At 66.2% G+C, this 57,671-nt stretch carries 45 protein-coding genes and 3 tRNA genes (1 of these 48 running past the window's edge); 27 read left to right on the top strand and 21 right to left on the bottom strand.

What is annotated here, in order from left to right; genetic code table 11:
* Positions 1 to 338, top strand: partial view of a CopD family protein gene (locus NFL01S_RS04145; RefSeq protein WP_062971672.1) — the 3' portion only. Its footprint begins 589 nt before the window's first position; 338 of the gene's 927 nt are visible here — the last part of the coding sequence; its start codon lies off the left edge, out of view; it ends in the stop codon at positions 336 to 338.
* Positions 339 to 384: 46 nt separating this feature from the next.
* On the top strand, positions 385 to 873 hold the full coding sequence (rraA, locus tag NFL01S_RS04140) for a ribonuclease E activity regulator RraA (protein WP_062971670.1): 489 nt from the start codon (positions 385 to 387) through the stop codon (positions 871 to 873).
* Positions 874 to 886: 13 nt separating this feature from the next.
* Here rraA and NFL01S_RS04135 read toward each other — a convergent pair whose 3' ends face one another.
* Entirely contained in the window at positions 887 to 1,108 is a 222-nt protein-coding gene (locus tag NFL01S_RS04135; protein ID WP_062971668.1) for an RNA-binding S4 domain-containing protein, read from the bottom strand.
* A 238-nt stretch (positions 1,109 to 1,346) separates the two neighbouring features.
* Here NFL01S_RS04135 and lysX point away from each other — a divergent pair, with 238 nt between their 5' ends.
* The 3 genes from lysX (at position 1,347) to NFL01S_RS04120 (ending at position 6,012) form a co-directional block, all read left to right on the top strand.
* Complete coding sequence (gene lysX / locus NFL01S_RS04130; protein ID WP_084492395.1) at positions 1,347 to 4,661, top strand: bifunctional lysylphosphatidylglycerol synthetase/lysine--tRNA ligase LysX; 3,315 nt, start codon at positions 1,347 to 1,349, stop codon at positions 4,659 to 4,661.
* A gap of 117 nt (positions 4,662 to 4,778) precedes the next feature.
* Positions 4,779 to 5,180 carry a hypothetical protein gene (locus NFL01S_RS04125; RefSeq protein ID WP_062971666.1) on the top strand — a complete coding sequence of 134 codons (402 nt, stop codon included), beginning with the start codon at positions 4,779 to 4,781 and terminating at the stop codon, positions 5,178 to 5,180.
* Between the two features lie 217 nt (positions 5,181 to 5,397).
* On the top strand, positions 5,398 to 6,012 hold the full coding sequence (locus tag NFL01S_RS04120; protein WP_062971664.1) for a histidine phosphatase family protein: 615 nt from the start codon (positions 5,398 to 5,400) through the stop codon (positions 6,010 to 6,012).
* On the opposite strand, the gene NFL01S_RS04115 is transcribed toward NFL01S_RS04120, so the two are convergent.
* The 3 genes from NFL01S_RS04115 to gltB all read right to left on the bottom strand — a co-directional run bounded on the left by NFL01S_RS04115 (position 6,013) and on the right by gltB (position 13,334).
* Entirely contained in the window at positions 6,013 to 6,912 is a 900-nt protein-coding gene (locus NFL01S_RS04115; RefSeq protein ID WP_062971662.1) for a cutinase family protein, read from the bottom strand.
* Between the two features lie 307 nt (positions 6,913 to 7,219).
* A complete protein-coding gene (locus NFL01S_RS04110; protein ID WP_062971660.1) occupies positions 7,220 to 8,689 on the bottom strand; it encodes a glutamate synthase subunit beta in 1,470 nt (489 codons plus the stop codon).
* A complete protein-coding gene (gene gltB / locus NFL01S_RS04105) occupies positions 8,682 to 13,334 on the bottom strand; it encodes a glutamate synthase large subunit (RefSeq protein ID WP_062971658.1) in 4,653 nt (1,550 codons plus the stop codon). The genes NFL01S_RS04110 and gltB overlap by 8 nt, the downstream gene beginning before the upstream one ends.
* Before the next feature lie 923 nt (positions 13,335 to 14,257).
* Here gltB and NFL01S_RS04100 point away from each other — a divergent pair.
* From NFL01S_RS04100 to NFL01S_RS04080, 5 genes are all read left to right on the top strand, one after another.
* On the top strand, positions 14,258 to 15,943 hold the full coding sequence (locus tag NFL01S_RS04100) for a DUF4407 domain-containing protein (protein ID WP_245670510.1): 1,686 nt from the start codon (positions 14,258 to 14,260) through the stop codon (positions 15,941 to 15,943).
* 270 nt (positions 15,944 to 16,213) lie between these two features.
* On the top strand, positions 16,214 to 17,050 hold the full coding sequence (locus tag NFL01S_RS04095; protein ID WP_062971654.1) for a hypothetical protein: 837 nt from the start codon (positions 16,214 to 16,216) through the stop codon (positions 17,048 to 17,050).
* Entirely contained in the window at positions 17,047 to 18,075 is a 1,029-nt protein-coding gene (locus tag NFL01S_RS04090; RefSeq protein ID WP_062971652.1) for a DUF4129 domain-containing protein, read from the top strand. Before NFL01S_RS04095 ends, NFL01S_RS04090 begins: the two co-directional genes overlap by 4 nt.
* Positions 18,072 to 19,076 (top strand): AAA family ATPase, encoded by a 1,005-nt coding sequence (locus NFL01S_RS04085; RefSeq protein WP_062971650.1) that lies wholly within the window; start codon positions 18,072 to 18,074, stop codon positions 19,074 to 19,076. Before NFL01S_RS04090 ends, NFL01S_RS04085 begins: the two co-directional genes overlap by 4 nt.
* Before the next feature lie 3 nt (positions 19,077 to 19,079).
* Positions 19,080 to 20,375 (top strand): DUF58 domain-containing protein, encoded by a 1,296-nt coding sequence (locus NFL01S_RS04080; protein WP_062971648.1) that lies wholly within the window; start codon positions 19,080 to 19,082, stop codon positions 20,373 to 20,375.
* A gap of 169 nt (positions 20,376 to 20,544) precedes the next feature.
* On the opposite strand, the gene NFL01S_RS04075 is transcribed toward NFL01S_RS04080, so the two are convergent.
* Positions 20,545 to 21,348, bottom strand: a complete 804-nt coding sequence (locus NFL01S_RS04075; RefSeq protein WP_062972358.1) for an RDD family protein — start codon at positions 21,346 to 21,348, stop codon at positions 20,545 to 20,547.
* Positions 21,349 to 21,418: 70 nt separating this feature from the next.
* Here NFL01S_RS04075 and NFL01S_RS04070 point away from each other — a divergent pair, with 70 nt between their 5' ends.
* Complete coding sequence (locus NFL01S_RS04070; RefSeq protein WP_245670509.1) at positions 21,419 to 22,450, top strand: stage II sporulation protein M; 1,032 nt, start codon at positions 21,419 to 21,421, stop codon at positions 22,448 to 22,450.
* A gap of 896 nt (positions 22,451 to 23,346) precedes the next feature.
* On the opposite strand, the gene NFL01S_RS04065 is transcribed toward NFL01S_RS04070, so the two are convergent.
* Positions 23,347 to 23,429, bottom strand: a tRNA-Leu gene (locus NFL01S_RS04065).
* A 249-nt stretch (positions 23,430 to 23,678) separates the two neighbouring features.
* Between NFL01S_RS04065 and NFL01S_RS04060 the strand changes: the two genes are divergently transcribed.
* From NFL01S_RS04060 to pknB, 7 genes are all read left to right on the top strand, one after another.
* The gene (locus NFL01S_RS04060; RefSeq protein WP_062971646.1) at positions 23,679 to 25,055 is read left to right on the top strand and encodes an FhaA domain-containing protein; all 1,377 of its coding nucleotides are present in this window, start codon (positions 23,679 to 23,681) and stop codon (positions 25,053 to 25,055) included.
* A gap of 201 nt (positions 25,056 to 25,256) precedes the next feature.
* Complete coding sequence (locus NFL01S_RS04055; RefSeq protein WP_033243787.1) at positions 25,257 to 25,724, top strand: FHA domain-containing protein FhaB/FipA; 468 nt, start codon at positions 25,257 to 25,259, stop codon at positions 25,722 to 25,724.
* Positions 25,721 to 27,217, top strand: a complete 1,497-nt coding sequence (locus tag NFL01S_RS04050; protein WP_062971644.1) for a PP2C family protein-serine/threonine phosphatase — start codon at positions 25,721 to 25,723, stop codon at positions 27,215 to 27,217. The genes NFL01S_RS04055 and NFL01S_RS04050 overlap by 4 nt, the downstream gene beginning before the upstream one ends.
* Positions 27,217 to 28,695: an FtsW/RodA/SpoVE family cell cycle protein gene (locus NFL01S_RS04045; RefSeq protein WP_062971642.1), complete on the top strand. Its 1,479-nt coding sequence runs from the start codon at positions 27,217 to 27,219 to the stop codon at positions 28,693 to 28,695. The genes NFL01S_RS04050 and NFL01S_RS04045 overlap by 1 nt, the downstream gene beginning before the upstream one ends.
* Positions 28,692 to 30,158, top strand: a complete 1,467-nt coding sequence (locus NFL01S_RS04040) for a peptidoglycan D,D-transpeptidase FtsI family protein (protein ID WP_062971640.1) — start codon at positions 28,692 to 28,694, stop codon at positions 30,156 to 30,158. Before NFL01S_RS04045 ends, NFL01S_RS04040 begins: the two co-directional genes overlap by 4 nt.
* 37 nt (positions 30,159 to 30,195) lie before the next feature.
* Positions 30,196 to 31,701 (top strand): protein kinase domain-containing protein, encoded by a 1,506-nt coding sequence (locus NFL01S_RS04035; RefSeq protein ID WP_062972354.1) that lies wholly within the window; start codon positions 30,196 to 30,198, stop codon positions 31,699 to 31,701.
* Complete coding sequence (pknB, locus tag NFL01S_RS04030; protein ID WP_062971638.1) at positions 31,698 to 33,602, top strand: Stk1 family PASTA domain-containing Ser/Thr kinase; 1,905 nt, start codon at positions 31,698 to 31,700, stop codon at positions 33,600 to 33,602. The genes NFL01S_RS04035 and pknB overlap by 4 nt, the downstream gene beginning before the upstream one ends.
* A gap of 250 nt (positions 33,603 to 33,852) precedes the next feature.
* Here the strand turns inward: pknB and NFL01S_RS04025 are convergent, their stop codons facing one another.
* Complete coding sequence (locus NFL01S_RS04025) at positions 33,853 to 34,497, bottom strand: aminodeoxychorismate/anthranilate synthase component II (protein ID WP_062971636.1); 645 nt, start codon at positions 34,495 to 34,497, stop codon at positions 33,853 to 33,855.
* Positions 34,498 to 34,600: 103 nt separating this feature from the next.
* Between NFL01S_RS04025 and crgA the strand changes: the two genes are divergently transcribed.
* Complete coding sequence (crgA, locus tag NFL01S_RS04020; RefSeq protein WP_062972352.1) at positions 34,601 to 34,867, top strand: cell division protein CrgA; 267 nt, start codon at positions 34,601 to 34,603, stop codon at positions 34,865 to 34,867.
* An 84-nt stretch (positions 34,868 to 34,951) separates the two neighbouring features.
* Positions 34,952 to 35,413, top strand: coding sequence for a PH domain-containing protein (locus tag NFL01S_RS04015; protein ID WP_062971634.1), 462 nt, complete (start codon positions 34,952 to 34,954; stop codon positions 35,411 to 35,413).
* Positions 35,414 to 35,515: 102 nt separating this feature from the next.
* Here NFL01S_RS04015 and NFL01S_RS04010 read toward each other — a convergent pair whose 3' ends face one another.
* Entirely contained in the window at positions 35,516 to 36,394 is an 879-nt protein-coding gene (locus NFL01S_RS04010) for a rhomboid family intramembrane serine protease (RefSeq protein WP_062971632.1), read from the bottom strand.
* Positions 36,395 to 36,588: 194 nt separating this feature from the next.
* On the opposite strand from NFL01S_RS04010, the gene NFL01S_RS04005 reads away from it, so the two are divergent.
* Positions 36,589 to 36,801 (top strand): hypothetical protein, encoded by a 213-nt coding sequence (locus NFL01S_RS04005; RefSeq protein ID WP_062971625.1) that lies wholly within the window; start codon positions 36,589 to 36,591, stop codon positions 36,799 to 36,801.
* Between the two features lie 10 nt (positions 36,802 to 36,811).
* On the opposite strand, the gene NFL01S_RS04000 is transcribed toward NFL01S_RS04005, so the two are convergent.
* Together NFL01S_RS04000 and NFL01S_RS03995 are read right to left on the bottom strand one after the other, a co-directional pair.
* Positions 36,812 to 37,606, bottom strand: a complete 795-nt coding sequence (locus NFL01S_RS04000; protein ID WP_062972350.1) for an ABC transporter permease — start codon at positions 37,604 to 37,606, stop codon at positions 36,812 to 36,814.
* 59 nt (positions 37,607 to 37,665) lie between these two features.
* Complete coding sequence (locus NFL01S_RS03995; RefSeq protein WP_084492392.1) at positions 37,666 to 38,724, bottom strand: ATP-binding cassette domain-containing protein; 1,059 nt, start codon at positions 38,722 to 38,724, stop codon at positions 37,666 to 37,668.
* Positions 38,725 to 39,634: 910 nt separating this feature from the next.
* Between NFL01S_RS03995 and NFL01S_RS03985 the strand changes: the two genes are divergently transcribed.
* On the top strand, positions 39,635 to 40,546 hold the full coding sequence (locus NFL01S_RS03985) for an oxygenase MpaB family protein (RefSeq protein ID WP_062971621.1): 912 nt from the start codon (positions 39,635 to 39,637) through the stop codon (positions 40,544 to 40,546).
* A gap of 97 nt (positions 40,547 to 40,643) precedes the next feature.
* The gene (locus NFL01S_RS03980) at positions 40,644 to 41,156 is read left to right on the top strand and encodes a thioesterase family protein (RefSeq protein ID WP_062971619.1); all 513 of its coding nucleotides are present in this window, start codon (positions 40,644 to 40,646) and stop codon (positions 41,154 to 41,156) included.
* 16 nt (positions 41,157 to 41,172) lie between these two features.
* Here the strand turns inward: NFL01S_RS03980 and NFL01S_RS03975 are convergent, their stop codons facing one another.
* A complete protein-coding gene (locus NFL01S_RS03975; protein ID WP_062971617.1) occupies positions 41,173 to 41,460 on the bottom strand; it encodes a cold-shock protein in 288 nt (95 codons plus the stop codon).
* A 107-nt stretch (positions 41,461 to 41,567) separates the two neighbouring features.
* On the opposite strand from NFL01S_RS03975, the gene NFL01S_RS03970 reads away from it, so the two are divergent.
* The gene (locus NFL01S_RS03970; RefSeq protein ID WP_062971615.1) at positions 41,568 to 42,209 is read left to right on the top strand and encodes a class I SAM-dependent methyltransferase; all 642 of its coding nucleotides are present in this window, start codon (positions 41,568 to 41,570) and stop codon (positions 42,207 to 42,209) included.
* A gap of 154 nt (positions 42,210 to 42,363) precedes the next feature.
* Positions 42,364 to 42,885 (top strand): helix-turn-helix domain-containing protein, encoded by a 522-nt coding sequence (locus NFL01S_RS35185; RefSeq protein ID WP_062971613.1) that lies wholly within the window; start codon positions 42,364 to 42,366, stop codon positions 42,883 to 42,885.
* Positions 42,886 to 42,946: 61 nt separating this feature from the next.
* Here the strand turns inward: NFL01S_RS35185 and NFL01S_RS03960 are convergent, their stop codons facing one another.
* Positions 42,947 to 43,825 (bottom strand): NAD(P)-dependent oxidoreductase, encoded by an 879-nt coding sequence (locus tag NFL01S_RS03960; RefSeq protein WP_062971611.1) that lies wholly within the window; start codon positions 43,823 to 43,825, stop codon positions 42,947 to 42,949.
* A gap of 139 nt (positions 43,826 to 43,964) precedes the next feature.
* Between NFL01S_RS03960 and NFL01S_RS03955 the strand changes: the two genes are divergently transcribed.
* On the top strand, positions 43,965 to 44,309 hold the full coding sequence (locus NFL01S_RS03955; protein ID WP_062971609.1) for a winged helix-turn-helix transcriptional regulator: 345 nt from the start codon (positions 43,965 to 43,967) through the stop codon (positions 44,307 to 44,309).
* A gap of 132 nt (positions 44,310 to 44,441) precedes the next feature.
* On the opposite strand, the gene NFL01S_RS03950 is transcribed toward NFL01S_RS03955, so the two are convergent.
* Positions 44,442 to 44,514 (bottom strand) — tRNA-Ala (locus tag NFL01S_RS03950).
* Between the two features lie 93 nt (positions 44,515 to 44,607).
* Positions 44,608 to 45,882 carry an oxygenase MpaB family protein gene (locus NFL01S_RS03945; protein ID WP_062971607.1) on the bottom strand — a complete coding sequence of 425 codons (1,275 nt, stop codon included), beginning with the start codon at positions 45,880 to 45,882 and terminating at the stop codon, positions 44,608 to 44,610.
* A 237-nt stretch (positions 45,883 to 46,119) separates the two neighbouring features.
* On the opposite strand from NFL01S_RS03945, the gene NFL01S_RS03940 reads away from it, so the two are divergent.
* Positions 46,120 to 46,791 (top strand): TetR/AcrR family transcriptional regulator, encoded by a 672-nt coding sequence (locus NFL01S_RS03940; RefSeq protein WP_084492391.1) that lies wholly within the window; start codon positions 46,120 to 46,122, stop codon positions 46,789 to 46,791.
* Between the two features lie 280 nt (positions 46,792 to 47,071).
* Here NFL01S_RS03940 and NFL01S_RS03935 read toward each other — a convergent pair.
* From NFL01S_RS03935 to dnaN, 7 genes are all read right to left on the bottom strand, one after another.
* Positions 47,072 to 47,145, bottom strand: a tRNA-Ile gene (locus NFL01S_RS03935).
* Positions 47,146 to 47,323: 178 nt separating this feature from the next.
* Positions 47,324 to 48,382 (bottom strand): DUF3566 domain-containing protein, encoded by a 1,059-nt coding sequence (locus tag NFL01S_RS03930; protein ID WP_062971605.1) that lies wholly within the window; start codon positions 48,380 to 48,382, stop codon positions 47,324 to 47,326.
* A 39-nt stretch (positions 48,383 to 48,421) separates the two neighbouring features.
* Positions 48,422 to 50,923: a DNA gyrase subunit A gene (gyrA, locus tag NFL01S_RS03925; protein ID WP_062971603.1), complete on the bottom strand. Its 2,502-nt coding sequence runs from the start codon at positions 50,921 to 50,923 to the stop codon at positions 48,422 to 48,424.
* 72 nt (positions 50,924 to 50,995) lie between these two features.
* Complete coding sequence (gene gyrB / locus NFL01S_RS03920; protein WP_062971601.1) at positions 50,996 to 53,041, bottom strand: DNA topoisomerase (ATP-hydrolyzing) subunit B; 2,046 nt, start codon at positions 53,039 to 53,041, stop codon at positions 50,996 to 50,998.
* 304 nt (positions 53,042 to 53,345) lie between these two features.
* On the bottom strand, positions 53,346 to 53,912 hold the full coding sequence (locus NFL01S_RS03915) for a DUF721 family protein (RefSeq protein WP_062971599.1): 567 nt from the start codon (positions 53,910 to 53,912) through the stop codon (positions 53,346 to 53,348).
* 342 nt (positions 53,913 to 54,254) lie between these two features.
* Positions 54,255 to 55,487, bottom strand: coding sequence for a DNA replication/repair protein RecF (gene recF, locus NFL01S_RS03910; protein ID WP_084492390.1), 1,233 nt, complete (start codon positions 55,485 to 55,487; stop codon positions 54,255 to 54,257).
* Between the two features lie 187 nt (positions 55,488 to 55,674).
* The gene (gene dnaN / locus NFL01S_RS03905; protein WP_062971597.1) at positions 55,675 to 56,850 is read right to left on the bottom strand and encodes a DNA polymerase III subunit beta; all 1,176 of its coding nucleotides are present in this window, start codon (positions 56,848 to 56,850) and stop codon (positions 55,675 to 55,677) included.
* Between the last annotated feature and the right edge of the window lie 821 nt (positions 56,851 to 57,671).

Below are 57,671 nucleotides of genomic sequence, written 5' to 3'. Positions count from 1 at the left end.
TGCGCGGGCGCCGCGATTGGGCCGATACCCTGCCCCGATACTCCGCGGTCGCTGTACCGATGGTGGCGGCTGTGGCCGTCACCGGATTGATCAACGGTTCGGTTCGGATGGGCGGGCTCACCCCGTTCTTCACGACCGGTTACGGCCGGATCATGGTGGCCAAATCCGTCCTGTTGATCCTGCTGCTGGCGCTCGGCTGGTGGTGGCGGCGCAGTTGGGTTGCGGCGGCGGCAGCGCATCGGATGAGCGCCGAGGCGTCGCTGCGGCGCGCGGTACTGGAGGTCGCGGTGATGGCGGCGGTGTTCGGGCTCGCCGCGTCACTGGCCGTTGCCGGATAGCGGGGTCGATGCGGGCTGCCACCATCCGAACGGCACAATCAGAAATGTGACTGAATCAGAGCAGCAGGTGGCCACCGCGGATCTCGCCGACGAAATCGGCCCCGATATCCGCAGTTGCGATACCCAGTTCATCCAGTTCGGCGGCCGGCCGGTGTTCGCCGGGCGAATCACCACGATTCGCTGCTTCCAGGACAACCTCCTGGTCAAACAGACGCTGAGCGAGCCCGGTAACGGCCGGGTTCTGGTGGTCGACGGTGGTGCGAGCGTGCACACCGCACTGGTGGGCGATATCATCGCCGGTCGCGGAGTCGACAACGGCTGGGCCGGAGTCGTGGTCAACGGCGCCGTCCGGGACTCGGCGATTCTGCGCACACTCGATATCGGCCTGAAGGCCCTGGGCACGAACCCGCGCAAGAGCACACAGACCGGGTCGGGCGAAAAGGACGTCCCGGTGGAATTCGGTGGGGTGAGCTTCCACCCCGGTGAAATGCTCTACAGCGACCACGACGGGGTCGTGATCCGCGCCGAGGACTGACGCGGAGGCCGGATCATCCGGCGCTCACCCTGGCCTGATGACCGGCGATCGCCACCACATCGCCCGCCTGGAGCTGGCGTCCGCGGCGCAGTTCGACCTCGTCGTTGACTCGCACCAGCCCGGCGGCGATCACTGTCTTGGCTTCCGACCCCGATTCGATCAGGTTGGCCAGTTTCAGGAACTGCCCGAGCCGTATGGTGTCATCGTCGATGGGCACATCGATTGGATCCGGCATGGTCTCATGCTTACTCCCCCGGTCAGCGCGACTTCCGACCGCCCCGGCCGTATCCGGCAGACAACCCGGAACAATCGGGTATTCCAGGCATTCGCCCGCCACGCCCGGAACCCGATTACCCATTTCGGCCAACCACGCCCCGGCACAGGGCAATACGTGCGGATCTCGGGCGATCTACCACTAACACGCCGGTACACAGCCTGGATTCGGTACGGGCGGGCGGCAGACTGGAACAGTGATGTCCACGCAGGAACCGCCAGACCCCGAAGTACCCGGCCGAAACGGAACACCCGGACGATTCGCCGCGATACCGCGCGTCCTGGCTCTCGTATCGGGTGCTTTCGCGCTGGCCTGCCTGGTGTGGAGTGTGGTGCCGGGGTTGTCCGGCGCACTGCGTATCCCGCGAAACCATCTGGACCAGTACTACCTGTACGCACCCGCGACGAATCTGCTGTGGGCGGCGGCGGCCGGCCTGCTCGCCATCGGGCTCTCCCGGCGCAAACGGGTCGCCTGGTGGGCGGCACTGCTCTACCAGGTGAGCTGGCTACCGGTGAACCTGCTCGATATCGTGCGCGAGCAGAATCCGAACGCCGGGCTGGGCCTGATCGCGCATATCGGCGTATTCACGCTGCTGATAGCCGCGCGCGCACAGTTCGCCGCCCGGATCCGCCCGTGTTCACCGCGCCCCGCGGCGACAGCCTTCGCAGCCGGTCTGGTGGCGGCCGGGGTGGCCGGGGTATGTGTGGTGCAGCTGTTTCCCGGATCTCTGGCCACGGGGGCGCCACGTGTCCTGTTCGTGGTCTCACAGCTCGGTGCCGGGCTGGTTCGTCCCGGGCAACTCGACGGTGCCGCACCGTTCCCCACGGCGTTTCTGGTCGGCCTGTTCGGCGCACTGGCTTGCGCGGCCACCGTCACGGTGCTGGTGCGCACTCAGCGTGCGGAACACGCACTCACCGAAGCGGATGAGACAGCGCTGCGTGAACTGCTGAACAGCCCGGACCCGACCGGCTCGATCGATTATCTGGCGACGCGCCGCGACCGTGAGATCGTTTTCAGCCCGAACGGCCGCGCAGCCATCGGCTTCCGGGTGGAATTCGGTGTCTGCCTGGCCCTGGGCGATCCCCTCGGCGCCCGGGACTGCTGGCCCCAGGCGGTGGAGGCCTGGCAGCGTTACGCGCGGCAGTTCGGCTGGCCGGTGGCGGTGATCGGCGCCGGGGACGCCGGGATGCCGGTGTATCGCCGGGCCGGGCTCGACGCCGTGGCCGCGGGTGCGGAGGCGCTGCTGGATACCCGGACCTTCGCGCTGACCACCCCGGAACTGCGGCCCGTCCGCGACACCCTCACCCGGCTGCGCAAAGAGGGTATGACGGTGCGGATCCGGCGTCACCGCGATCTCGGCACCGCGGAGTTCGCGCGCCTGGCGGTGACCGCCGAGCAGTGGCGGCGCACCGAGACCGAACGTGCCTACCCGCTGCCGCTGGGCCGATTCGGCGACCGGCGCGACGGTGAGTGCCTGCTCGTCGAAGCGGTCGACACCGAAGATCGAGTGCTCGGCATGCTCTCCCTGGTGCCGTGGGGGCGGACGGGCGCAACGCTGGAACTGCTGCGCCGCGAACCGGGCGCCGCCGAGGACATCACCGATCTGCTGATCGCGGAATTCGCGCTCCGGGCCGAACAGCACGGCATCGAACAGGTTTCGTTGAACTTCACCGTGTCCCGGTCGGTCTTCGAAGCGGTGGGCCGGCGTGGCCGGCCGGGGCCCGCCCACGGTATCCGGGCGGCAGCGATCGCACTGCGCGACGGCATTCGCGTCCTGCCGCTGTCGTTTTCGCACTGGTGGCAGCTGGATCGGCTGTACCGGTCGGCAATGCGCTATCAACCGCTCTGGTCGACCCGGTACATCATGTCCGCCGATCCGCGAGACCTCCCACGTATCGCCGTCGCCGCCGCCTTTGCCGAGGGGCTGCTACCGCGACCGGCCGGTACTGCCGGAGTTTTCACCCACACCGGACGTCATCGCGCCGTCCCCGAGCGCACCGCGGTGACACCTCCCGCAACCACCCCGACGGCGGAGGCCGAACCGGCGCCCGCCCACGATCTCCGGCCCGAGCAGGTCCGGGTGCGCACAGACAAACTGGACCGGCTGGTGGGCATGCATATCGACCCGTATCCCCCGCCCTTTCCACCGACCCACACTGTGGCCGCGGCCCGGCGGGTCCCTCGCGGCACCACTGTGCGAATTTCCGGCCGGCTGCTCCGGCTACGGGACTGCGGCGGTGTGCAGTTCGCGGTGATCCGCGACTGGACCAGCGATATCCAGCTCCTGCTCGACCGGGAACGACTCGGCGCGGCGCGCTGTGCCGAATTCGGTGAACTCTTCGATCTGGGTGATCTGATCTCGGTGAGCGGGCAGCTCGGGTACAGCCGGCGCGGCGAACTGTCGCTGCTGGTGGCGGATTGGCGGATGCTGGCCAAATGCCTGCATCCCCTGCCCGATAAATGGCACGGCCTCACCGATTCCGAGGCGCGGATGCGGCGCGGCTACCTGGACCTGATGATCGATCGTGAGACCCGTGAACTGCTGGCCCGCCGCAGCGCAGTACTGCGCGCACTGCGTGATGCCCTGCACGACGGGGGCTTCCTGGAGGTCGGTTCACCGGTGTTGCAACCCGGCCCCGGTACGGGGACTGCACGCAGTATGCGCACCCATATCGACGCCGACAACACCGATCTGCACCTGCGCCTCGGCCCGGAATCGGCGTTGAAACGTTTGTGTGTCGGCGGCGTGGAGAAAATCTTCGAGCTCGGTCCCAGTTTCCGCAATGCGCGCGCGAGCGCCCGGCTCTTACCCGAATTCACGCTCCTGGAAGCCTACGAGGCCCACAGCGACCATCAGCGGATGATGACGCTGTGCCGGCAGTTGGTGCAGCAGGCCGCGCTGGCCGCGAACGATTCGATGGTCGCCATGCGGCCGCGGCTCGACGGTTCCCTAGAAGCCCTCGACCTTTCCGGTGAGTGGCGGGTCCGGTCGCTCTACGAGGCGTTGGGGCAGGAAACCGGTGTCGAGATCACGCCCGATACCGGTCTGGCGGAGCTGCGCGACCTGTGCGAAAAGGCCGATATCAGCTGCCGGCCGGGCTGGGACCACGGCCGGATGGTGTATGCGCTATACCAGCGGCTGGTGGCCGAAACCACCCAGGAACCCACCTTCTACACCGATCTGCCCGGTACCGTCGCCCCTCTTGCACGTCCGCATCGCCGCCGGGCCGGTGTGGCCGAGCGGTGGGATCTCGTGGCCGGCGGAATCGAATTGGGTACCGGCCGCAGCGAACTGACCGATCCGGTAGAACTGCGCGGCCGTCTGACTGCGCAGGCACGTTCCGCCGACGGCGGACCGGCGATCACGGGACTGGACGAGGAATTACTGTGCGCCCTGGAACACGGTATGCCGCCGACCGGTGGCCTCAGCCTGGGCGTCGAACGCGTGCTCATGCTGCTCACCGGGCGAACGATCCGGGAAACACAGACCTTCCCGTTGGTCCGGCAACGGTGACCGTTCGCCGGCCCGGCCCGGGAACAAGTGGTTTCCCGGCCGTGCAACGGGGAAGTACCGTGTAGCCACCCGGCCCCAGGAGGAGGGGCCGGCCAACATTCTCGAACGGGGACGACTTTGAGTTATCTGGATCTGCTCTCCCATGCGAGTCAGGTGGACTATGCCGCCTGGACGCAGACCGATGTGCTGGCCTCCGCGGTCGATCTGGAGGCACGGCGGCGGGGCAAGAGCAAAGGCGGCGGGGGCGGTTTGATCTTCGGACTGATCTGTCTGCTGGTCATCGTGGCCATCGTCGTCGCGGTCGTCGTGATGATGCGGAAGAAGAATTCCGGCGGTGCGCAGGGCGGCCAGTTCCCGGGGCAGCCTCCGCAGGGCGGCTATCCCCAGCAGGGCGGCTACCCGCAGCAGGGCGGCTACCCGCAGCAAGGCGGCTACCCGCAGCAAGGCGGCTATCCATCCGACCCCAACAACCCGAACCCGCCCCAGAACGGCCCACAGCAGTATCCACCGGGTCACTGACGCGCGATACTCCCTGCCACGGCCCGGTTCGCCACACGGCGAACCGGGCCGTTTCCGTTCTTCGCCTGCGAACCGGGCGCGCTCCGACGACAGCGTGTCCCGGAGCGGTGATGCCGTGTGCTGCGGCTCGCACGACGGTCCGGCCGGTAGCCGTCCGGCAGCTCCGACCACCCGGTTCGGTTGGTCAGCCGCAGCAGCGATACGGCAGAGTGGACCCGTGCAGTTCATACTTGTTCGCCATGCCCAGCCGCTCCGGGTCGAGAACGCGGGGGAAGCCGCCGACCCGGGTTTGGCCCCGATAGGTGTGGAGCAGGCCGAACGGGTGCCGGCCGCGCTGGACCATCACCGGATCGTCCGGGTGATCAGCAGTCCGCAGCGGCGAGCCCAGGAGACCGCGGCACCGACGGCCGCGAAGCTCGGTCTCGAGGTGGAGATCGTGGACGGTCTGGCGGAATACGACCGCGAACTACCGTCCTATATCCCGATCGAGGATGCGAAAACGGAATTCCGCGACACCTACGAGCGGATCAAGGAAGGTCATCTGCCGCTGCAGATCGATGCCGAGGCCTTCCGGCACCGGGTACGCGATGCGATCACCGATATCGCTTCCACCACGGCCGCGGCCGATACCGTGGTGATCTTCGCCCACGGCGGGGTCATCAACGTGACCCTCCAGGACATCCTGGGTCTGGCCCGGCCGCTGACCTTCCCCATCGACTACTGTTCGATCACCCGGGTACTGTTCTCGCGCACCGGTCGCCGTAGCGCGGCGACGGTGAACGAGAACGGCCACGTCTGGGAGTTGCTCCCCCGCAATATCTCCAATGGCTGATCAGGCCATACCCGCGATCCAGTTGTGCATCCAAGTCAGCGCGGTCTGACCGCCACCGACGCGGTAACTGCCGTAGGCATGATGTGATTGGGAACGGTAGAACGTTTCGAGTTCTTTGAACCGCTGCTCGTTGGCGCCTTCGGAAAGCTGTGCCTGCAGTGTGGGCACGCCGCCGTATTTCATCAGATCGTTGACGATCGCCGCGGCTTCGAGCTGGTAACGCCAGAGATTGGCCGGGTTGGCGTCGGAACTCTGCGCCAGGAAGCCGGCGAAGCGGGTGACGAAATCGTCCTGTGCGGTCGCGCAATAGAGATCGTCGGGAATGCACACGGTGCGGGTGCGATCGCTGAGCCATCCGAAGCCGCCGACCCGCGGCCCGGCGGCACCGGCGCCGGGCGCATGCGGGCCGACCTGGATATCGGCGGCAGCCCGGCGCGGATCGGAGATCAGCCCGACGCCGGAAATCCGTTCCGGCCGGATCGGTCCGAGTCCGGTGCCGATCTCGGCAGCGAGATCGCCTGCGGCGTGCGCACCTTGGCTGTAGCCGACCAGGGCGACATCGGTGTTTCCGCACCGTGCGGTCATATCGGCGATCAAACCGCGCGCATTGTCGACGGCTTCGTTCTTCGACCGGCCGTAGACATCCCCCTCCCAGGGGAACGCGGTGGCCGCGTAGCTGACGTAGTCGACCTTCGCGGAGCTCGGTAGCCCATCGGTCACATCGGCGAGCATGCCCGGTCCGGGGGATTTTTCGTTTCCGGTTTCCCAGGTCCCCGGAATCGCCACTACGTAGAGGCTGGGACACCCGGGCGCGGCCGTTGCCGTCGCTCCTGCGGCCACCAGACCCGACGCGACAGCCGCACACGCGCCCAGCGCTGCGGCAACCCTCTTGAACTGCATACTGCTCCAGTCACCCTGGCCCCGATCATGGGGCGCTCCCGATTCCGCCGTCGCGAGGTGCCGAACCGGCCGACGGGCCGCCGATGCGTAACAGGTGAACAACAAGTAGGTGTCACGAGTACACGATCAGGTCACGATCAGGCGCCGGACCACACCGGAGATAACAATAGAGCTACACCGGAGCCACCGCCAGCCGAACCGCACTCAGATCACAAACGCAGCCCAACCCGGCGTGTCCACGAAGAAGACGAAGGCGCGGTACCTCCGATTCGGAGGTACCGCGCCTTCGGGTAATACGGTGCCTAACTCAACGCTGCGCGACCGCGGTCGGCGGAATCGGCGCCGGCAGGGCGGTTTCGCCCTCCAGGTACTCGTCCACCGCCGAAGCCGCCGCGCGACCCTCGGCGATCGCCCACACGATCAGCGACTGGCCGCGGCCCATATCGCCGGCGACGAAGACGCCGGGGATATTGGTGGCCCATTTCTTGTCCCGCTGGACGTTGCCGCGCTGGTCGTAGCCGACGCCGAGATCGGTGAGCAGACCCGGCTTGTCCGGTCCGACGAAGCCCATGGCCAGCAGGACGAGATCGGCCTCGAGGGTGAAATCGGTACCCTCGACCTTCTCGAACCGGCCGTTGACCATCTTGACCTCGTGCGCCTCGAGCCCGGTCACCTTGCTGTCGGAACCGACGAAGCGTTCGGTGTTCACCGAGAACACGCGTTCACCGCCCTCTTCGTGCGCCGAGGAAACCCGGTACATGAGCGGGTAGGTCGGCCACGGGGTCGAGCCGGCGCGTTCGGCCGGCGGTCGCGGCATGATCTCGAACTGGTGCACGCTGGCCGCGCCCTGGCGGTGCGAGGTGCCCAGGCAGTCGGCGCCGGTGTCACCGCCGCCGATGATGACGACATTCTTGCCGTGCGCGTGGATCGGCGGCAGACCGTTGTCGTCGGTCACCGGATCTCCCTGCTGAACCCGGTTGGCCCAGGGCAGGAACTCCATCGCCTGGTGGATGCCGTCCAGCTCGCGGCCCGGAATGGGCAGATCGCGGGCCTGGGTGGCACCGCCGGCGAGGACCACCGCGTCGTACCGCTCGCGCAATTCGTCGGCGGTGATATCGACTCCGACGTTCACCCCGGCCTTGAAGATGGTGCCCTCGGCCTCCATCTGCGCCAGCCGGCGGTCGATGAAACGCTTCTCCATCTTGAATTCCGGGATGCCGTACCGCATCAGACCGCCGATACGGTCGGCCCGCTCGAATACGGTCACGGTGTGCCCGGCGCGGGTGAGCTGCTGGGCAGCGGCCAGACCCGCGGGTCCGGAGCCCACCACGGCAACCTTCTTACCGGTGAGCCGGGTCGGGTACACCGGCGCGACCCAGCCCTCGTCGAAGGCGTTCTCGATGAGTTCGACCTCGACCTGCTTGATGGTCACCGGATCCTGGTTGATACCGAGAACGCAGGACGCCTCGCACGGGGCCGGGCACAGCCGCCCGGTGAATTCCGGGAAGTTGTTGGTCGCGTGCAGCCGGTCGATACCCTCGCGCCAGCGGTCGGAGTAGACCAGGTCGTTCCACTCGGGAATGAGGTTCCCCAGGGGGCAGCCGTTGTGGCAGAAAGGAATACCGCAGTCCATACAGCGACTTGCCTGCCGCTGCAGGGTTTCGTGCGGAAACCCCTCCTGGTAGACCTCTTTCCAGTCCATCAGGCGTAACGGCACCGGACGGCGTTCGGGCAACTCCCGGGACGTGTGCTTCAGAAATCCTTGGGTGTCACCCACGAGCGGCCTCCATAATCGCAGCGTCGACGTCTTTACCGCTCTTCTCGGCCTCGGAGATGGCGAGCAGCACCTTCTTGTACTCGCGCGGCATGACCTTCACAAAGTGGTTCACCTGCTGCGACCAGTCGCCCAGGATCTTTTCGGCCACAGCGGAACCGGTCTGTTCCCGGTGCCGGCCGATGATGTCGCGCAGCCAGGTGAAATCGTCACCGGACAGCGCCTCGACGGCGTCCGCCTGTTCCGGGTTGAGCCGGCCGCTGAACGTGTTGTCGGGGTCGTAGACGAACGCGATACCGCCGGACATACCGGCGCCGAAGTTACGTCCGGTGTCGCCGAGGATGACGACACGACCACCGGTCATGTACTCGCAGGCGTGATCGCCCACGCCCTCGACCACTGCGGTGGCACCGGAGTTGCGCACGGCGAACCGTTCGCCCACCACACCGTTGATGAACGCCTGGCCGCTGGTCGCACCGAACAGGATCACGTTGCCCGCGATGATGTTCTCCTCGGCGACGAACTCTGCCGGGGCGTTGGGTGCCGGACGCACCACCAGGTGGCCGCCCGAAAGACCCTTACCGACATAGTCGTTCGCGTCACCCTGCACCCGCAGGGTGATACCCGCCGGAACGAAGGCGCCGAAGCTGTTACCGGCCGAACCCGTGAGCGTGATGTCGATCGTGTCGTCGGGCAGGCCGGCGCCGCCGTAGAGCTTGGTCACCTCGTGGCCGAGCATGGTGCCGACGGTCCGGTTCACGTTCGTGATCTTGGTGTCGATCTTGACCGGTTTACCGAACTCGAGCGCATCGCGGCTCTGCGCGATCAGCTCGTTGTCCAGCGCCTTGTCCAGACCGTGGTCCTGTTCCTTGGTCCGGCGGCGGTCCTGGAACATGAACGCCGTTTCGACATCGTCGAGGATCGGCGACAGGTCCAGTTTGCTGGCCTTCCAATGCTGTTTGGCCTTGGTGGTGTCGAGCAGGTCGACCCGGCCCACGGCCTCGTCCAAGCTGCGGAAACCGAGTTCGGCCAGCAGTTCCCGGACCTCTTCGGCGATGAACATGAAGAAGTTCTCGACGAATTCCGGCTTACCGGTGAACCGGTCGCGCAGCACCGGATTCTGGGTGGCCACGCCCACCGGGCAGGTGTCGAGATGACACACCCGCATCATGATGCAGCCGGAAACCACCAGCGGCGCGGTCGCAAAACCGTACTCCTCGGCACCGAGCAGTGCGGCGACCACGACATCGCGGCCGGTCTTCATCTGGCCGTCGACCTGCACCACGATCCGGTCGCGCAGACCGTTGAGCAGCAGGGTCTGCTGCGTTTCGGCCAGACCGAGTTCCCACGGCCCGCCCGCATGCTTGAGCGAGGTGAGCGGCGAAGCACCGGTGCCGCCGTCGTGACCGGAGATCAGCACCACATCGGCGTGCGCCTTGGACACGCCCGCCGCGACGGTGCCGACACCGGGCTCGGCAACAAGTTTCACGTGAATCCGCGCCTGCGGGTTCGCGTTCTTCAGATCGTGGATGAGCTGCGCCAGATCCTCGATCGAGTAGATATCGTGATGCGGCGGCGGCGAGATCAGGCCCACGCCCGGCGTCGAATGCCGGACCTCGGCGACCCAGGGATACACCTTGTGCGCGGGCAGCTGGCCGCCCTCGCCCGGCTTGGCGCCCTGGGCCATCTTGATCTGGATATCGGTGCAGTTGGTCAGGTAGTGCGCGGTGACACCGAACCGGCCCGAGGCGACCTGCTTGATCGCACTGCGCCGCCAGTCACCGTTGTCCTCCGGCTCGAACCGGGCCGGCGATTCGCCGCCCTCACCGGAGTTGGACCGGCCACCCAGCCGGTTCATCGCGATCGCCAGTGTTTCGTGCGCCTCGGCCGAAATCGAGCCGTAGCTCATCGCACCGGTGGAGAAACGTTTGACGATCTCGGACGCGGGCTCGACCTCCTCGATGGAAATCGGGGACCGCGCACCCTTCTTGAACTTGATCAGGCCGCGCAGCGAGGCCAGCCGCTCGGACTGGTCGTCGACCAGTTTGGTGTACTCCTTGAAGATCGAGTACTGCCCGCTGCGGGTGGCGTGCTGCAGTTTGAACACCGTATCCGGGTTGAACAGGTGGTATTCACCTTCACGCCGCCACTGGTACTCACCGCCCACCTCGAGCTCGCGGTGCGCGCGCTCGTTGCGGTTCTCCAGGAACGCGACCGAATGCCGGGTCGCCACATCGGTGGCGATCTCGTCCAGGCCGATACCGCCCAGGTGCGAACGCAGACCGGTGAAGTATTCGTCCACCAAGTCCTGCGACAGGCCGATCACCTGGAACAACTGCGCACCGTTGTAGGAGGCGACCGTGGAGATGCCCATCTTGGACATCACCTTCAGCACACCTTTGCTCGCGGCCTTGTTGTAGTTCGCGACCGCCTTGCGGTAATCGGCCGCCAGATCGCCGGTGCTGCCGGGAACGCTCAGCGCGCCCCGTTCGAGCATGTCCTCGATCGATTCGAAGGCCATGTACGGGTTGATCGCGGCGGCACCGAAACCGACGAGGGTAGCCATATGGTGCACCTCGCGGGCGTCACCGGCCTCGACCACCAGACCGACCATGGTGCGGGTGCGTTCCCGGACCAGATGGTGATGCACCGACGCGGTGAGCAGCAGCGACGGGATCGGCGCAAGCTTCTCGTTGGATTCGCGGTCCGACAGCACGATGATGCGGGCACCACCGTCGATCGCCGCCGAGACCTGGGTGTTGATGGCGTCGAGCGCGCGGCGCAGGCCGTCACCGCCGGCCGCGACCTCGTACAGGCCGCGCACAACGACCGAGCGCAGGCCGGGGTGGCTGCCGTCGTCGTTGATATGGACCAGCTTCGACAGTTCGTCGTTGTCGATGATCGGCTGCTGGATCGCGATCTGCCGGCAGGATTCCGGGCTCGGGTGCAGCAGATCGGCCTCCGGGCCGATATGACGGCGCAGACTGGTGACGACCTCTTCCCGGATGGCATCCAGCGGCGGGTTGGTGACCTGCGCGAACTGCTGGGAGAAGTAGTCGAACAGCAACCGCGGCCGCGCCGAGAGCACGGCGATCGGGGTGTCGGTACCCATCGAGCCCAGCGCTTCGGCACCGGTTTTCGCCATCGGCGAGATGAGCAGGTTCAGCTCCTCGGTGGTGTACCCGAAGATCTGCTGCCGAATGAGCACCCGGTCGTGCGACATATGCACATGCGGGCGGTCGGGCAGATCGGAGAGGTGTTTGATGCCGGCGTCGAGCCATTCCCGGTACGGGTGCTCGGCGGCCAGCTGCGCTTTGATCTCTTCGTCGTCGACGATCCGGCCCTGCGCGGTGTCGACCAGGAACATACGACCCGGCTGCAGGCGGATCTTGCGTACGACCTTGGACTGGTCGATATCCAGCACGCCGACCTCGGAGGCCATGACCACCAGGCCGTCATCGGTGACCCAGATCCGGCTGGGCCGCAGTCCGTTACGGTCCAGCACGGCGCCGATGACGGTGCCGTCGGTGAAGCACACCGAGGCGGGGCCGTCCCACGGCTCCATGAGCATGGAGTGGTACTCGTAGAACGCCCGGCGCTGCGAGTCCATGTTCTCGTTGCGTTCCCAGGCCTCGGGAATCATCATGAGCACCGCGTGCGGCAGGGTGCGGCCACCCAGGTGCAGCAGTTCGAGGACCTCGTCGAAGCGCGCGGTATCGCTGGCGCCCGGGGTACAGACCGGGAAGATCTTCTCCAACCGGTTCTTCCCGGCGGAATCCTTACCGAAGACATCCGAACGCAGCAGCGCCTCGCGGGCCCGCATCCAGTTCTCGTTACCGGCCACGGTGTTGATCTCGCCGTTGTGTGCGACCCGCCGGAACGGGTGGGCCAGCGGCCACGACGGGAAAGTATTGGTGGAGAACCGGGAGTGCACGATGCCCAGGGCGCTTTCCACCCGGTCGTCCTGCAGGTCCAGATAGAACGCACGCAGCTGCGGCGTAGTGAACATGCCCTTGTAGACGAAGGTCTGCCCGGACAGGCTCGGGAAGTACACCGATTCTTTACCGACCGCGCCTTCGCCGGCGCCGGCCTTACCCAGTTCGTGCTCCACCCGTTTGCGGATGACATAGGCACGCCGTTCCAGGTCCATCCCGGTCAGTTGCTCGTCGGCGCCCGCGGGTGAGCCGATGAAGAGCTGCCGGAACAGCGGCATGGCGTCGCGGGACAGCGCACCGAGCGACGACTCGTCGATCGGTACCTCGCGCCAGCCGAGTACCGTCAGGCCCTCTTCTTTGACGATCTTCTCGACGCCGTAGGAAGCCCGCGCTGCCTCGCGCCGGGCCTGCGGCAGGAAGGCGATACCGGTGGCATAGGAGCCCTCGGGTGGCAGCTCGAAATCGACGACTGCACGGAAGAAGCGGTCGGGAACCTGGATCAGGATGCCCGCGCCGTCGCCGGAGTTCGGCTCGGCGCCCGCGGCGCCGCGGTGCTCGAGGTTCAACAGGGCCGTAATGGCCTTGTCGACGATGTCACGGCTGCGGCGGCCGTGCATATCACCGACGAACGCGACACCACATGCGTCGTGCTCGTGCGCCGGGTCATAAAGCCCGATGGGTCCGGGGGACCTGTGGCCAGGTAGTTGCGTCATGCCTCTGCCTTCGAGAAAGTCGACCTCGACGTGGGTGCGGCCTGGAGAGAACGCCCTGTCGAACGCCGGTACTGTCGAACGCTCCCTATAGGACTGCGTTCGTACGTTGGCCGACACCAGCCGCGCTGATGGTGTTCGGCGTGCAGTCACGTCTGAAGTTGTTTCCACCTGCGGTTGTGCGGCGGTGCCCGCCGGTAACGAAGCGCTTACGCGCTCGGAACCCGGATACGGGTTTCGCCCGCTGGGCTGGCCTTGCCGATAGGTTGCCCGACCGTGCTTTCGGCCGGACATCGGTATGTGCGGCGTAGGAGCAAACGATAAGCCAGGCTCGGAACCCAACCAACCAAGGCCGCCCTAATAAACTGGACTGCCGGGCCTTGAGCTGGGCTTCTTCATTCATTCCTCCACGTATGCGCGTTTTCTAGTGTAAAGCAGCATTCCGGCTGAAATCGATTCCGGATCGACCCTCCGAACAGCGGCGATCCACCCGTCCGGCTCATTTCCAGATGCCTCGTCGCATCCGCCGAACCCACGCTCACCTGCATCGAAGATGCATTCCCGGCGACGACCATCGGCAAACCCGCCCGTCCGCGGCTAACTGTCACGCACCGCGATGAGATGTTCGTGACAGCGTTGTGACAAGCACAGAACATGATCCGACCGTCCGGACTGTTTTCCGATTCCCACAAGACAGCACACGCACAGCAAATGCCCATTCCAGTGGTCCACGCCACATTTTCGGTGCCCGTCCGAGGCCCTTTCCTGTTGCAGGAACACAGAATTCGGCCAGGCCACGAGCTCCGCCGGACCCGGACAACGGGCCTCGGCGCGACATGCTCACCGGCGCCTGTGAAGATGACCACACCAGCGCGCGAGGGCTCGATGGACTGCCGTGCCGCCTGTCACGCTGAGACAACGAATCGATGACAGCTGCAGAGGTTATGGGTCCCATGAGCGTCACCGGCATGTTCATCCGGCTCGGCGGCGGACAGCCCACCGAGCCCACCGACGGATACGAGCGCACCGGCTATATCGTCACCGGCACAGGTGTGGCGCTGTTCGCGCTGGCCTCCGCGGGAGTCACCGGGGTCGCGCTGAGTCTCGGCGAGTGGCCGGCCGCAGCGGTACTGCCCACCGCAGTGATCACCGGACTGCTCATGGGTCTGGTGGGCCGGGCTCTGGCCGGTGCCCAACCCGCCGCCCGGCCCGACCGGCCCGCGGGCACGACCGATATTGCGGCGGTGGCGACCCGCCTCGCGGTAACCGCGCTGACCGGCCTGGTGGTGGCCGAACTGGCCACCACCGTGTTGTTCGACAACTCCGTCGATCGGATTCTCGAACAACACGCGGTAGCCGCGGCCGCCACCACTCCGGCGGTACGCACCGCCCAGGATGAACTGGACCGCGCAATAGCCGACCGCACCGCACTGGACCGCGATATAGCCGAGGCCTCGGCCGATATCGACAACGCGCTCATCGTCGCCAGATGTGAGTTCAATCCCGGCCCGGGCTGCCCGCAGACGAAGATCACCGGTGTGCCGGGCCGAGGTCCGGAGGCGCAAACCGCCAACGACATGCTCGACGATGCGCGCACCGCGCTGTCGGTGGCGCAGAGCCGTATCGCTCCACTGGACGTGCGCGTGGACGACGCCCGGACCGCGCTGGGTGATGCCCGCACACTGGCCGCAGCCGAGGGCGATCGCGGTATCGGAGCCCGCTGGGCAGCCATGCATGAGCACACCACCGGCCAGACCGGCGCATTCCTGTTGCGACTGCTCACCTGGGCGGTTTTCGTCCTGCTGGCCGCCCTCCCACTGATACTGCGCCGATGGCGCGGAGAGACCATGCAGGAGCGTCGTCGCGCCGCTGCGGCGGTAGCCGATCGCGCCGAACGTGCCGCCGACGCCGCCATCGCGGAAAAAGAGGCCGAAGTCCGCGCCGAAACCGCCGCTGTGAAGGCGGACCGGCAGCTGGCCGCGGCGCGGCTCGAAGCCGCGGCCGATACCGCGATCGACCGGGAACGCCAGCGGACGCGGGTGATAGCCGCGCTCGGCGGGCTGGAGATCGGGGTCACCGAGCGCACACCCGAGGCCGCCGTACTGCCGGCCGAACAGCGGTCACTGCCGGCGGGGGAGGGATCGGATCTGCCGGTATCGCTCGGGAAGAGCCCCGGGCGACCGTCGCGTGGCCTGGAACTCCCGCTGGTCGGCACGGTTCCGTTCACCGATACCGCCGCTCGCTGGATCGGCCCGCTGGTACCGGGTTTCGTGAGCTCGGCGATCGAGGACGCCCTCGATACCGCGAGCCGGCCACTACGAACCGCGCGCCATGTATTCACCGAAGCCGAGGAGATCACCTTCACCCTGCGCCGGTCCCGCAACGTCACGGTCGACGGCGTGGCCGGGCAAGCACGGACCGGACGTGGCCGGTCACGCGACAGCGCCGCGCCGGCGAACACGGTGGTGGACGCCGAGCTGACCCTTGAACCCGATGCGATCGTCTCGTCGACGACCCGGCTGGAACCCGCGACCGGCACCGCACTGCCGGGACGCACAGCGGGAGAACTGCCGGAAGGACGCACACCTCGGGAACTGCCGCCGGGCAACTGAACGGGGTCCCGCGCATATCCGGCCGAGTCCACGGGGTTTGCGCCGCAGGGGTGCAATCGGCCGCATCGTTCGAAGGCTCAGGTCCGACGGCGGCCGTCACCTCGAGGGACCGCATAAGACTACGGCCGGCCGGGTACGCAGGCGCGGGCGAATCATGCCCTTCCTGTCGTCCGCGTACCCGTTAGACTCGGCCGCGTGCAGCCTGCCGCCCCTACGGCCGGCTCCGTCGGGGCGGGAGTAGATCCGGAACACCGAGCCCGGAAAACGACGGTGCCGATCCGTCCGCTGAGTTTCCGGGAACTGCTCGATGAGCCGTTCGCGCTGCTGCAAGCCGATATCCGGGTAACCGCGGGATGCGCCGCGCCGCTGCTGGTGGCCGGTGGCTCAGTGGTAGCGGCGTTCATCGGACTCGTCTCCCACCTGACCGGCGGATCCGATGACGGCACCGCGCTCGCGGCGCTGTGCGCCACGCTCGTCGTCGCCTGGATCATCCGGACCGTGCTGCGTGGAGTCACCGTGACCACAGGTCTCGCCCGTGCGATCGGCGCACCGATCGGGGCGCGGACGGCGGTACGACGGACCGGACAACGCCTGGGCCCGCTGCTGCTGACCCAGTTGTCGTTCACCGCGATCGGCCTCGCCGTGCTCGCGCCGGGCATGCTGTTCCTCCCGTTCGGTTTTCTCGGCATCGTCTGGTTCCTGCTCGTCTACCCCTTCTGCTGGTTCGGCCTGGCGTGGTTGCGCGCGCGGCACCTGGTGGCAGCGCCCGTTCTTTTCGCCGAACAGACCTCAGCCCGTACGGCACTCACGCGATCCGGGTTGCTCACCGGCTCACTGCGGATGCAGCGAACCGGTGTCTGGATCTGCCGGCAGCTGGTCTACACGGTGCTGACCGCGCCTCTACTGGGCCTCGCGCTGTTCGTCAGCGATATCGCCGGCACCCATCGCTGGCCCTTCCTCGTCCTGATCACCGGCACCGGGCTGCTGCTGGCGGCCTTCACCGAGATCGTGGAATCCAGCGCCCGGGTGGTCGGGTACCTCGATCTCCGCTGTCGCCGTGAGGGTATGGATATCCGGGTTCCCGACGCGGGCAGAGGTCATCGGTGACCGATCCGCATCGCGCCGTCCCGGACCGGCCGCAACTCGATACCGCGGACACTCACCGCGCCGCCGCCGAATACGCTGCGGCCCAGGGCGATTACGATACCGCGCTACGCGAGCGATTCCGCGCGGTGCTGCGCGGGCTGGAACAGCACGGTGTGCTCGAAGTGCGGCGGTCCCGCACTGCCCGCGAGACCTCCCAGGAGGCCGCGGCGGCGCTACCGTCCGAGCTCTCCGGCGATATCCCCCCGGCCGCCGGGGCCTTCGACGAGGTCGTCTACGGCGGCCGTCCCGCGGCGGCGGACGAATACCATCGGCTCGCCCGGGCCGATCAGTTCTCCGCTGCCGCGCCGCCCCCGGCGGCAGATCCGGTGGAAGTCGAGGCGGTCGGGCGTAGGGCCGGGTCGCGCCGGGGCAGCAGGGAGCTCCCCGCGATGCTGCGCGACCCCCGTTTCTGGGCGACGCTGGCATCGACAGCGGTCGTGCTACTGGTTCTCTACGCGATACTGCAGGGCTGTAGCGGGCCCAGCGCACCGGATACTCCGCCGATCGACCCACCACCGATCGACCCACCGGACGACTACGACCCCGACCTCCCCCGCCCGACCGGTGACGACTCCGTCTTCACGGGCTCCCCTCCCTGGCTGGTCTTCGGCATTCTGCAGTTCCTCATTGCCGGCGCAGTACTCGTGTGGTGGCGGGCACGCCGCCGCGGCTCGGTGGTCGCCGAACCCCGGCCGGTGGAGGTGGCGGCCGGCGAACTACTGTCCGGACAGGCCGGCCTGTACCGTCGCTCCGGCGACCACGCACATATCGCGAACGTCCTGCGGGCTGCCACGCTGCGCCGGCTGCGCCGGGCCCTCGGCGTCGACGCCGGCATCTCCCCGAATGCCCTGGTGGCCGCCGTAGCCACCCGGATAGGAGCCGATCCGGATACCGTCGGTTCGGCGCTCTACGGACACGTACCGGATGCATCGAGCCTGGAACTCGTTGCCGCGCAACTCGAATGGATCGAAGCGGAGGTCGGATGACCAGCATTGACACCAGTAAGGACGGTCCCGCCGGCCCGGCGGCGCCCACGGCCGTAGAGGCCGCGGCCGCATTCGCCGCCCTGCGTACAGAGATCGGTAAGGCGGTCGTGGGCAACGACAACGCGGTCATGTATCTCGTGCTCGCCCTGCTGTGCCGCGGCCACGTACTGCTCGAGGGCGTTCCCGGGGTGGCGAAAACACTGCTGGTCCGGGCGCTGGCCACCGGCCTGGAACTCGAACACGGCCGAGTCCAGTTCACGCCCGACCTGATGCCCGGCGACGTCACCGGCTCGCAGATCTACGACCCGCATTCGGCCGAGTTCACCTTCCGCGACGGCCCGGTCTTCACCAACCTGCTGCTCGCCGACGAGATCAACCGCACGCCACCGAAAACCCAATCCGCGCTCCTGGAATCCATGGAAGAACGCCAGGTCTCCGTCGACGGCCGGCCCCGCCCGCTGCCCGACCCGTTCGTAGTGGTCGCCACGCAGAACCCGATCGAGCAGGAAGGCACCTACCCGCTGCCCGAGGCGCAGCTGGACCGTTTCCTGTTCAAGGTGGATATCCATCTGCCCGAACGCGACGACGAATTCCGTATCCTGCAGCGGCATGCCGAGGGTTTCGACCCACGCGACCTCGCCGCCGCCGGGTTGCGACCGGTGGCCGGTCCCGCGCATATCGCCGCGGCCCGGGCCGCGATCGCGAAAGTCGCCATCCGTCCCGAGGTGCTCGCCTATATTGTCGACCTCTGCCGCGCCACCCGGACAGCGGCGGCCGTCGCACACGGCGCCTCTACCCGCGGTGCGACCTCGCTCATGGCCGCCGCCAGAGCCTTGGCCTGGTTGAACGGACGGGGTTTCGTAACCCCCGACGATGTGAAAACCGTCGCGGTGGCTGTACTGCGGCACCGGCTGCAGCTGCGGCCCGAGGCCGAGATCGACGGAATCACCGGCGAACAAGTGCTGGCCGGCCTGCTGCAATCCGTCCCGGTTCCGGTGTAGCCCGTGGTCGTCACGGGCCGGTTGTTCGGGATCGCGGTCGCGGCGGCGGTATTCGTCACCGTGCTGGCGCCGTCGTGGTTCGGGGTTCTGTTGGCGACCGCCCTGCTGTGCGCGCTTGCCGCCATCGATCGCGCTCTCGCCGCCGGTAGCGCGGACGTGATGCTGGATCGGACGGATTTGACGGTTCTGCGACTCGGTTCCGCCACCGAGATCGAGATCGCAGTAACCAATACGGGCTCTCACACGGTCCGGGGAACGCTGTGGGACGACTGGCCCGGCAGCACCGATGCCTCCGGCCGGGAACATCCACTGAACCTCTCGCCCGGCCACCGTGTCCGCGTGCGCACCACACTCACGCCCACCCGCCGCGGTGATCGCGCCGCCGGACCGGTCACCGTGCGCCTGTTCGGCCCGCTGGGGCTGGCCGGTCACCAGTTCCAGCGAGTTGTGCCGGCGCGGGTCCGGGCGCTGCCGCCGTTCCACAGCGAGCGATTGCTCGGCGGCAAGATCAAGCGGCTGCACCATCTGGAAGGCCGGAATCTGGCGGATCTACGCGGCCAGGGCACCGAATTCGATTCGTTCCGGGAATACGTCCCGGGCGACGATGTCCGCACCATCGACTGGCGGGCGACCGCGCGGGCCACCGATGTGCTGGTCCGGACCTGGCGCCCGGAACGCAACCGGCAAGTGCTGATGCTGCTGGACACCGGCCGGATCAGCGCTGCCCGGGTGGGCGCCGGCACCCGGCTCGACAATGCGATCGAAGCCGCCTTACTGCTGGGCAGCCTGGCCGCCGCGGGCGGCGATATGGTCGGCCTGCTGGCCTACGACCGCGAGGTACGCGCCGAGGTACGCACCGGTGTCGGGCGCGGCGTGCAGCCGAAGCTCATGCACGCGCTGGCCGGGGTCACCCCGGCCCTGGTCGATACCGATTCCGAAGGGCTGGTGCGCGCCGCGATCCGCCGGGCCCGCCGCCGCAGTCTCATCGTCTGGTTCACCGGATTGGACAGCGCGGCGGTGACCGAGAACCTGCTTCCGGTGCTGCCGGTACTGGCCCAGCGTCACCGGGTGTTGATCGTCTCGGTCACCGATCCGGAGATCATCGCCGCGGCCGCCGACCGCAGCGATCTACGCGCGCTGTACCGCGCGGCGGCCGCCGAGTCCCGCCTCGCCGAGCAAGCAGTAGTCCAGGAATCGCTGCGCCGGATGGGGATCGCCGTGATCGCCGCCGCCGGCCCCGACCTGCCGGGTGCGCTGGCGGACGAGTATTTGGAGCTGAAACAGTCCGCGGCCCTGTGACTACCGCACACACACCAGGCGTAATACGGCACAGGGCCGGTTCGAGGTCAGTGGCACCGCCGACGTACACAGCGGCCGGGGGCGCTGTGCGTCTGCCATGACGCAGTGGCGGGTCCAGGAGGAAGGTGAACCCGTGCGTCGCGGTTCGGCCAGGTCACCGCAACGCGGCTCACCGCGACTGCGCGACCGGAGCCCGCGGAGCCGCGTACAACATCGGCGGAACCGGGACGGCCGGTAGCGAACGCCGCTGCCGTTCTGCGATCACGCTTCCGAGTATCTGCACGGGCGGATAACCCCCCGGCGGCGCGACCCGCAGCCGAGCGCATACCGCCGAAACCAGCGCCTGCCCGATCTCGTGCTGCGCGCCCGGAGTGAGCGAGTCGATGCGGGTCAGGTACTGACGCACGGACAGCGCCAGATCCTCGGGCAACCCGGTGAGCTCTAGTCCGGCCGACCAGCCGGTGAGCCAGACCGGTGGTATCGCCAGCGCCGGCAGGGAAAGCTGCTGCCGAATATGTACGACCACCGTTCCGGCCAGCACATCGCCCACCCGCCGCGCATCCGGTGAGCACATCGAACTCGCCACCGCGATCGAGCCGAAGAGACCGAGCATCCAGAAATCGACGATCGCGCCGGTCAGGCCGCGGGTGAGCGCGTGGCGGAAATCCACCGGGCCGCCGTCGGCGCGCACCACACGTAGCCCCAGAGCGAGTTTGCCCGGCGTCGCACCGCACAGCACGGTTTCCCAGAACACGGGATAGCCGACCAGTACGGTGACCAGCGACACCAGCATCAGTGCGGCGAACCAGGGGCTGCTGTCGTCCCCCTGCGTCATGAACATCACCGTGGTGAGCAGCACGATCCCGAGCACGATCTGCAGCACCAGGTCGAGCACGAACGCTGCGGCACGGGTCGGGATACGGGCGACCGGCAGTTCGAGCGCCACCGCTTCCCCCGTCGTGAATTCAGCCATATCGAATAGCATTCTTTCACGGCGGCCGGGGCCGTAACCGGCTTCGCCGAACGCGGGGGAACATCACCGGGTGCAGCCGCAGAACGGCGGAGCGGGAGGTAAGCCGATGGATGTGGACGCCTACAGCACGAGGCATCGACAAGCCTGGACCAGGCTGAACTACCTGACCGGCCGGCGTACTTTGACCGGCGCCGAGGCCGACGAACTGGTGCGGCTCTACCGGCAGACGTCCCAGCAGCTGGCGCGGTTACAGACGCACAGTCCCGAACCGGAACTCGTCGCCGGGTTGAGTGCCGTACTGGCTCGGGCGCGCGGCAGAATCGTCGGGAGCTCGCCCGATACCTGGACCGAGATCCGGCGATTCTTCACACATCGGTTTCCGGCCGCGGTATACCGGGCGTGCGGCTGGTGGCTGGCCGTGGCCGTCGTGTTTCTCACCGTGGTGGCGGGCTTCACGACGTGGATCTCGGTGGACCCTTCGGCGCGCAGAACCCTTGGGCTGCAAGAAGACACCCGGGCACTCACCGCACCCGGCGGGGCCTTCGAAACCTATTACACCGAACATCCGAACGACGCCTTCGCCGCATTGGTCTGGACCAACAACGCCTGGGTCTCCGCCCTGGCCCTGTTTCTCGGCGTCCTGATCCTGCCGGTGTTGTACCTGCTGTTCATGAACGCGCTGAATATCGGCGTTACGGCCGGTCTCATGGCCGATGCCGGCCGGCTGGATTCACTGTTCGGCTTCCTGCTGCCCCACGGAATGCTGGAGTTGACAGCGATTTTCATCGCCGGTGGCGCCGGCCTGAAGCTCGGCTGGACCCTCGTCGATCCGGGAGGCACGAGCCGCGCCGAAGCGGTGGCCCGGCAAGGTCGCACCACCGCCACCATCGCCCTGGGGCTGGTGCCGACGCTGCTGGTAGCGGGACTGCTCGAAGGTTTCGTCACTCCGAGTGCATTGCCCACACCCGTTCGAATTGCCTGCGGCCTGCTCGCCGAGACACTGTTCCTGGCCTACATCTTCACTGCCGGACGCAGAGCCGGCGCAGAATCCGAGACCGCTACAAGCCTGCCGACCGGCAGCGGGCAACGGCACTACGGATAGACAACGCCGAGCACACAACCGCAGACACCGCATTGTGAGGTGACAGCAACGTGGATCCGGTGATCAGTGCGAATCCCCCATTGAATTCCGCTGGCCGCAGCGAGTCGCCGCTCTAGCTGCGGCCAGCGTTACCGTCGACTCTACACAATCGTTATGCCTACGCAACCCATTGCGTAAGAGGTCACAGGTATAAGTCCCAACCCAGCAAACCTTCAGGCAACCACCTGGCGACCCTACTCCAGCTAACTTCCAGCAGCACCATGCGGCCTTACAGCGGTGCTTTCATTTGCAAGTACATTTGATTTTTACTGGTCACGGCCATATCCGTTACCGGGGTTACACGCAACCGAAAAGCAGCCCGCGACGACCACAACACGAACCGCCGTTAACTCGGTCACCCCATCGACGACCAGGGCGTTCGCGCGGGGTTAACACCGATTCCGGGCCGGTCGCCAACCCAAAAGAAACCCAAGGTCGGTTTCCCGGCCACAAACCTTCACGAACCCCCGTATTCCACCGCAAGGTAAACCCGCGCATTGTTAACCAGGGTGGTTCCAAGACGTGAACTGGGTCACCAGAGGCTGGGAATAAGGTGACCCTCAGCAGAAGCACCGCAACCGAAAATTAGTGATGTGACCTTGGTCTCATTCCGGCATATGGCGATCCCGGTGACAGAAGCGGCCGCGAATCCGCCTGTTCCATACGACTCGACTCGCCCGTACCCACGGAGTCACTTCGCTACGAAGGAACCGCAACAGCGGCCGCCGCGGCAGGCTTCCGTCGACGCCCTCGACACCGATCCTTCTCGTATGCGACCCGGCAGCCGGCCGGGCCCCGAGCCCGGTACCCGGCATAGGAAACAAAAAAGCCGTGGACTTACAGTCCACGGCTTCCAGTGGGCGAAGGGGGACTTGAACCCCCACGTCCCGAAGGACACTGGCACCTGAAGCCAGCGCGTCTGCCATTCCGCCACTCGCCCGAGCGACGGAAAAGACACTAGCACGGAGACGACCACGGGGCGAAATCACGTGGTCAGAGGCTCATCGGACAGCCCCGTGAGGTGGATTGCGAGGCCGGTTTCACACGCGCGGGGAACTCCATCGCCATTACGGTAGTTACAGGTATAGCCGATCGTGGATATCATGCAGAGAACGTGCTCGTAGAACGACACGCCGCATTCGCGTGTCGTCGTAAAGAATGAGGAGAGACTCACCGAAGGGAGGCCCAGATGGGGATCGTCTCGAGATTCGAGCGCCGCCTCCAGGGGGCCGTCGGTGATGTCTTCGCCCGGGTCTTCGGCGGGAACGTCGTTCCGCAGGAGGTCGAGGCCGCGCTGCAGCGTGAGGCCGCCGATAGTGTCCAAGATCTCGGCGGTGGGCATCTGCTCGCACCCAACAGCTACGTGATCACCATCAACTCGTCGGACCACCGGCAATTCGATGCCGATCACGACCTCACGACCCGCGCATTCGCCAAACATCTGCAGGATTACATCCGTGAACAAGGATGGCAGACCTACGGCGAAGTACACGTGGTCTTCGAGGCATCCCCTACGCTGCACACCGGAATGTTCAGGACGAGCGGCCGCGTCGACCCCGACGCCGGCCGTGGAGCTGCCTCGGCTCACCGCCCGGAACCGCTACAACGACCCGCTAACCCGCAACCAGGAGCTGGCCCCATGACGCAGAACTCTGGCTACGACCCGAGCCGTGAGCACGCGGAGTCCGATCCACGCAATCGCGGGTACGCTCCCGGACCCGTGGGACGCGGGCCGCAGAACGGCGCGTACCCCGAGGACTACGGTCCCGGCGCGCAGTACAACGGCGCCCCCGATTACCAGAACGGCTACGAGTACCAGCAGGGCGGCGCCGCCTACGACCAGCAGGGGTACGGCGGTCAGCAGGGTTACGACCAGGGCGGGTACGCCCCGCAGCCCGGGTACGACCAGGGTTATGACCAGCAGGGGTACGCCCAGCAGGGTGGTTACGACCAGCAGGGGTACGCCCAGCAGCCCGGCTACGACCAGCAGGGTTACGCACAACCCGGGTACGACCAGGGCTACCAGGGGCAGCCGGGCTACGACCAGGGGTACGACCAGCAGGGGTACGCGCAGCAGCCCGGTTACGACCAGCAGGGTTACGCACAACCCGGGTACGACCAGGGCTATGACCAGCAGGGATACGCGCAGCAGCCCGGTTACGACCAGGGGTACGACCAGCAGGGGTATGCCCAGCAAGGTGCGCAGGGGTACCCGCAGGGTGCTGCCCAGCAGGCCCCTTACGGCGCTCAGGGCGGATACGCACCGGCAGCCGGCCCCGGATTCTCCGCCACGCTGGCACTCGACGACGGTAGCGGCCGCACCTACCAGCTCCGCGAAGGCAGCAATATCATCGGCCGCGGTCAGGACGCCCATTTCCGGCTGCCGGATACCGGTGTCTCCCGCCGCCATATCGAGGTGCGCTGGGACGGCCAGACCGCAATGCTCTCCGACCTCGGCTCCACCAACGGGACCCTCGTCAACGGCTCACCGGTACAGGATTGGCAGTTGGCCGACGGCGATGTGATCCGTGCCGGGCATTCCGAGATCCTCATCCGTATTGTCTGATGCCGTAGGCTCGCCGTGCGGATCACGGGACGGCTCTCGCATAATAGGGCGGTCCAATCGTGATCGGTCTCGTCCGACGGTCCTATGATGTGCCGACACACGCGCGGTGCCGCAAAAGCGGGCCGCCGGGACGAGCACGGCCAAGGGGTGGGTCACCACCTCGGCGGCACCGGCACACGGTCGAACAGGAGGTGGAGCGCCGTGCAGGGATTGGTTCTGCAGTTGACCCGTGCCGGGTTCCTCCTGCTGTTGTGGCTGTTCGTGTGGGCAATCCTGCGTACCCTCCGCAGTGATATCTACGCGGCCTCCGGCATACGGCTCCAGAATCGGGGACCGCGCGGTTCCGCGGTACTGCCGTCGATGCGCCGAGGCCAGAAGGGCGCCAAATATCTTGTGGTGACTCAAGGTTCTCTTGCCGGTACCCGTATCACACTGGGTACCCAACCGGTATTGATCGGCCGTGCGGACGATTCGACGCTGGTCCTTACCGACGATTACGCCTCCACCCGACATGCCCGGCTGTCCCTACGCGGTGACGACTGGTACGTCGAAGACCTCGGCTCGACCAACGGTACCTACCTCGATCGCGCCAAAGTCACCACCGCAGTCCGCGTTCCGCTCGGCACACCGGTCCGGGTCGGCAAGACAGTGATCGAGCTCCGATCGTGACACTTGTTCTCCGCTACGCAGCGCGCAGCGACCGCGGCTTGGTCCGCGCAAACAACGAAGATTCCGTCTACGCGGGTGCCCGCTTGCTGGCCCTCGCCGACGGTATGGGCGGGCACGCCGCCGGTGAAGTCGCGTCACAACTGATGATCGCCGCACTGGCGCATCTGGACGACGACGAGCCCGGCGAAGACCTGCTGGGCAAATTGAACCGGGCCACCCATGCCGGGAATTCCGCGATCGCCGAACAGGTCGAGGAAGAACCCGAACTGGACGGAATGGGCACCACGCTCACCGCCATCCTGTTCGCGGGCAAGAAACTCGGCATGGTCCATATCGGCGATTCACGCGCCTACATGCTGCGTGACAGCGAACTCGCCCAGATCACCCGCGACGATACCTTCGTCCAATCGCTGGTCGACGAAGGCCGGATCACTCCGGAACAGGCGCATACCCATCCGCAGCGTTCGCTGATCATGCGAGCCCTCACGGGCAACGAGATCGAACCCACGCTGGTGATGCGGGAGGCGCGCGCCGGGGACCGCTATCTGCTGTGCTCGGACGGTCTCTCCGATGTGGTCAGCGACGAGACCATCGCCAACACCATGCGCGAGGGCAGTACCGATGAATGCGCCGACCGGCTCATCGAACTGGCGTTGCGCAGTGGTGGTCCGGACAACGTGACCGTCGTCGTCGCCGATGTGATCGATCTCGACTACGGCCAGAGCCATCCGATCGTCGCCGGTGCCGCCTCCGGTGAGGCCGAAGACAATCCGCCGCCGAACACAGCAGCCGGACGTGCCGCCGCCATGCGCCCACCGGCCGCCGCACCGCGGCGTACCGCCAGCGAGCCCGAGCCGCTGCCGAAGAAATCACACAAATTGCGCTGGTTGCTGCTCGCCGTGGCACTGGTGCTCGCGGTGACCGTCGGTCTGGTCGTGGGCTACAAGATGATCCGGTCCAACTACTACGTGGGCGCGGACAACGACAGTGTCGTGGTGATGCAGGGGCTACCGGGGTCGATCCTGGGCTACTCGATCCACGAGGTGAACCTGGTCGGCTGCGTCACTCCCAAGGGGGAGCTGACCCTGGCCGACAACGGCGCTCCTCTGCCGGAGGGCTGCAGTCCACTGAAGGTCAGCGATCTCGAGCAGACGGGACGCGATCAGGTCGAGCGCGGGCTTCCGCCGGGCACCCTGGACAAGGCACGGGAGCAGATGCGTGTCCTGGCCGACCGCGAACTGCTGCCGGTGTGCAAGAAAAACGGTTCCGCCGCCCAGCCGGGCGTCGTGACCACTACCCCCGCACCACCACCGCCGCCGGCACCCGCCCCGCCCATGCCGACCGAAGCAGCCCCGCCGGCGCCCGCCACGCAAGCCCCCGGTCCCAACGGTGAGAATCCGGCACCGCCGGCGCCGCCGACCACCTCCGCGCCGGCGCCGACCACCACCGCTGTGCCCCAGACTCCGGGGGAGAACTGCCGGGTGACGGACTGATGTCCGCACCGGCAGCACCGTCCGCCGGGGCTTTTCCGAGTCCCCCGGGCGGTTTCGCGGCAACGCCGCCACCGACATCGCGGCGCAATACCGAACTCTTGTTGCTCGGTTTCGCGGCGTTGATCACCACGGCGGCGTTGTTCCTGGTGGAAGCCAGCCAGGAGCAGTCCGTGACCTGGGATATCGCGAAGTACGGGCTGGCCTATCTGGGACTGTTCGCCGTAGCGCACCTGGCGGTACGGCGGTTCGCGCCCTACACCGACCCCCTGCTGCTGCCGATCGTGGCACTGCTCAACGGGCTCGGCCTGGTACTCATTCACCGGCTCGACCTCGCCGACCAGCAGACCGCCGCCTACAACTCCTGGGATATCCCCTCCCCCGACGCCAATTCCCAGATCCTGTGGACCGCACTGGGAATCGTGCTGTTCGTCGGGATCCTGGTGGCGTTACGCGATTACCGGACGCTGGCCAAGTACTCCTACACCCTCGGGCTCGTGGGTCTGGTCGCGCTGGCAATCCCGGCGCTGCTGCCCAGCTCGCTCTCCGAGGTCAACGGCGCCAAGATCTGGATCCGGCTGCCGGGTGTGAGCCTGCAGCCGGGTGAGTTCGCCAAGATCCTGCTGATCATCTTCTTCGCCTCGGTCCTCGTCTCCAAACGGGAGCTCTTCACCGCGGCCGGCCGGCATTTCCTCGGCATGGAATTTCCGCGCGCCCGGGATCTGGGCCCGATCCTCGCCGTCTGGATCGTCTGTATCGGCGTCCTGGTCTTCGAAAAGGATCTCGGTACCTCGCTGCTCATCTTCGGCACCGTGCTGGTGATGCTCTACATCGCCACCGAGCGGGTGGGCTGGCTGCTGATCGGCGGCGGCCTGCTCATGGTCGGGTTCTACTTCGCCTACCAGATGTTCGGGCATGTGCGGGTACGGGTGGAGACCTGGCTGCACCCCTTCGACGACTACAACAACACCGGCTACCAGATCGTGCAGTCGCTGTTCGGCCTGGCCACGGGCGGGCTGGCAGGTACCGGGCTGGGCAGTGGCCGGCCTTCGCAGGTGCCATTTGCGAAAACCGACTTCGTCATCACCACCATCGGTGAGGAACTCGGACTCATCGGTCTGACCGCCGTCCTTCTCTTGTTCCTGATGCTCATCCTGCGGGGTATGCGTACCGCCCTGGCGATCCGTGACAGCTTCGGCAAACTGCTCGCGGCCGGGCTGGCGTTCACCCTCGCCATCCAGATCTTCGTGGTCGCCGGCGGGGTGACGAAACTGATCCCGCTCACCGGTCTCACTACGCCGTTCGTCTCCTACGGCGGTTCGTCCCTGTTGGCGAACTACATTCTCCTGGCCCTGCTCATCAAGATCTCCGACGCGGCGCGCGCACCCGCCCCGGCCCGGCGCCGCGACCCCGCGCCCGCACCGTTGGCGGAAGCGCAGACGGTGATGGTGTCACGACGGCAAGGGGGTCAGCAGCGATGAACACGCCACTACGCCGAGTGGCCATGGCCGTCATGGCGATGATCGTCGCCCTGCTGCTCAATGCCACCTATATCCAGGTGATCAAGGCCGACGACTATCGTGCAGATCCGCGTAACTCCCGGGTCCTGCTCGACGAATACTCCCGCCAACGCGGACAGATCTCCGCCGCTGGTGCGGTACTTGCCAGTTCCGTCGAAACCGACGACCGATACAAGTACCTGCGCGTCTACCCCACCGACCCGGCCGCATTCGCGCCGGTCACCGGCTTCTATTCGATGCAGTACGGCAGTACCGGGCTCGAACGGGCGGAAGATCCCGTCCTCAACGGTTCGGATGCGCAACTGTTCGGCAGCCGGCTGGTCGACCTGGTCTCCGGTCGCGACCCGCGCGGCGGCAATGTGGTCACCACGATCGACCCGATGATGCAGCAGGTGGCCTACAACGAGCTCACCAGCAAGGGATACACCGGCTCCGTCGTGGCCATCGAACCCAGTACGGGCAAGATTCTCACCATGGTGTCCACGCCCAGCTACGACCCGAACCAGCTGTCCGGGCACGACGGCGCCCAGGGCACCGAGGCCTGGGAGAGCCTGAGCGCCGACGAAAACCAGCCCATGCTCAACCGGGCGATCTCGCAGACCTACCCGCCCGGTTCCACCTTCAAGGTCGTGGTCACCGCGGCCGCACTGTCCAACGGCGTGGCCGATCCGCAGTCCCAGTTCACCGCGGCGCCGAACATCACCCTGCCCGGGACCAGCACCACTCTGGAGAACTACAACGGCACCAACTGCGGGTCCGGTGCCACCGCGACCCTGCACGAGGCCTTCCGCCGGTCCTGCAACACCGCGTTCGTCGAACTCGGGGTCGATGTGGGCGCTGCTGCGCTGGAGGACGAGGCGGCCGCGTTCGGTATCGGCCCGCATCGCGGTATCCCGATGCCGGTCGCCGAGAGCACCATCGGCAATATCCCCGACGACGCGGCGCTGGCGCAGAGCAGCATCGGCCAGCGTGATGTGGCGCTCACCCCCCTCGACAATGCCGTAATCGCGGCTACCGTGGCCAACGGCGGTGTGCGGATGGAACCGTATCTGGTCGACCAGTTGCAGAACCCGGACCTCAGCGAGCTGGCCACCACCGAGCCGGTGTCCGTGGGGCAGGCCGTGAGCGCCGATGTAGCGTCTACCCTGACCGATCTGATGGTCGCCTCGGAGGAGAACACCGCGGGTAGCAGCGGGTCGGGCTATCGGATCGCGTCCAAGACCGGTACCGCCGAACACGGCTCCGATCCGCGTAACACACCACCGCACGCCTGGTACATAGCGTTCGCGCCGGCCGAGAACCCGAAGATCGCCATCGCGGTCATCGTGGAGAACGGCGGCGACCGCGCGCTGGCGGCAACCGGTGGATCGGTCGCCGCGCCGGTTGCCCGGGCGGTTCTGGACGCGGGTCTGCGAGGTCGGTGAACGAGATGGATATGCGAGTGAATCTGCGGGGAACCCGATGCTGACAAACGGCGCGATGATCGCGGACCGCTACCGGCTGCAGCGCCTGATCGCCACCGGTGGGATGGGACAGGTCTGGGAAGCCCTGGATACCCGGCTCGATCGCCGGGTGGCGGTGAAGGTACTCAAATCGGAGTTCTCCGCCGATCCCACGTTCCGGCACCGGTTCCGTACCGAGGCCAAGACCACCGCGCAGCTCAACCATCCCGGTATCGCGGGAATCTACGACTACGGCGAAACCTACGACCCGCAGGGCGGGGAAACCGCCTACCTGGTGATGGAACTGGTGCAGGGCGAACCGCTCAACACCGTGCTGAACCGGCTCGGCCGCTTGTCGGTCGTACAGGGGCTGGATCTGCTGGAGCAGACCGGTCGCGCCCTGCAGGTAGCGCATCGGGCAGGTGTGGTGCACCGCGATGTGAAACCGGGAAATATCCTGGTCACGCCCACCGGGCAGGTGAAGATCACCGATTTCGGTATCGCGAAGGCGGTCGACGCCTCACCGGTCACCAAAACCGGGATGGTGATGGGCACCGCCCAGTACATCGCGCCCGAGCAGGCGGTCGGCGAGGACGCCACGGCGGCCAGCGATGTGTATTCGCTCGGTGTGGTCGGCTACGAGGCGCTCGCCGGTCAGCGCCCGTTCACCGGTGACGGCGCCCTCACCGTCGCGATGAAACATGTGCGTGACGTACCGCCGCCGATGCCGACGGATCTGCCGCCGAACGTGCGCGAACTCGTCGAGATAACTCTCGCCAAGGATCCGAACCACCGCTACACCGACGGTGGCGAATTCGCCGAGGCGGTCGCCGCGGTGCGGTCGGGCCGGCGCCCACCGCCACCCCGCAATCTCGCCGCGGCGGGTGCCACCAGTGTTATCGCGGCGCCACCGCCGGCGTACGACGATCCGGCGACCGTCCGCTACACCACTCCGGCCACCGCGATGGCCGGGCCGGTGACGGCGATGGACCATCACGGTGCCCACGAGGCCGACCCGGGCGATTACCGCGACGGCACCGGGGGTGGCGGTCTCGGTAAAAACCAGAAATGGATGATCGCGCTGGGTATCGGCGCGCTGGTGCTCGGTGGGGCCGTACTGTGGCTGCTCTTCGGCGGCGATACCAATCCGGTGAGCACGCCCGGCGAGACCTCGTCGACAGCGCCTACCACCCGACCGGCGCCGCCCCCGGTCACTACCACCTACGAGGTGACCGAACCTCCTGTCTGGACACCCACGCAGGAGTACACCACCACCCGGCCGCCGGCGACCACCACTACCGAGTCGCCCGCACCGACCACCACAACGACCCAACCGCCGACCACCACCACGGAGACCACCACTGCGCCGCCGACCACCACGGAATCGACGGGCAGCGAGGAAACCGATACCACCACCACTCAGCGTTTCCCGGTACCGGACATCGATCTGCCGGGGATCGGCAACAGCTCCCGTGACGACGACAGCTCTCCCGACGTGCCGAGCCACCATCAAGGACAGCCATGACGACCCCGAAGAATCTCTCCTCTCGCTACGAGCTGGGCGAGATCATCGGATTCGGTGGGATGTCCGAAGTCCACCGGGCACGCGATCTGCGGCTCAACCGCGATGTCGCGATCAAGGTGCTACGGGCCGATCTGGCGCGCGATCCCACGTTCTACCTGCGCTTCAAACGCGAAGCCCAGAACGCGGCGGCACTGAACCATCCCGCGATCGTGGCGGTGTACGACACCGGTGAGGCCGAGGTGGACGGCGGACCGCTGCCGTTCATCGTGATGGAGTACGTGGACGGCGATACGTTGCGCGATATCGTGCGCAACGAGGGGCCTCTGCCGCCGCGCCGGGCGATGGAAGTCATCGCCGATGTGTGCGCGGCTCTCGATTTCAGCCATCAGGCCGGGATCGTGCACCGGGATATGAAGCCCGCCAACATCATGATCAACCGCGCGGGTGCGGTGAAGGTGATGGATTTCGGTATCGCGCGAGCGATCGCCGATGCCGCCAACCCGATGACCGCGACCGCCGCGGTGATCGGCACCGCTCAGTATCTGTCGCCGGAACAGGCGCGCGGCGAAACCGTGGACGCACGATCGGATGTCTACTCGGTCGGTTGCGTCCTGTTCGAAATTCTCACCGGGGAACCCCCGTTCACCGGTGATTCCCCGGTCGCGGTCGCCTACCAGCATGTGCGCGAGGACCCGCGGCTGCCTTCGCTCGTACACGACGGAGTTCCGCGGGAGCTGGATTCGGTCGTGCTCGAGGCCATGGCCAAGAACCCGGCGAACCGTTATCAGAGCGCGGCCGAGATGCGCGCCGATCTGATCCGGGTGCTGGGCGGCCAGAAGCCCGGCGCCCCGATGGTGATGACCGACGAGGACCGCACCACGATGCTGGGGCCGACGGAACCGTCGGCGCGCGGCTATCACCGCCTGGACGACGACGATATCGACGACTACGGCGGCGAGTCCGGCGGAGATCGCCGCCGGGCTTTCGTTGCCGCCGGTGTGGTGGCCGCGGTGGCCGTAGTCTTCGGCCTGTTCTGGATGCTGCTCGGTCCGGGGAGCCGGCCCGAACAGGTCGCGGTACCGGATCTGTCGAACCTTTCGGCCAGCGAAGCAGAGCAGAAACTGGATTCGCTCGGCTTCGATGTCGCGATCCAGGAGAAGCCCGACGGCCGGATCAGCGCCGGCAACGTCATCGCGACCCAGCCACTCGGCGGGTCGCGGGCGGACGAGGGCAGCACGATCACCATGCAGGTGTCCACCGGCCCGCAGCAGGTGCCGATCCCGCGTGTGGTCGGGTTGAGCCAGCAGGAGGCCGCACAAGAGCTCACCAATGCCGGGCTGCAGGTCCACCCGGATATCAAACGCGGTCCGTCCAGTCCCGAGGACAAGGACAAGGTCGTCGCCCAGGATCCGTCTCCGGGATTCGAACTGGATGCGGGAAGTCAGGTCACGCTGACCCTGGGGGCCGGACCGGAGCAGGTGTTCGTGCCGGATGTCGTCGGTCAGCTGATCGACCGTGCCCAGCCGAACCTGGAGGGCGCCGGGTTCAAGATCGAGATCCGCGAGGTGCAATCCGCGCGGCCCCGGGGGGAGGTGCTCTCCACCAGCCCTTCCGGCGGTTCGAACGCTGACAAGGGGTCGACGATCACCGTGCAGGTCGCGCAGAGCGATCGGATCTCCATGCCGAACCTCGTCGGCCTCGCCCCGGGCGAGGTCGTGGACACACTGCGGGACAGTGGCTGGCAGGGCAGCGTCAACCAGGTCCGCCAGATCACCCAGATCACATTGAACTCCGATCAGGCGGGCAAGGTGCTCAGCCAGCAGCCGTCGGCCGGCACCACCGTGCCCTCGTCGACGACCGTCACGGTCAACACCGGCGTCCTACCGCTCGGCCCGCCCTGAGACTCGCGCGATCCGGGATAACCGTGCCATAGGCCCCTCACCACAGCGCTGGTGAGGGGCCTAATCTGGTCCAGAAGCAGGTTGGGTGCCCGTCTGCGGCACTTCGTCAGGCATGGGCGCACATTGATTCGGGCGCCACCATCGGACCGCTGATCATCCGAGCCGCAGCCGGTCGGGTTCGCGCGAGCGGGGACGGGGCTTCGTAGGACGAGCGCCGGCAAAAACTCAGTGGCAGCCGCGTGCGGCCGTCTCAGTGAATCGAAAGCCCCGCGACTTCCGCCTCGAGCATCTCCACAAGGCCCTCGGCAGGCCGTTCACCGCAGATCTCCAGCCAGTTCGCGAGCATCCGGTGCCCGCCCTGGGTCAGCACAGATTCCGGATGGAACTGCACACCGTGAATAGGCAGCTCGTGATGTCGCAGCGCCATCACGATGCCGCTCTCGGTACGCCCGATCACATCGAAACCTGCGGGCAACGTGCTCTCGACGACGGTCAGCGAATGGTATCGGGTGGCGGTGAACGGGTCGGGCAGGCCCGCCAGGACGCCCGAGCCGATATGGAACACCGAACTCGTCTTACCGTGCAGCAGTTCGGGGGCCCTGGTCACGGTGGCACCGAACGCCGCGCCGATGGCCTGGTGGCCGAGGCAGACGCCGAGAAGCGGGGTGGCCTGCTCGGCGCAGGAACGCACGATATCCATACTTTTGCCGGCACGGTCCGGGGTCCCGGGTCCGGGGCTGATGAGGATTCCGTCGAATTCCCGGGCAACAGCGTCGGTATCGGCGAGCTCCGGATCGTCGTTGCGCCAGACGACCGCCTCGACGCCGAGCTGACCCAGGTACTGGACCAGGTTGAACACGAAGCTGTCGTAGTTGTCGACGACCAGAACTCGCATGCCCAAAGACTACGTGGCCGATCACCGGATACGGGGACATCCCCCCTGATCACCTGGTGGGATAGCCTTGGAACACGACCTGCACGCTGAACACGAGGACATCATGCCCAAGTCGAAGGTCCGCAAGAAGACCGACTACACGATCAACCCCGCCAGCCGCACTCCGGTGAAGGTGAAGGCGGTGGGGCCGTCGCCTGTCTGGTACGTCACCATCATGCTCGGCTTCATGCTGGCCGGGCTGCTCTGGCTGCTGGTCTACTACCTGGCGGCCGATCAGATCAGCTGGATGAGCGATCTCAATGCCTGGAACTTCCTCATCGGATTCGGGCTCATGGTGATCGGGCTCATCATGACCATGCGATGGCGCTGACCAGGGGATTACACGGGTGTAATTAATGCACACCTGTGGATAAACCTGTGGATAACTCTCTCGAGACGGATTGGGGAAAACCGCGTGCAGCCCGAGAGCACACAACCACGCCTGGCCTGGTCGACTCCGCTGCCCGCGCTGATCGCGGTCGCCATCGGGGGTGTGGTACTCGCGGCCGCCGCGCTACTGACCACCGAGGTCCCCGGTAAATTCCTGCTCGGTGTCGCCGCCCTGGTGCTCCTGGCCTTGGCCGCACTGGGTGTCCGGCAACGACCACGGTTGTCGGTGCTCCCGGGTGAGCAGCCACGGCTGGTTTTGCGCGGTCTCACCGGCGCCACCGAATACACCCGGGACCAGATAATGCGGGCACGGATCGTGGGGTACCGCCGCCTCGGCCGCAAATCGCCCATGCTGGAGATCGATGTCGACCACCTGGGCACCGAGCGATTGCTGATCTTCGGCCGGTGGGATCTGGGTACCAACCCGGAAGACGTCTACGAAACACTGCGCTCGGAACTGCGCCTGCGCGGCGAATCGGCCCGCTGAACTTACTCCGGCGCTGCTGATCTCCACCCGGATAGATGTTTCACGTAAAACATCGGGTCGGCCTCCGGCCGGTAGGCGCTGTTCCCCGCGGTAGGGACGCTCTCAGCGCAAGGACATCGCCGCCACCATGATCACCGCGAATACGACCGCCGCCAAAAACACCAGCGAGATCACGCCGATCGTCCGGGCCTGTTCCGGGGTCCGAACCCGCAGCCACCCCGGCAGGAACATCACTCCCAGCGTGGCGAGGGTGCCCGCAGCCAATCCACCGAGATGACCCCACAGCGAGATACCGGGCAGCGAGAAGCTGATGAACACATTGATCCCGATCAGGATCAGCATGCTGTTCGGGTTCTGCCGAAGCCGGATGAGTATCACGGTGATGGCTCCGAACAGGCCGTATACGGCCCCGGATGCGCCGGCAGTCAGGTTGTCCTGCGCCAGCAGCATCACCGCGGCCGAACCGCCCAGCAACGAAATCAGATAAACGGCGAGGTAACGAGCCCGGCCGAGGACCAGTTCGATATCCCGTCCGACGATATAGAGCGCGAACATGTTCAACAGCAGGTGGATCAGGCCGTAGTGCAGGAACCCCGAGCCCAGCACCCGCCACCATTCTCCGGCAGCGACTGCCGGTGGATACATGACCCAGTCGATGAACAGGGCCGACCCCTGCTCGTTCGCCATCAGGCTGCGCGACTGTGCGGCGGTGATCGCGTACACCACGACGTTGAGGGCGATCAGCGCATAAGTGACGAACGGCGTGGCCGAGCGCGGGGCCACCGCCCCCGACGCGGTGCGCACCTGGCGGGTACTGCGCTGATCGGACCGGACACAGTCGACACAATGCTGACCGACCGATGCGGGACGCAGGCACTCAGGGCATGCCGGGCGACCGCAGCGAGTGCAGGACAGGCCGGTGGGGCGGTCGGTATGCCGTACGCATACCTGCGCCGGCGGCGAGGGCGGCTGCGGGTTCACCGGAAATCCCGGCCCGAGGACGGCTGAATGGTGCGGCCGAGTACTTCCGGCCCGGTACGACGTGTCGCGCTCACCAGCCCATCGTGCCATGTGCCGCATTTGTCCGTTGTCTGCCTGCGGCCTCCACGCCGACGCCGCGCAGCCTGTTGACCTGCCGGTCTGCGCAGAAGACGCGGCTGTGCCAGAGTTGAGCCATGAGCTCGAATCCACTGCGTTCGTCCGGTCGTTCGCGCTATCGGCTGCTCGCTGCCGCCGCGGTGGCCGCGGCAGGCGGTACCGCATGGCTGGTGCGCAGTAAACGCCCCCAGCCGCCCGAGCCGGCTCCCGCTCCGCCGCGTATCGGCCAGACCCGTACCGGTACTGCCGCGACCGGCACCAACGGCGCCGCCTCGACCCCGGAGAGCTGACCTCGCGCCCTCAACGGCTGACGGTCTTGCGGTATTGCCGCAGCGCCAGCGGAACGAAAACCGCCAGGATGATCACGACCCAGATGAGGGTCGTCGCTACCGGATGCTGCAGCGACCACGCGTTCGATTCGTCGACCACCGGCGAGGAGTTGCCGAACAGGTCGCGGGTCGCCTGGGCAAGCGCCGATACCGGGTTCCATTCGGCGAATATCCGCAGCGGTGTCGGGAGATCCTGCAGCGGTACGAAGGTGTTGGCGAGGAAGGTGAGTGGGAAGATCACCATGAAACTCGCGTTGTTGAACACCTCGGGCGTATGTACCAGCAGGCCCACCACTGCCATGATCCACGAGATCGCGTACGCGAAAATCAGCAGGAGCGCATAGGCCAATACCGCATCCAGTAGCGATCCGCGGATGCGCCAGCCGACCACCAGGCCGGTCAGCGACATGACCACCAGGCTCACCACATTGATCACCACATCGCTGACGGTGCGCCCGATCAGCACCGACGACGGGGCCATCGGCAGCGAGCGGAACCGGTCGATGATGCCCTTCTGCATATCCTCGGCGAGGCTGAGGCCGGTGAACGTGGATCCGAACACGACGGTCTGCACGAAGATGCCCGCGATGAGGAATTCCCGGTAGCCGCCCTCCAGACCGGGGACCTTGATCGCGGTACCGAAGATATAGGCGAACAACAGTACGAACATGATCGGCGAGAGCGTGCTGAAGATCAGCACGTCGGGCACTCGCTTAATCTTGATCACATTGCGCTTCGTGACGGTCAGGCTGTCGCTGACCACCATGGACAGTCGCTCACCCACACCGAGTGATTCCGCCGGAGCGCCGGCCGTTGCCACCGCGGTCATCTGCTCTTTCCTTCCATGACTTCGAGTTCGCCGGTATCGCGCGCCACACCTGCCGCCGAGCTCGGGAAGTCGGCTTCCCGATCACCGGGTTCCGTAACAACCTCGCTCGGCTCGCCGGCCTCGTGACCGGTGAGCGAGAGAAAGACATCGTCGAGCGAAGGACGGCGCAATCCCACATCCTGGATCTTCACCCCCTGCTCGGTGAGCCTGCCGATGGCGGCGACCAGGGCCTGCGACCCGTCGCTCACCGGCACCACCACACGTCTCAGGCCGGGCTCGATATGGATATCCCCGTCGGCCAGCGGACTCAACGCCTGCTGTGCGATTGCGAGATTGTCGATATGGTCGACCGTCAGTTCGATCCGGTCGCCTCCGACCGTGCTCTTCAACTCGTCCGCCGTACCGCGGGCGATCACCTGACCGCGGTCGATCACGGCGATGGCATCGGCCAGCCGGTCGGCCTCCTCCATGTACTGGGTGGTGAGCAACAGCGTGGTGCCGGCGGCGACCAGTTCCTCGATGACATCCCACAGATCCAGCCGGGCCCGCGGATCCAGGCCGGTGGTCGGTTCGTCGAGGAACAGCACCGGCGGGTTGGCGACCAGGGCCCCCGCCAGGTCCAGTCGCCGGCGCATACCGCCGGAGTAGCCGCGCACCGGCCGATCGGCGGCCTCGCTGAGCCGGAAGCGTTCGAGCAGTTCACGGGCGCGTTCCTTACTGCGCCGCGTACCCATGTGATAGAGCCGCCCGACCATTTCGAGATTCTCGAAACCGGTCAGATACTCGTCGACGGCCGCGTACTGACCCGACGCACCGATTCGGGAACGCAGTGCGCGCGGCTGGGTGAGCACATCGATCCCAGCCACCGTCGCCCGTCCGGCATCGGGGACGAGCAAGGTGGTGAGTACCCGCACGGTGGTGGTCTTCCCGGCGCCGTTGGGTCCCAGCAGAGCGGTCACCGTGCCCTCGGGCACCGTCAGATCGAGGCCGTCGAGGGCGCGGACCCGCGGACCGTAATGTTTGACGAGACCCTCGGCGACGATTGCGTCGGGCATGATTCTCCTGATTTCGAGTGATTGTGCGAGGTGGAGTCGGTGTATCGCCGATGGCGGCAGCGGACCATCGACCTGAGCGCATTCGGGCAAAAGACCGTGTACCGGGCCAGTATTGTCGCGGACGGCGGGGTTTTCATCCGATTTATCCGGTTGCCCGGTTCCGTCCGGGGATACCGCGGTGTCTGTGCACGAACCGGCGGTGCCCGATATGAAAAGAGCCGCACCCCGGCCCGGCTGTGCTCGGGGTAGCCGGTACGGGGTGCGACCGGTTTCGATACTTGTCGTCGCGGCCGCCGCGGTCGCGCGTAGCGGACTACCCGATTCGACGGGCAGCGGTACCCGGATTCGCGCGGCGCCGGGGACGCAGCCGCGGTGTCGGAACTCACGACCGGAGGCACAGCTGCATAGTGGCATCGACCTCCGACAGCTTCGCCGATTCCGGCAGTCGTGTGGCCGGCCGAGCGGCGGTTCGAACGGTTGGGCCGGCAGTGTGGTCTTCGCCGCATGATCCTGCGTAGCAGCGCTTTCGGCATCTTCCGGCACACCGTGCGGCCTCGGGCGAGGCGCGCGGTCACCGCCGTTGGGAAGGTTGTGATCCGCACCAAAAAAACTCGGAAACTACTAGGCCTCTTGTACGCGCAAGTGCGGATCATCGCGTAGGATCGAACGCGTCGGCCCCTCCCCCCCGGGCCGACCTTACGCGGGCCTCGGCTAACTCCCCCCCTTCGCCGAGGCCCGCTCTCATGTCCGGCCCCGCTGCCCATACCGCGCGATATCCGGATTTCCGCAGCGAATCCACTTCCCGCCGCACTCGTCCGTGCGCACTCCGCAACGTGCAGCACCGCAATGGTGAGAGACTTGGAGTATCATCGTCTCATCAGATCGATGCAGTAGATCAAGGGAGATCCGCATGACCGCGTCCGTAGACGTCGCAGCCATCGACACCCATACTCCGGCCGAGCGCCGGCCATTCGGTCCCGGCACCCGAACCTGGGAAGAAGTCGGACTGATCACCTTTTCGCTGACCGCGGGCTCGGCTTTCCTGTTGCAGACCATGGAGCCCTCGATCTCCGCGGTGGTCGATGCCCACTCCACCTTCCGCACCGACCCCATCGGCCGCGCGCTGCGCAGCCTTTCAGCGGTGATGATGTGGACCTACGGCGGCGAGGAATCACTCGGCGAAACCGACCGGCTGCGCAAGATGCACGCCACCCTCAACACCACCGACGCCGACGGAAAACGGCACACCGCCCTATCCAGCGGCCCCTGGGCCTGGGTCCTGCACACCGGGACCTTCGCCTTCGCCGAGAATGCCGAATACTTCGCGAAACGGCCGCTGACCACCGCGGAAAAGGAAGACTACTACCGCGAGACTCTGCAGCTGATGCGGAATTTCTACGTACCGCCCAAAGAGCTGCCGGCGTCCTACGCCGACTTCGAGAAATTCTTCGCGGACCAGGTGGAAAACCATCTGGAAGCCACCCAGACCGCCAAGGACTACCTGAAGGTCATCCGGACGATCGCCCCGCCGACCCAGCTGCCTCGTGCCCTGCATCCGGTGTGGCGCGCGGTGACCGGTCCGTTCGGCCGGATGCAGCACTTCGTCACTGTCGGTACCACCCCCGAGTCGGCGCGGCGCAAACTGGGACTGACCTGGACCGAATCGGATGAGCGCAAACTGCGGATCCTCGGCTGGTTCATCGCCCGGCTGGTCCCATTGCTGCCGGAACGGTTGCGCTACTTCCCGATCGCCTACGAAGCCCGCAAACTCGAGCGCGACAAGGCCCGGCTGCGCGAGGTCATCGATATCCGGCCGCTCTGATCGATGGCGAAAAGCCCCCGGAAGATAACCTCGTCCGGGGGCCTCCTTCTGCATCGATACACTTCGGGACGAGCCGAGTTCGACAGGAGTACCGACCGTGACCAGCAGTACGACCACACTTCCCGGCTACGAACAGGTGGTTCGGCTGCCCCGCGAACTCGGTCCGATCAGCGTCCCAGAGAACTTCCGGGACGAGAACGACCATATGAACATCAGGCACTACTTCGATCTGTGTGTCGAAGCAGGTGGACAGGTTTTCGAACGTATCGGGATCACCGACGAATACCGCGCGAGCCGCGGCACCGGCTTCTTCACGGCCGAGCACCACATCCGGTACTACGCCGAAACCCGGGTCGGCGAAAAAGTGTCGGTATACGTGCGGGGCGTGGATAGATCCGACAAGGTGGTGCATGTGGTCGCCATGCTGGTGAACGACACCACCCGGCGCCTCAGTTGCACACTCGAGATCACCGCGATCCACGTGGATCTGCGCACTCGGGCGGCCACCTCGTTCGCGGCCGATATCGCCACCGCCATCGATCGTGAACTCGCAGCCGATGTGGCGGACTGGCCCGTCCCGGTCTGCGGCGCCATGGGGATACGCCGCTGAGCGCCGTCCGGCGGGATCAGGCCGGTTCGGCTCCGATACCGGGTTCCGGCCGGCCGGCGGCCGGGCGAACCGTCACCGCTTCATGGCCGCGGGGCCGGGCCGTGCTGACGAACATCACCGGTTGCCCGGCGTGCAGGGTCCGATAGCCGTCGGTTTCGATGCACCGGTACTCCACGAAGACCTGTTCGGTCCCGTCGTCGGGCTTGATATAGCCGAACCCTTTCTCGGAGTCGAACCAGAAGACTCTCCCCCGTCTCCAATCCGATCGGTCGATGCCGGGCGCGGCAGACTCCGAAGGGGTCATTACCAGGTCTTCTCCACTCGTGATGTCTTGGTCGACACCATCAAACGTACGCGCAGTGTCCGTTGACGTCACGAACGGCGCCACCGGCACGCCGGTACGGTGCCTCTGTGCCAGAAGCATCCTTCCTCACCGACACCCGCGCCGGCTACGACGCCATCGCGGCGGCGTACGCCGAAAATTTCGCCGGCGAACTCGAGGCGAGCCCTTGGCAGCGAGCGATACTCGCGGCCTTCGCCGAAGTGGTCGGACCGGGCGAACCGGTCATCGATATCGGCTGCGGCCCCGGCCGGGTCACCGGTTTCCTTTCCGAACACGGTTTGTCGATACGCGGAATCGACCTGTCCCCGGTCATGGTCGAGCTGGCCCGCCGGCACCGTCCCGATATCCGATTCGACGTCGGTTCCATGACAGCGCTCGATATCGCCGATGGCTCGCTGGCGGCCGTGGTCGCCTGGTACTCCCTGATCCATATCCCCCCTGCCGCGCGCCCCGGGGTCCTGGCCGAATTCCACCGGGTACTACGACCGGGCGGACGCGTGCTGCTCGGCTTCCAATCGGGCACAGAGGTGAAGCATTACGACGAGGGATTCGGGTTTCCGGTCGCGCTGGATTTCCACCGGATCGTTCCCGAGGAGGCAGCCGCCGCTGCGGAAGCCGCGGGTTTCACCGTCGATATGCGTTTCGTCCGGGCGCCGGCCGGCGGGGAACCGACCTCGCAGGCTGCTCTGCAGTTGCTCCGCTCGAGCTGAAAGCGCTGTCGAAGGGTATCGAAAAGATCTTTCTACCTATCATTTCGATGCGATCGAAGTGATAGGGACACGAACCACCGACGCCCGGATGCCGCTCGAGCCATCTATCGAACTGATTCTTGACGCGATCATTTCGATAGTTAACCCTGGTCAGGTGGTGATCAAGAAGAACCCGCTCGGCCCGACAGGCGATACTGTCCGGGAGAACATCCTCCGCTACCGCACTCTGATGAACCTGGGGTATGCGGATCTCGCGCGCAGGCTCGAGGCTCTCGGCCGGCCCATACCGGTACTGGGACTGTCACGGATCGAGCGTGGCGAGCGCCGGGTCGATGTGGACGACCTGGTGGCGCTCGCGGTCGCACTCGGGATCTCCCCCACCAGCCTGCTGCTCCCGGACACCGGGGATTCGGACGACCCTGTCACCGCCACCGGAATCGACGGCACCGCCGGGGATCTCCTCGGCTGGTTCCGCCTGCACACCCCCTCCGCACATATCGGCAAGCCTGCCGCCCGGCGGTTCGTGCGCGACGCCATCCGGTTCATCGCCGACGCCCGCCCCCGGTGGGATATCGAAGGTCTCACCCTCGAACAGCTCCCCGGGGTCGGTCATCAGGAGTACGCCGCGGAGATCGCGCAGAAGGCACGGCGAGCGGACGGCAACGACAGCCGCTGAGACCCGGCCCCGCAGCCGGGTCGTACTCGCAGCGGATCGAAACCGCCTGCCGAGCCCGGAATCAGGATGCCGAACCCGTCATCAACTCGAAAACCGAGACCGGGCGCCCGGCTTCGGCACTGGCCGTCCGCGCCCGGCGCCAGAGCCCCTGCGCGGTATGGGACAGTGTGGCGTCCACACCGGCCTCCTCGCTGGCATCGATGATGTGTTGCGCGCCGGCATCCATCATCGAGAATGCCGCGAAATCGCCCCACCCACCCTTCTGGGCGGCCGCCGCGTACTCGGCCATGAAGAACGGATAGGCCTCGGCGGACCGCAACGCATACGGCAGGAATCGGTCGATATCGTTGCCGGAGCGCTGAATCAAGGCCAGAGCCTGATCGAAGGCGAGCATCCACGGGTGGAAGACGATCAGCAACGCCTGGTAGAACACCTGCGCCAACCCGTCGTCGTCGCCCAGATACTCTTGCGGACTCAGCGGGCGCAACAGTTCGGCGTGTGCATCGAAAACGTCCCGCGGCCCGCTGTAGAAGATGTACGACGCCGGGTGGGCGATATTGTCACCCGCCGACATGAACCCCCCGGAGAGGAACCGGGCACCGTGCGAGCGCACCCACTGCCCGCCCTTGCGGGCGTTCTCCGGTGAATCCGACGACAGGTTCACGATCACCTTCCCCCGCAACGCGCCGGTCGCCTGACCGAGTACGTCGTACATCGCGGCGTAATGCGTCAAACTCAGGATGGTCACCTCGCCCGCGGCCAGCGCGTCGGCCACCGTCGCGGCCCGGCGCGCCCCCGCGGCGACCATCGCTTCGGCCTTCTCGGGGCTGCGATTCCATACGGTGACCTCGATACCCGCTGCCAGGAGAGCCCGCACCATGGCCTGTCCCATCGGGCCCAGGCCGATCACGCTGACCGACCGAGTGTTCTGCTGAGACATCGGATTCCCTCTTCCATCAGTGGTCGAACAAACTTGTCGGCGCCGGAACCGATACTCGTTCCCGCAGATAATGTGGACAAGAACGTACGTTCGGGTGGGTTACTCACCCCGAGGTCCGTAACGAGGTCGGGAGATCGCAATGGCCGATGTGAGTGGTGTAGATCACGATGTGTGTGGGATGTCGGTGGCGATCGACGTGGTCGGCGGTAAGTGGAAGCTGCATCTGATGTGGGTCCTGGGGGCGGGCCCGCGCCGGTTCGGGCAGATCCACCGAGCTCTGACCGGCGTCAGCGAAAAGGTGCTGACCGAGAACCTCCGTCAACTGGAGGCCGCCGGAGTCGTACACCGCGAGGTGTATCCGGAGATCCCGCCCAGAGTCGAATACGCGCTCACCGCGCTGGGCGAAGACCTCGCTCGCGCGCTGCGCCCGTTGGAGGAATGGGGCGATCGGCACCGCGCCCACCTGATGAGCGTCGCCTGTTGACGCGCACCGCAACGGTGGTGTGCGACAACGGCCGAGTGTCCGCCCAGCCGGAAGGGCCGCGCAAGGTTCTTTCGGCCGCCGCGCCCGACACAAACGCTCCCTACCTGAAGTTCAGGTAGGGAGCGTTTGTTGTGGAGCCTAGGGGAATCGAACCCCTAACCCCTGCCTTGCAAAGGCAGTGCTCTGCCAATTGAGCTAAGGCCCCGGGCATGCTTACGACCGCGATGTGTCGCCTGCGAAACACTAGCGTTCCGGCACGTACACCGTCAAACAAGCCTACCCGCCACGAACCGGCCGCTCACCGGCGCAGTGCGCCGCTGGCCTCGAACTCCGCCTCGCGGCCCTGCATCTGTTCGCGGTACCAGTTCTCTCGATGCCAGAGCATCACTTTTTCGTGCAGACGTCCGATCGGTGGCACTCGCCGCGCCAATTCGACCGCGGTGACCAGTGGGATCCGCGCGATAGGCAGCAGTACCCAGGGCAACGCCGCCGGCATCCGGTACTTCCGGCGAGTGGTGGGCAGCATGTAGAGGGCCGGGTAGGCGGAGTTGATCCGATAGTTGTAATGCGCCCGCAGCCGGGCGAATCCGCGCTGCTCCGGCCTGGGCGCGAAGGCCGCCGGGTAGGACTCGATGAGTTCGGCGCCCTGCTCGCCGGAGTCGTGGGCGCGGGCGATCAGGGTCATCGCCATAACCCTCAGAGTGTCGGGCACGGTTTCCGGATGCCAGGTGAGCCGGATGCCGAGCAGGTAACCCATGTACTTCTGGAAGTGCAGCAGCGCCCGGAACTCCGCCGGGCCGGTTTGGTAACCGAGCGCCCACAACCCCAATCCGGGGATGGTGCTGCCGGCGATCATCGTCAGCAGTTGGTAGGTCTGGCTGATCGGCAGGCCCCACCGTTCGGTATCCCATTCGGGGTGCCGCGCGACCCCGGCGCGCACCGAAACATGCATGATGCGCACCTTCAAGGCGGTGGCCCGGCCCTGCGATCCGGGCGTCAGCAGAGCACCGGGCTGGGATACATCCATCCAGAACCGGCAGGTTTCCAGGAATCGGCGCAGCGCACTGTCACCGGCGTAGCCACCGGCCAATGAGAGCGGGGTGGCGACGGCGGATTCGGTGTACATCTCCAGGGTTTCCGCGCCCGCGAAGCTGAACAGCATGGTGCCCCACCGGCGCCAGACCGCCGCCCCGCGTTCGACCAGTTCCGGACGCACCCAATCGGGGACGGTTTCGAATTCGTCGAACAGCGCACGCATCGACGGCGGCGGATCGGCGATGCTGTCGATACCGTCGCGTAGTGCGGTCTCCAGCAGCCGCCGCCCCTCGCGACCGTCGCCGGCGCGTATGACCTCGGCGACGAATCGTTCCGCCACCGGATCTCCGGCGAACATATCCGCGCACAGCGCCTTCGCCTGTTCGTCGGCCGGGAAGAGGTCGCTGCCGGTTACGGCGCGCACCAGCCGTTCCACCGTCCGTACCCGCGGGTTCGCCCGTGCCTGCCAGTAGCGGAAGCTCTCCGGGCATCGAACGGCCGCGTCTTCGGTATGCGGTGTCACCACTGGTATCGACATCACTGTCCTCCCTGCCGAGCCGGCCCGCGGCGGCGTCCTGGCCGATGCCACGAGCCGGCCCCCACCACAAACCATACTTGAATGTATGGAGTAACAGTACTCAATCGTATGGAAGGTGGAAGGTTGTGTTTCTCGGCTGTACCCAGCCCATCCCCGGCGATATGTGGTGAACTGCCCGCGGCAGCTGTAATCACCCGATCCTCAGAGCCCGCCGCACGACTCCCCTACCATCGGTGTATGGGACTCAGCGGCGAACGGTCGGAGAAGATCACGGCGGGCTCCGACGCCGCGGAACCGTCCGCTGACAGAACCACGCCGCGCCGGCCGAGATCCAAAAAGGCCCAGGCGCAGCAGCGCCAACGCCGGCGCACCGCACGGCTCTCCTACGACGACTGGGTCGACGGCGCTCTGAACCTACTGTCGCGCGAGGGTATCGGGGCCATCAAGATTCAGCGACTGTGCCAGGAACTGGGCGTCACAAAGGGCAGCTTCTACTGGCATTTCGACGATATCGAGCAACTCATGACGGCCATGGCGGACCGTTGGAGCACAATACAGAGCCGAACTGTACGCGACCTGGCCGCATTCGCAGAGATCCCGGTGGAGGAACGGATCGAAAAAATGGCGGCCATGCTGGTGGATCAACGCCACTGGATCGTGGAGACCAGCGTGCGGGAATGGTCGCGCAGCAATCCGAAGGTGGCGGCCGCGGTACGCAACCTGGACCAGCGCGTTTTCGATACCGTCAAACGGACCATGCTGGATTTGGGATTCGACGAGAATCAGGCAGGAATACGGGCGGGCGCGATGGTCTACATCGGCCTCGGGCTGATCCACGGCCGGGACAATCTGCCGACACCGTCCACCGCGCAGGTGTCCTCGGTCATCGAACTGCTGGCCCGGCCGTGATCAACGGCGGGCGATCGGCCCACCGGAGACGACGTCAGCGAGTGGTGACCTCATGCCACATATCGGCCTCATCCCGCTTGCGCAGTTTGCTGATACCGATGAGAACCGCAGCGACAATTCCGATGGTGAGAACGTATTTCATTTCTTCAGCCTAACTCTGTGGGACGGCACCGGCCCGTCCAGGACCGGTGGGGCCGGCACCGAGATCGAACCGGTTTCGGGGAAAAGGAAAACGACCTCCGAACCGTTTCCGGTGGAGGCCGTCATATATTGCAGGGAGTGGGTCTAGGAGGACTTGAACCTCCGACCTCTTCGTTATCAGCGAAGCGCTCTAACCGCCTGAGCTATAGACCCGTGCTTTCGACCGCCGATAGAAGGTGACTTTTCCTACCGGAACCGGCCGAGAACAGAGACTACCCGAACGACCGCCTTACAACCAAAACTGCTGGTCATAGCCCCGACAGTATGGTGGGCCGTCCGCGGGTGACAGCCGGTGCCCACATCCGGACACCGGCTGCCGCCCCGACGGGATTCAGTCCGGGTCGGCCAGGGTGACCTGGATACCGCCGACCATATCGCAGCACTGGTTGTAGATGAACGTCCCGACGGTCGCCAGCGCGGTGAACAGCACCACGTTGATCAGCCCGATCACCCCGGCATAACCGAAGACCGTCCCTGCGTCGATGAGCCCGACCGAGCCGCTGTCCGGCGACACCATATCGGTGAAGGTGCTGTTGAGCCGCTCCCAGACACCCATACCCGCCAGCACCATGTACAGCAGCGCGACCGCGATCATCCAGACGAAGAACATGGCGATACTGATCACCAGAGTGATCTTCAGGGTCGACCACGGGTCGATCCGCCGGACCTGCACCGTGGCCCGCAACGGTTCGCCACCGAGCACCGCCTGCGGTAGGCCCCGAGGGGTCGGGGCCGAAGCCTTCGGACCCGAGGACACCGGCGGGGTGTAGGCGGGCGGCGGAGTGTGCTGCTCGGGCGGTAGCGGATGCCGGATCTCGGAAAGATCGGGCATATCCTTGGCGAGCTCGGGCCGGGCGATACTGCGGGTAGGTCCGTCCAGGCCAACGGATTTGGCCATCGCGGCTTCCTTGCGGGCCGCCTTGGCCGCCAGATCGCTGGTGGTGCGGGCATTGGTGACCCCGCCGCTCAGCCCGACGGAACGCGACTGGGCCCCGCCCACCGGAGTATGCCCCGGTCGCGGCAAATTGGACTGGGGCTCGCGCTGCGGCAATTGCGACCAGCCCTCCTGGAACCGGCCCTGGTCGCCACCGTTACCGCCACCGGACTGCTGCCTCTGGTCGCCGGACCCCTGGGGGCCCGAGTTCGACGATCCGGCACTACGCGATTCGGACACGAATTCGCCCTGCTGCTCCTGATTTTCGGGCGCGGAACCATCGGTGGGTGCGCCGCCGGGCTCGTTACCGCCTGGCTGCCCACCCCCGGCCTGGTCGTTGTCCGCGGCATCACCCGCCCGCTGGTTCGGGCGCGGCGAAATCGGGGACGGGGTGACCCTCTCGGTCACACCGTTCGTCTGCTGCCGCTCGTCGCTCGGCTGTTTCGGAGTGGTCAATGGGAATCCTCGGATCCGTTCTTTGCCGCCGATATGGATTTACTGCTCGGGGGAACCGCCACCGTCGATCTGCTCGGGTTCGTCGGCGTTACGTGCGATCGCAAGCAAGGTATCGCCCTCGCCGAGGTTCATCAATCGCACGCCCTTGGTCTGCCTACCGGCCTTACGCACCTGCCGGGCGGCAGTGCGGATAACCCCACCGCTGGACGTGATCGCATACAGCTCGTCGTCGTCGTCGACGATGAGCGCCCCCACCAGGGTGCCACGCCGCGCATCGAACTGGATGGTCAATACACCTTTTCCGCCGCGTCCCTGAGCCGTGTACTCCTCGATGGCGGTGCGCTTGGCATAACCACCGGAGGTCGCGACCAGCAGGTATGTCCCGTCACGAACCACATTCAGTGACAGCAGCGCGTCATCGGCGTTGAACCGCATACCCTGCACACCCGAGGTGGCCCGGCCCATCGGGCGCAACGCCTCATCGGTGGCGGAGAAACGGATCGACTGTCCCTGCGCCGATACCAGCAGCAGATCGTCCTCGGCGGAACACAGTACGGCCCCGACCAATTCGTCGTTGTCGCGCAGATTCACCGCCACGATGCCACCACTGCGGTTGGAATCGAAGTCCACCAGCCGCGACTTCTTGACCAACCCCTTCTGCGTGGCCAGCACCAGGTAGGCCGCATCCTCGTAGGACTTGATCCGGATCACCTGGGCGATCTTCTCGTCCGGCTGGAAAGCCAGCAGATTCGCCACGTGCTGCCCGCGAGCCGTGCGGTTGGCCTCCGGCAGTTCATATGCTTTGGCCCGGTACACCCGGCCTTTGTTGGTGAAGAACAACAACCAATCGTGGGTCGAGGTCACGAAGAAGTGCCGGACGATATCGTCCTGTTTCAGGCCCGCGCCCTGCACCCCCTTGCCGCCACGCTTCTGGCTTCGGTACAGATCGGTCTTCGTGCGTTTCGCGTACCCGGTTTCGGTGATGGTGACGACCACGTCCTCGCGGGCGATCAGATCCTCGTCGGCGACATCGCCGTCGGCGGAGACGATCAGTGTCCGGCGTTCGTCGCCGTAGCGTTCGACGATCTCGGCGAGTTCGTCCCGGACGATCGCGCGCTGACGTTCCGGCTTTTCCAGAATGTCCTTCAGATCGGCGATTTCGGCTTCGAGCTTGGCCAGTTCGTCGACGATCTTCTGCCGCTCCAGCGCCGACAGGCGGCGCAACTGCATATCCAGGATGGCGGTCGCCTGGGTTTCGTCGATATCGAGCAGTTCCATCAAGCCGGTGCGCGCGGTCTCGGTATTGGCCGACCGGCGGATCAGCGCGATCACGGCGTCGAGCTGATCCAGCGCCTTGACCAGGCCGCGCAGGATATGAGCCCGTTCCTCGGCCTTGCGCAGCAGGTAGCGGGTGCGCCGGACGATGACTTCGAGCTGGTGGGCGACGTAGAGCCGGATCATCTGGTCCAGCCGCAGCGTCCGGGGCACGCCCTCGACGATGGAGAGCATATTCGCGCCGAAACTGGTCTGCAGCTGAGTGTGCTTGTACAGGTTGTTCAGCACGACCTTCGCGATCGCGTCCCGTTTGACGGTGACCACGATGCGCAGACCGGCCCGGTCCGACGATTCGTCGTGGATATCGGACACGCCGGCGATCCGGCCGTCCTTGACCTGCTCGGCGATCGCATTGATGAAGTTATCGGTATTGACCTGGTACGGCAGTTCGGTGATGACGATGGTGGTGCGGCCGCGGGCGTCCTCTTCGATCTCGACCACACCGCGCATCCGGATGGAACCGCGTCCGGTGGTGTAGGCGTCGTGGATGCCCTGGGTACCGACGATCAGGCCGGAGGTCGGGAAGTCCGGCCCCTTGACTCGCTCCATACAGGCCGCCAGCGTGGCTTCCTCGTCGGCTTCGTGGTTGTCCAGCGCCCAATAGATGGCCTCGGCCAGCTCGTTGAGGTTGTGCGGCGGAATATTGGTCGCCATACCGACCGCGATACCGTTGCTGCCGTTCATCAGCATATTCGGCACACGGCTGGGCAGAACGACCGGTTCCTGGGTTTTACCGTCGTAGTTCGCGATGAAATCGACGGTGTCGTGATCGATTTCGCGCAGCAGTTCCATCGCCAGCGGTGTGAGCCGGCACTCGGTGTAACGCATGGCGGCCGCACCGTCGTTACCGCGGCTGCCGAAGTTGCCCTGGCCGTCGACCAGTGGGTACCGCATCGCCCATGGCTGTGCCATCCGCACCAGGGTGTCGTAGATGGCCGAGTCGCCGTGTGGATGGTAATTACCCATGGTGTCGGCGACCGGGCGCGCGGATTTCACGTAACTACGGTCGGGCCGGTATCCGTTGTCGTGCATCGCGTACAAGATTCGGCGGTGCACCGGTTTGAGGCCGTCGCGGACCTCGGGCAGGGCACGGCCCACGATCACGCTCATCGCGTAATCGATATAGCTGTTCTGCATCTCCTGCTGGATATCGACCGGCTCGATCCGGTCGCCCGCGCTCTCCGGCGGCAGTGTTGTATCGGTCATTCGATCTCCTAGGTACTGGCGATATACGGCGGAAGCCGCGCGTGGTGTGCGCTGCGGGCGAAACCGCCGGGCCTACACGTCGAGGAAGCGGACGTCCTTGGCATTACGAGTGATGAAACTGCGGCGAGCAGCGACATCCTCACCCATCAGGACGCTGAACAGTTCGTCGGCCGCAGCCGCGTCGTCCAGCGTGACCTGCCGCAGGACCCGGACCGACGGGTCCATGGTGGTTTCCCACAGTTCCTTCGGGTTCATCTCGCCGAGACCCTTGTATCGCTGGATACCGTCGTCTTTGTTGATCTTCTTACCGGCCGCCAGCCCCGCTTCGAGCAAGCCGTCCCGCTCTCGGTCCGAATACGCGAATTCGGGCTCGGAACGCTGCCATTTCAGCTTGTACAGCGGCGGCTGGGCCAAGTAGACATGCCCCTGTTCGATCAGCGGACGCATGAAGCGGAACAGCAGAGTCAGCAGCAGCGTCGAAATATGCTGGCCGTCGACATCGGCATCGGCCATCAGCACGATCTTGTGATAGCGCAGTTTGGCGATATCGAATTCATCGTGGATACCCGTACCGAAGGCGGTGATGATCGCCTGGACCTCGGCGTTCTTGAGGACCTTGTCGATCCGGGCCTTCTCGACATTGATGATCTTGCCGCGCAGCGGCAGGATCGCCTGGTACATCGAGTCGCGGCCGGATTTGGCCGACCCGCCGGCGGAGTCACCCTCGACGATGTAGATCTCGGACTTGCTCGGATCCTTGGACCGGCAGTCGGCCAGCTTGCCCGGCAGCCCACCGATATCGGTGGCGCTCTTACGCCGCACCAGCTCCCGCGCCTTACGGGCGGCGAGCCGGGCCTGCGCCGAGGACACCGCCTTGTTGACGATGGTCTTGGCATCGGCGGGGTTGGCCTCGAACCAGTGCGCGAGGTGTTCGTTGCAGGCACGCTGCACGAAAGATTTCACCTCGGTATTGCCCAGCTTGGTCTTCGTCTGGCCCTCGAACTGGGGCTCACTGACCTTCACGCTGACAATCGCGGCCAGACCTTCACGGATATCGTCACCGGTGAGGTTGCCGTCCTTCTCCTTGAGAAGTTTCTTCTCCTTGGCATACCGGTTGACGACGGTGGTCAGCGCCGCACGGAAACCTTCTTCGTGAGTGCCACCCTCATGGGTGTTGATGGTGTTGGCGAAGGTATGTACCGACTCGGAATACCCCGAGTTCCACTGCAGCGCCACCTCCAGCTCGTGCCCGGGGCCCTTACCGTTGAACCCGACGACCGAATTGTGAATCGGCTGCTTCGTCCGGTTGATATGCCGGACGAAATCTTCCAGGCCTCCCGGGTAGTGGTATGTCCGGGTCTTCACCTTGTGCTCGAGTGCAGGCTTTTCGCCGCCCTCGTCATGCTTGGGTGCTTCGGCGGTCTCGCTGACCACCTCGTCGGTGACTTCGGTGGCGCTGACCCGCTCATCGGTCAGCACGATGGTCAGGCCCTTGTTCAGGAAGGCCATCTCTTGCAGCCGCCGCGAAACCGTCTCGAAGTTGTAGGTGGTGGTCTCGAATACGGCGGGATCGGCCCAGAACCGGATCGTGGTGCCCGTGGCCTTGGTGGCGTCACCCTGGACCAGCTGGCCCGGGACAGCATCCTTGTAGGTCTGGCTCCAGTGGTAACCGTCGGTATCGATCTCGGCTTCGAGCCGGCTCGACAGAGCGTTGACCACCGAGATACCGACACCGTGCAGACCACCGGAGACGGCGTAGGAATCGGAGTCGAACTTGCCGCCGGCATGCAGCTGGGTCATGACGACTTCGATGGTCGGGATGCCCTGGTCGTGCATGGCCACCGGGATACCGCGACCGTCGTCGACGACCTGGACACCACCGTCGGCCAGCAGAGTGACTTCGACCTTGGTGGCGTGGCCGGCCATCGCCTCGTCGACCGAGTTGTCCACAACCTCCCAGATCAGGTGGTGCAGGCCACGCTCGCCGGTGGAACCGATGTACATGCCCGGGCGCAGCCGCACCGCCTCGAGGCCTTCCAGGACCTTGATGGAGGAGGCGCCGTAATCTTTTTTGTTCGATGCGCTCGAACCTGATGCTTTGGAGTCTTTGGCAGCCACTGGTCGGTAGCTCTCCTTACTTGCTGTTCCCCGGGACGGCGGTGGGACAGCGCACGTGGGCCCGGGACAGATAAGAGGGCTGCACACAACGCGCCGAAGGTATCGCCGCTGATTTACGTTTCCATCTTACTTCGCGGCCCAACTTACAGTGCATCTGCGACACCCCTGACGGCTCCCAGGATGGGAGAAATCGGACCGGCACGGGTCCCCTCGCGACGCGGCCGTTTTCGGGCCACCAGATTCGTGCTGAGAGTTCACTGAGGGTGTCCGGCCCGTACGGCCTCACGATGCGGGCGAAACAGGGCTACCCGTAGGTATCGCGCGGACCCCGGCCGCGGATATGCCGTTCGCCTTTGCGCCAGCTCGGTGCGGTCGGACCCGAGATACGCAGCGAGCGGACCACCCCGGGACCGACGGCCGCGGTGATCTTCGCGAGCAGCTGTGCCTGCAGCAACCGCAGCTGGGTGGCCCAGGCCGTCGACTCGGCCGCCACGCTCAGCACACCGTTCTCGAGTTTCACCGGTTTCGCATGCGCGGCGATATCCTCGCCGACCACACCGGACCAGTGCCCGAATACCGTCCCCTCGGCCACCTTGGTGGACCAGCCACGGCTACGCGCGATGGACGTGGCGAGTTTGGACAACGGCTGCGGATCGCGTTCGTCGGGACGCGGCCCCGACCAACCACTACGGCGGCGGGATCCGCTGCGAGAGTTCCGCCGGGGTGACGACCGCCCCTGCCCCACGGATTTGCCACTCGCTCGCGCGGCGGCGCGAGCCTCCTCGAGCGCACGCCGGGCCAGGTCGATTCCGCGCAACTCCGAGTCGGCCGGCGGTACGGCATCACCGGGAGTTCCGGGCCGGTCGGTCATCGTTGCGCTCCGCTCACCAGCCAAGTTATCCCCAGGGTCGGCCGGCGTCTACTCGAGTTGTGCACATCCAGAGGTGGCCCCTCGGGATCGGCTCTCCATAATCGGACATAAGCCCTGTTCCAGGAATAATCCCTGTTCAGGGCGGGTATTTCGATTGCCGGCGCAGGTTGCCACCGATCACACCGGGCCGAGACCCGGGTGCGGGCCGACGACCTGGGCCGACAAGTTATCCACAGGCTGTGGATAACTGTGCACTAGGAACCGGACGGGGATAACGGCCCGGCGTATCGGCTCACTCTACGAATGCCCTCGCCCGGGTGCAAGGTACCGGCCACTGCGTGTTCACGGTGCTGACCGTTCGCCTGCGGCCGGCTGCGGCGGGTTCTCCCCGCCAGGCTGCACAGACTCCGGGGGAGGCTCCTCGGCGAGTGTGGAGATCCGGTGTTCGGGGTCACCGGTGGTCTTCACCCGCAGGGTGATCCCCGCCAGCTCGCCGGGCACATCCTCGGGCACAGCCGCGGTGATCAGTACCTGCTCCGCGTCGGCCGCGACCGCGGCGAGGGCGGTCCGGCGACGGCGGTCGAGTTCGGCGAAGACGTCGTCGAGCAGCAGCACGGGTTCGGAGCCACCCGCCCGTAGCAGTTCGAACGCCGCGAGGCGCAGAGCCAGCGCGAACGACCAGGACTCCCCATGGCTGGCGAATCCTTTGGCCGCCGTTTCCCCGAGCATGAGATCCAGATCGTCGCGATGCGGGCCGACCAGGCAGACACCGCGGTCGAGTTCCTTGGTACGGGCCCGGGCGATCTCTTCGAGCAGCACCTGTTCGAGAACGGCAGGATCGTCGGTGCGCGGCTCACGCGCCGGATCGAGTAGTTCGGCCGGAAGCGCGGCGCTGCGGTATCCGACGGTCGCCGGGCGCGATTCCGGGGCCAGCGCCGCATAGGCACGAGTGACGTACGGGTGCAGGTCGTGCACCAGGCGTAGCCGCTCGGCGAGCAGAACCGATGCGTGACCCGCCAAGTGACCGTCCCACACATCGAGTGTGCCGAGATCGGCCCGGCCGGATCGGCCCGCGGTCTTCAGCAGTGCCGACCGTTGCCGTAGTACCCGGTCGTAGTCGGCGCGAACACCGGCCAGGCCCGGTCGGCGGGCCGCGCACAACTCGTCGAGGAAGCGGCGGCGCTCCCCCGGGTCGCCGCGCACCAGCGCCAGATCTTCCGGCGCGAACAGCACGGTGTGCAGGATGCCCAGGATTTCGCGCGGCCGGCGCACGGGCGACCGGTTGATCTGCGCCCGGTTCGCGGTGCCGCGGTTGAGCTCCACATCGACGCGCAACTCCCGGCCCAGGTTGATCACATTGGCGCCGATCCGGGCCCGTTCGGCGCCGGTCCGGATGAGCGGGGTATCGGCGGATACCCGGTGTGACCCGAGCGTCGACAGGTAGCCGAGGGCCTCCAGGAGGTTGGTCTTACCGTTGCCGTTTGCCCCCAGGAAAACCGCAGGGCCTGTGGATAACTCGATCTCAGCATGTTCCCAGGAACGGAAGTCATGCAAGGTCAGAGCACGAATATGCACCTGCTCACACCGTCCAGGGGCCACCCGCGAAGTTATCCACAGCTGTGGATAACTTGCGTCGGCGCAGGTCGCGGCGCGGGTTTGCGGAGATATCGCTCTGCCCGGATCTCGTGATCGAGGCGGTCACGGACACCTCGGCTGCCGACGTGGATCGGCGCCGGCGAAGCGCTGCCGAATCCACGCCCGCTCAGCCCGGCAACCGGACCGGCATCAGCAGGTAGATGTAGTCGCTGTCCAGGGCCGGATACGCACCACTGTCGAGCGGTTCCGGCTCCTCCTCGCGGGCCGGGAGCAGGACAGCGGGGCGGCTCGGCGTGGTGAACCCGAACGTGACCCGGTCCGAATGCAACGCGGACAGGCCGTCGATCAGATACCCGGGGTTGAAGGCGATGGTCAACGGCTCGCCCCGGAAGTCGGCGGTGAGCCATTCCTCGGCCCGGCCGGCATCGTCGCCACCCGCCGACAACTGCAAACCCTCGTCCGAGAACTCCAGCCGCACCTGGGCACCGCGCTCGGCCACCAGCGCGACACGTTTGATCGCCTCGGTGAGCGTGGCCACCGCCAAGGTGGCGATCGACGTGTGCTCTTTGGGCAGCAGCTGACGGAACTTCGGGAATTCGGCATCGAGCAGCCTGGTGGTGGTCCGGCGGCCGCCGTTGACGATGCCCAGGAGGCCGTCTGCGCCCGCTCCGGAGCCCAGCGACAGCTGAACCGGCTGATCGGAGGCACCGAGCGTTTTGGCTGCTTCGGAGAGAGTGCGGGCAGGGATCAGGACTGCGGTCTCGATATCGGTACGCGCGGGCTGCCACTGGATATGGCGCACCGCGAGCCGGAACCGGTCGGTCGCCGCCAGCACCACCTGCGGGCCCTCGATCTCGACCCGGATACCGGTCAGCATGGGCAATGTATCGTCGCGCCCGGCCGCGACGGCGACCTGGCTCACGGCCTCGGCGAACACATCCACCACCAACTGCCCGCTGGACTGCGGAACCTCGGGCAACTGGGGATAATCCTCGACCGGCATGGTGGGCAGGGAGAATTTGGCACTACCGCACTGGATCAGCACGCGGCTGCCGTCGACGGAGACGTCCACCGGCTTGTTCGACAGCGCTTTGGTGATATCGGCCAGCAACTTGCCCGAGACCAGCACTTTGCCCGGCCCGGCGACCTCGGCAGCCACCCGCATCTGAGCCGATACCTCGTAGTCGAATCCGGAGACGGTCAGCCCGTCGTCGTCCGCGACCAGCAGGACTCCGCCGAGAACCGGGACCGGCGGGCGAGACGGAAGACTGCGCGCCACCCATGCGACCGATTCCGCGAAATCCTCACGCGCGACCCGAAACTTCATGCCTGCAAGGTCCATCGCCCGAGGTGTCCTCTCCCGTTCAGTGTGGATCGGTGGCTGTGCTGCCCCCGTGTATCCCGCCGCGCCGATTCCGCCGCACGGCGATGTTACGACGGCCACGACGCCGGCCGACCGCCGAAGAATTCTGGCACACGACCGACTTAAGACCGTACCCCGTTTCGCCGCACCGGATCGGCCGCCCCTCCGTGTGGAGGATACGTCGTCGTACCGGCACCGGACCAGCCCACAACGGGTCCGGGTAGCCAGCGGGCGTGTTGGGCATCTCCGAGTGCAGTCCATTGATCGGCGATGTGCGGGTCCGTCCACAGGTGTCCCGGAGCAGAGCTGTGCACAACTCCGGAGTACGTGTTTGCCCGCGGTGTGCACCGACAGGGGCCCGGCAGGTGGTGGTCGCGCGTCGACCTGTCTCGGTACGGGCCGGTCCCGTGCAGCCGGCCCCTGGGCACAGAGCGCGACGGGGCCATGAGGTCCACGGGGCCGCGACGGACGTGCCCGGTGTCCCAGGAGTGTGCCTCCGGTCGTCCTTGTGTGGTTCCGGGACCGTTTTCGTTCGGGGTGCGTTCGAGACTTGTCCACACATCCTGTTTTCAAGAGAAATTTTCTAGATGAAGAACAGGGGTAGTAATAGGCCCTGTGGAAACTGTGGATTTCCGTTGTTTGCCCAGTTGGGACGGCGTGTCCGCCTGTGGACTGCCGTGGGATAACTCGAGGATGAATCGAGGCAGCCTGTGGACAGGATTTGTTGTCCACACAGCATCCACAGTTCATCCCCACGTTGGTCCCCAGAATCCGGGCAGTTGTGCACACTGTGTACGAAT

It is taken from the genome of Nocardia flavorosea NBRC 108225, assembly GCF_001613385.1.
Taxonomy (GTDB): domain Bacteria; phylum Actinomycetota; class Actinomycetes; order Mycobacteriales; family Mycobacteriaceae; genus Nocardia; species Nocardia flavorosea.
This window is presented reverse-complemented; position numbering and strand designations above follow the sequence as displayed.

Excerpts from the sequence above, each read along its gene's own strand:
- NFL01S_RS04135 (WP_062971668.1), bottom strand. The coding sequence starts at position 1,108 with ATGCCGGATCCAATCGATGTGCCCATCGACGATGACACCATACGGCTC.
- lysX (WP_084492395.1), top strand. The coding sequence starts at position 1,347 with ATGTCCACGCAGGAACCGCCAGACCCCGAAGTACCCGGCCGAAACGGA.
- NFL01S_RS04115 (WP_062971662.1), bottom strand. The coding sequence starts at position 6,912 with ATGCAGTTCAAGAGGGTTGCCGCAGCGCTGGGCGCGTGTGCGGCTGTC.
- gltB (WP_062971658.1), bottom strand. The coding sequence starts at position 13,334 with ATGACGCAACTACCTGGCCACAGGTCCCCCGGACCCATCGGGCTTTAT.
- NFL01S_RS04100 (WP_245670510.1), top strand. The coding sequence starts at position 14,258 with ATGACAGCTGCAGAGGTTATGGGTCCCATGAGCGTCACCGGCATGTTC.
- NFL01S_RS04085 (WP_062971650.1), top strand. The coding sequence starts at position 18,072 with ATGACCAGCATTGACACCAGTAAGGACGGTCCCGCCGGCCCGGCGGCG.
- NFL01S_RS04075 (WP_062972358.1), bottom strand. The coding sequence starts at position 21,348 with ATGGCTGAATTCACGACGGGGGAAGCGGTGGCGCTCGAACTGCCGGTC.
- NFL01S_RS04060 (WP_062971646.1), top strand. The coding sequence starts at position 23,679 with ATGGGGATCGTCTCGAGATTCGAGCGCCGCCTCCAGGGGGCCGTCGGT.
- NFL01S_RS04045 (WP_062971642.1), top strand. The coding sequence starts at position 27,217 with ATGTCCGCACCGGCAGCACCGTCCGCCGGGGCTTTTCCGAGTCCCCCG.
- NFL01S_RS04040 (WP_062971640.1), top strand. The coding sequence starts at position 28,692 with ATGAACACGCCACTACGCCGAGTGGCCATGGCCGTCATGGCGATGATC.
- NFL01S_RS04035 (WP_062972354.1), top strand. The coding sequence starts at position 30,196 with ATGCTGACAAACGGCGCGATGATCGCGGACCGCTACCGGCTGCAGCGC.
- pknB (WP_062971638.1), top strand. The coding sequence starts at position 31,698 with ATGACGACCCCGAAGAATCTCTCCTCTCGCTACGAGCTGGGCGAGATC.
- NFL01S_RS04025 (WP_062971636.1), bottom strand. The coding sequence starts at position 34,497 with ATGCGAGTTCTGGTCGTCGACAACTACGACAGCTTCGTGTTCAACCTG.
- crgA (WP_062972352.1), top strand. The coding sequence starts at position 34,601 with ATGCCCAAGTCGAAGGTCCGCAAGAAGACCGACTACACGATCAACCCC.
- NFL01S_RS04005 (WP_062971625.1), top strand. The coding sequence starts at position 36,589 with ATGAGCTCGAATCCACTGCGTTCGTCCGGTCGTTCGCGCTATCGGCTG.
- NFL01S_RS04000 (WP_062972350.1), bottom strand. The coding sequence starts at position 37,606 with ATGGTGGTCAGCGACAGCCTGACCGTCACGAAGCGCAATGTGATCAAG.
- NFL01S_RS03995 (WP_084492392.1), bottom strand. The coding sequence starts at position 38,724 with ATGCCCGACGCAATCGTCGCCGAGGGTCTCGTCAAACATTACGGTCCG.
- NFL01S_RS03985 (WP_062971621.1), top strand. The coding sequence starts at position 39,635 with ATGACCGCGTCCGTAGACGTCGCAGCCATCGACACCCATACTCCGGCC.
- NFL01S_RS03975 (WP_062971617.1), bottom strand. The coding sequence starts at position 41,460 with ATGACCCCTTCGGAGTCTGCCGCGCCCGGCATCGACCGATCGGATTGG.
- NFL01S_RS03960 (WP_062971611.1), bottom strand. The coding sequence starts at position 43,825 with ATGTCTCAGCAGAACACTCGGTCGGTCAGCGTGATCGGCCTGGGCCCG.
- NFL01S_RS03955 (WP_062971609.1), top strand. The coding sequence starts at position 43,965 with ATGGCCGATGTGAGTGGTGTAGATCACGATGTGTGTGGGATGTCGGTG.
- NFL01S_RS03945 (WP_062971607.1), bottom strand. The coding sequence starts at position 45,882 with ATGTCGATACCAGTGGTGACACCGCATACCGAAGACGCGGCCGTTCGA.
- NFL01S_RS03940 (WP_084492391.1), top strand. The coding sequence starts at position 46,120 with ATGGGACTCAGCGGCGAACGGTCGGAGAAGATCACGGCGGGCTCCGAC.
- gyrA (WP_062971603.1), bottom strand. The coding sequence starts at position 50,923 with ATGACCGATACAACACTGCCGCCGGAGAGCGCGGGCGACCGGATCGAG.
- NFL01S_RS03915 (WP_062971599.1), bottom strand. The coding sequence starts at position 53,912 with ATGACCGACCGGCCCGGAACTCCCGGTGATGCCGTACCGCCGGCCGAC.
- dnaN (WP_062971597.1), bottom strand. The coding sequence starts at position 56,850 with ATGGACCTTGCAGGCATGAAGTTTCGGGTCGCGCGTGAGGATTTCGCG.